This window comes from Sulfitobacter sp. GN1-4 (assembly GCF_055693825.1).
The window spans coordinates 2,804,626-2,859,982 of the sequence record NZ_JBVFUQ010000003.1 but is presented as its reverse complement, the minus strand read 5'-3'; the positions used below and the strand labels follow the sequence as shown (position 1 = coordinate 2,859,982).

General features: G+C 60.5%; 53 protein-coding genes and 4 pseudogenes (2 of these 57 running past the window's edge). 34 read left to right on the top strand and 23 right to left on the bottom strand.

Annotated features, from left to right (window positions below; all coding sequences use genetic code 11):
• Positions 1-1,307, bottom strand: partial view of an SLC13 family permease gene (locus ACZ1HM_RS14675; RefSeq protein ID WP_472743427.1) — the 5' portion only. The gene continues 466 nt to the left of window position 1, outside the view; 1,307 of the gene's 1,773 nt are visible here — the first part of the coding sequence; its start codon is at positions 1,305-1,307; its stop codon lies off the left edge, out of view.
• A 126-nt stretch (positions 1,308-1,433) separates the two neighbouring features.
• Here ACZ1HM_RS14675 and ACZ1HM_RS14670 point away from each other — a divergent pair, with 126 nt between their 5' ends.
• Positions 1,434-2,186, top strand: a complete 753-nt coding sequence (locus tag ACZ1HM_RS14670; RefSeq protein WP_472743426.1) for a YebC/PmpR family DNA-binding transcriptional regulator — start codon at positions 1,434-1,436, stop codon at positions 2,184-2,186.
• 51 nt (positions 2,187-2,237) lie between these two features.
• On the opposite strand, the gene ACZ1HM_RS14665 is transcribed toward ACZ1HM_RS14670, so the two are convergent.
• The 3 genes from ACZ1HM_RS14665 to ACZ1HM_RS14655 all read right to left on the bottom strand — a co-directional run bounded on the left by ACZ1HM_RS14665 (position 2,238) and on the right by ACZ1HM_RS14655 (position 4,678).
• Complete coding sequence (locus tag ACZ1HM_RS14665; RefSeq protein ID WP_472743425.1) at positions 2,238-3,293, bottom strand: NAD(P)H-dependent flavin oxidoreductase; 1,056 nt, start codon at positions 3,291-3,293, stop codon at positions 2,238-2,240.
• Between the two features lie 139 nt (positions 3,294-3,432).
• The gene (locus tag ACZ1HM_RS14660) at positions 3,433-3,696 is read right to left on the bottom strand and encodes a hypothetical protein (RefSeq protein WP_472743424.1); all 264 of its coding nucleotides are present in this window, start codon (positions 3,694-3,696) and stop codon (positions 3,433-3,435) included.
• 70 nt (positions 3,697-3,766) lie between these two features.
• Entirely contained in the window at positions 3,767-4,678 is a 912-nt protein-coding gene (locus tag ACZ1HM_RS14655; RefSeq protein WP_472743423.1) for a LysR family transcriptional regulator ArgP, read from the bottom strand.
• Between the two features lie 90 nt (positions 4,679-4,768).
• Between ACZ1HM_RS14655 and ACZ1HM_RS14650 the strand changes: the two genes are divergently transcribed.
• From ACZ1HM_RS14650 to betA, 6 genes are all read left to right on the top strand, one after another.
• Positions 4,769-5,368, top strand: coding sequence for a LysE/ArgO family amino acid transporter (locus ACZ1HM_RS14650; protein ID WP_472743422.1), 600 nt, complete (start codon positions 4,769-4,771; stop codon positions 5,366-5,368).
• Between the two features lie 37 nt (positions 5,369-5,405).
• Positions 5,406-6,308, top strand: coding sequence for a DMT family transporter (locus tag ACZ1HM_RS14645; RefSeq protein ID WP_472743421.1), 903 nt, complete (start codon positions 5,406-5,408; stop codon positions 6,306-6,308).
• An 84-nt stretch (positions 6,309-6,392) separates the two neighbouring features.
• Positions 6,393-6,968, top strand: coding sequence for a choline-binding transcriptional repressor BetI (gene betI / locus ACZ1HM_RS14640; protein WP_472743420.1), 576 nt, complete (start codon positions 6,393-6,395; stop codon positions 6,966-6,968).
• Positions 6,965-8,473 carry a choline-sulfatase gene (gene betC, locus ACZ1HM_RS14635; protein WP_472743419.1) on the top strand — a complete coding sequence of 503 codons (1,509 nt, stop codon included), beginning with the start codon at positions 6,965-6,967 and terminating at the stop codon, positions 8,471-8,473. Before betI ends, betC begins: the two co-directional genes overlap by 4 nt.
• Before the next feature lie 52 nt (positions 8,474-8,525).
• Positions 8,526-9,986 (top strand): betaine-aldehyde dehydrogenase, encoded by a 1,461-nt coding sequence (betB, locus tag ACZ1HM_RS14630; RefSeq protein WP_472743418.1) that lies wholly within the window; start codon positions 8,526-8,528, stop codon positions 9,984-9,986.
• 252 nt (positions 9,987-10,238) lie between these two features.
• Positions 10,239-11,897, top strand: coding sequence for a choline dehydrogenase (gene betA / locus ACZ1HM_RS14625; protein ID WP_472743417.1), 1,659 nt, complete (start codon positions 10,239-10,241; stop codon positions 11,895-11,897).
• A 27-nt stretch (positions 11,898-11,924) separates the two neighbouring features.
• On the opposite strand, the gene ACZ1HM_RS14620 is transcribed toward betA, so the two are convergent.
• The gene (locus ACZ1HM_RS14620; RefSeq protein ID WP_472743416.1) at positions 11,925-13,325 is read right to left on the bottom strand and encodes a helix-turn-helix domain-containing protein; all 1,401 of its coding nucleotides are present in this window, start codon (positions 13,323-13,325) and stop codon (positions 11,925-11,927) included.
• Between the two features lie 62 nt (positions 13,326-13,387).
• A complete protein-coding gene (locus ACZ1HM_RS14615) occupies positions 13,388-14,635 on the bottom strand; it encodes a multidrug effflux MFS transporter (RefSeq protein ID WP_472743415.1) in 1,248 nt (415 codons plus the stop codon).
• A gap of 169 nt (positions 14,636-14,804) precedes the next feature.
• Here ACZ1HM_RS14615 and ACZ1HM_RS14610 point away from each other — a divergent pair, with 169 nt between their 5' ends.
• The 6 genes from ACZ1HM_RS14610 to ACZ1HM_RS14585 all read left to right on the top strand — a co-directional run bounded on the left by ACZ1HM_RS14610 (position 14,805) and on the right by ACZ1HM_RS14585 (position 20,257).
• On the top strand, positions 14,805-16,337 hold the full coding sequence (locus tag ACZ1HM_RS14610) for an acyl-CoA carboxylase subunit beta (RefSeq protein ID WP_472743414.1): 1,533 nt from the start codon (positions 14,805-14,807) through the stop codon (positions 16,335-16,337).
• A gap of 81 nt (positions 16,338-16,418) precedes the next feature.
• On the top strand, positions 16,419-16,787 hold the full coding sequence (locus ACZ1HM_RS14605) for a DUF6497 family protein (RefSeq protein WP_472743413.1): 369 nt from the start codon (positions 16,419-16,421) through the stop codon (positions 16,785-16,787).
• A 214-nt stretch (positions 16,788-17,001) separates the two neighbouring features.
• The gene (locus ACZ1HM_RS14600) at positions 17,002-17,148 is read left to right on the top strand and encodes a hypothetical protein (RefSeq protein WP_472743412.1); all 147 of its coding nucleotides are present in this window, start codon (positions 17,002-17,004) and stop codon (positions 17,146-17,148) included.
• Between the two features lie 81 nt (positions 17,149-17,229).
• Positions 17,230-17,577: a hypothetical protein gene (locus tag ACZ1HM_RS14595; protein ID WP_472744630.1), complete on the top strand. Its 348-nt coding sequence runs from the start codon at positions 17,230-17,232 to the stop codon at positions 17,575-17,577.
• 316 nt (positions 17,578-17,893) lie between these two features.
• Entirely contained in the window at positions 17,894-18,100 is a 207-nt protein-coding gene (locus ACZ1HM_RS14590; protein ID WP_472743411.1) for a hypothetical protein, read from the top strand.
• A 111-nt stretch (positions 18,101-18,211) separates the two neighbouring features.
• On the top strand, positions 18,212-20,257 hold the full coding sequence (locus ACZ1HM_RS14585) for an acetyl-CoA carboxylase biotin carboxylase subunit (RefSeq protein WP_472743410.1): 2,046 nt from the start codon (positions 18,212-18,214) through the stop codon (positions 20,255-20,257).
• 91 nt (positions 20,258-20,348) lie between these two features.
• Here the strand turns inward: ACZ1HM_RS14585 and ACZ1HM_RS14580 are convergent, their stop codons facing one another.
• A complete protein-coding gene (locus tag ACZ1HM_RS14580) occupies positions 20,349-20,804 on the bottom strand; it encodes a DUF4174 domain-containing protein (protein ID WP_472743409.1) in 456 nt (151 codons plus the stop codon).
• Between the two features lie 99 nt (positions 20,805-20,903).
• On the opposite strand from ACZ1HM_RS14580, the gene ACZ1HM_RS14575 reads away from it, so the two are divergent.
• From ACZ1HM_RS14575 to ACZ1HM_RS14540, 8 genes and pseudogenes are all read left to right on the top strand, one after another.
• Positions 20,904-21,860 carry a hypothetical protein gene (locus ACZ1HM_RS14575; protein ID WP_472743408.1) on the top strand — a complete coding sequence of 319 codons (957 nt, stop codon included), beginning with the start codon at positions 20,904-20,906 and terminating at the stop codon, positions 21,858-21,860.
• Positions 21,861-21,875: 15 nt separating this feature from the next.
• Positions 21,876-23,999, top strand: a pseudogene (gene scpA, locus ACZ1HM_RS14570) (methylmalonyl-CoA mutase).
• A 36-nt stretch (positions 24,000-24,035) separates the two neighbouring features.
• Entirely contained in the window at positions 24,036-24,653 is a 618-nt protein-coding gene (locus ACZ1HM_RS14565) for a VOC family protein (RefSeq protein WP_472743407.1), read from the top strand.
• Positions 24,650-24,940 (top strand): GNAT family N-acetyltransferase, encoded by a 291-nt coding sequence (locus ACZ1HM_RS14560; protein ID WP_472743406.1) that lies wholly within the window; start codon positions 24,650-24,652, stop codon positions 24,938-24,940. The genes ACZ1HM_RS14565 and ACZ1HM_RS14560 overlap by 4 nt, the downstream gene beginning before the upstream one ends.
• Entirely contained in the window at positions 24,925-25,128 is a 204-nt protein-coding gene (locus tag ACZ1HM_RS14555) for a GNAT family N-acetyltransferase (protein WP_472743405.1), read from the top strand. Before ACZ1HM_RS14560 ends, ACZ1HM_RS14555 begins: the two co-directional genes overlap by 16 nt.
• A gap of 39 nt (positions 25,129-25,167) precedes the next feature.
• Positions 25,168-25,848: a TerB family tellurite resistance protein gene (locus ACZ1HM_RS14550; RefSeq protein ID WP_472743404.1), complete on the top strand. Its 681-nt coding sequence runs from the start codon at positions 25,168-25,170 to the stop codon at positions 25,846-25,848.
• Positions 25,848-26,848 (top strand): annotated as a pseudogene (locus tag ACZ1HM_RS14545) (endonuclease/exonuclease/phosphatase family protein); the annotation flags it as partial. The gene ACZ1HM_RS14550 and the pseudogene ACZ1HM_RS14545, both read left to right, overlap by 1 nt.
• Positions 26,849-26,906: 58 nt before the next feature.
• Positions 26,907-27,272 (top strand): hypothetical protein, encoded by a 366-nt coding sequence (locus ACZ1HM_RS14540; protein WP_472743403.1) that lies wholly within the window; start codon positions 26,907-26,909, stop codon positions 27,270-27,272.
• 97 nt (positions 27,273-27,369) lie between these two features.
• Here ACZ1HM_RS14540 and ppx read toward each other — a convergent pair whose 3' ends face one another.
• From ppx to ACZ1HM_RS14515, 5 genes are all read right to left on the bottom strand, one after another.
• On the bottom strand, positions 27,370-28,938 hold the full coding sequence (gene ppx / locus ACZ1HM_RS14535) for an exopolyphosphatase (RefSeq protein WP_472744629.1): 1,569 nt from the start codon (positions 28,936-28,938) through the stop codon (positions 27,370-27,372).
• A 110-nt stretch (positions 28,939-29,048) separates the two neighbouring features.
• Entirely contained in the window at positions 29,049-31,223 is a 2,175-nt protein-coding gene (locus ACZ1HM_RS14530) for an RNA degradosome polyphosphate kinase (RefSeq protein WP_472743402.1), read from the bottom strand.
• Between the two features lie 60 nt (positions 31,224-31,283).
• Positions 31,284-31,964 (bottom strand): P-loop NTPase family protein, encoded by a 681-nt coding sequence (locus ACZ1HM_RS14525; RefSeq protein WP_472743401.1) that lies wholly within the window; start codon positions 31,962-31,964, stop codon positions 31,284-31,286.
• A complete protein-coding gene (locus ACZ1HM_RS14520; RefSeq protein WP_472743400.1) occupies positions 31,965-33,032 on the bottom strand; it encodes an AI-2E family transporter in 1,068 nt (355 codons plus the stop codon).
• 265 nt (positions 33,033-33,297) lie between these two features.
• Positions 33,298-33,813, bottom strand: a complete 516-nt coding sequence (locus tag ACZ1HM_RS14515; RefSeq protein WP_472743399.1) for a fasciclin domain-containing protein — start codon at positions 33,811-33,813, stop codon at positions 33,298-33,300.
• A 172-nt stretch (positions 33,814-33,985) separates the two neighbouring features.
• Here ACZ1HM_RS14515 and pepT point away from each other — a divergent pair, with 172 nt between their 5' ends.
• The 7 genes from pepT to ACZ1HM_RS14480 all read left to right on the top strand — a co-directional run bounded on the left by pepT (position 33,986) and on the right by ACZ1HM_RS14480 (position 41,417).
• Entirely contained in the window at positions 33,986-35,221 is a 1,236-nt protein-coding gene (gene pepT / locus ACZ1HM_RS14510; RefSeq protein WP_472743398.1) for a peptidase T, read from the top strand.
• A gap of 118 nt (positions 35,222-35,339) precedes the next feature.
• Positions 35,340-36,680 (top strand): proline--tRNA ligase, encoded by a 1,341-nt coding sequence (gene proS / locus ACZ1HM_RS14505; RefSeq protein ID WP_472743397.1) that lies wholly within the window; start codon positions 35,340-35,342, stop codon positions 36,678-36,680.
• A 57-nt stretch (positions 36,681-36,737) separates the two neighbouring features.
• Complete coding sequence (locus ACZ1HM_RS14500; protein ID WP_472743396.1) at positions 36,738-37,694, top strand: serine hydrolase domain-containing protein; 957 nt, start codon at positions 36,738-36,740, stop codon at positions 37,692-37,694.
• Positions 37,695-37,817: 123 nt separating this feature from the next.
• The gene (locus ACZ1HM_RS14495; protein ID WP_472743395.1) at positions 37,818-39,101 is read left to right on the top strand and encodes a lipoprotein-releasing ABC transporter permease subunit; all 1,284 of its coding nucleotides are present in this window, start codon (positions 37,818-37,820) and stop codon (positions 39,099-39,101) included.
• Complete coding sequence (locus ACZ1HM_RS14490; RefSeq protein ID WP_472743394.1) at positions 39,094-39,771, top strand: ABC transporter ATP-binding protein; 678 nt, start codon at positions 39,094-39,096, stop codon at positions 39,769-39,771. Before ACZ1HM_RS14495 ends, ACZ1HM_RS14490 begins: the two co-directional genes overlap by 8 nt.
• A 188-nt stretch (positions 39,772-39,959) precedes the next feature.
• The gene (locus ACZ1HM_RS14485; protein WP_472743393.1) at positions 39,960-40,940 is read left to right on the top strand and encodes an Ldh family oxidoreductase; all 981 of its coding nucleotides are present in this window, start codon (positions 39,960-39,962) and stop codon (positions 40,938-40,940) included.
• 69 nt (positions 40,941-41,009) lie between these two features.
• Positions 41,010-41,417: a c-type cytochrome gene (locus ACZ1HM_RS14480; protein ID WP_472743392.1), complete on the top strand. Its 408-nt coding sequence runs from the start codon at positions 41,010-41,012 to the stop codon at positions 41,415-41,417.
• A gap of 61 nt (positions 41,418-41,478) precedes the next feature.
• Here the strand turns inward: ACZ1HM_RS14480 and ACZ1HM_RS14475 are convergent, their stop codons facing one another.
• The 3 genes and pseudogenes from ACZ1HM_RS14475 to parE form a co-directional block, all read right to left on the bottom strand.
• Entirely contained in the window at positions 41,479-42,156 is a 678-nt protein-coding gene (locus ACZ1HM_RS14475; protein WP_472743391.1) for a hypothetical protein, read from the bottom strand.
• A 7-nt stretch (positions 42,157-42,163) separates the two neighbouring features.
• Positions 42,164-42,565, bottom strand: coding sequence for a PaaI family thioesterase (locus tag ACZ1HM_RS14470; RefSeq protein ID WP_472743390.1), 402 nt, complete (start codon positions 42,563-42,565; stop codon positions 42,164-42,166).
• A 207-nt stretch (positions 42,566-42,772) separates the two neighbouring features.
• Positions 42,773-44,732 (bottom strand): annotated as a pseudogene (gene parE / locus ACZ1HM_RS14465) (DNA topoisomerase IV subunit B).
• Positions 44,733-44,861: 129 nt separating this feature from the next.
• Here parE and ACZ1HM_RS14460 point away from each other — a divergent pair.
• Together ACZ1HM_RS14460 and ACZ1HM_RS14455 are read left to right on the top strand one after the other, a co-directional pair.
• The gene (locus ACZ1HM_RS14460) at positions 44,862-45,557 is read left to right on the top strand and encodes a dimethylsulfonioproprionate lyase family protein (protein WP_472743389.1); all 696 of its coding nucleotides are present in this window, start codon (positions 44,862-44,864) and stop codon (positions 45,555-45,557) included.
• 12 nt (positions 45,558-45,569) lie between these two features.
• Positions 45,570-46,178: a carboxymuconolactone decarboxylase family protein gene (locus ACZ1HM_RS14455; RefSeq protein WP_472743388.1), complete on the top strand. Its 609-nt coding sequence runs from the start codon at positions 45,570-45,572 to the stop codon at positions 46,176-46,178.
• Between the two features lie 148 nt (positions 46,179-46,326).
• Here ACZ1HM_RS14455 and ACZ1HM_RS14450 read toward each other — a convergent pair whose 3' ends face one another.
• The gene (locus ACZ1HM_RS14450) at positions 46,327-47,223 is read right to left on the bottom strand and encodes an alpha/beta fold hydrolase (protein ID WP_472743387.1); all 897 of its coding nucleotides are present in this window, start codon (positions 47,221-47,223) and stop codon (positions 46,327-46,329) included.
• Between the two features lie 135 nt (positions 47,224-47,358).
• Here ACZ1HM_RS14450 and ACZ1HM_RS14445 point away from each other — a divergent pair, with 135 nt between their 5' ends.
• Positions 47,359-48,738, top strand: coding sequence for an MATE family efflux transporter (locus ACZ1HM_RS14445; RefSeq protein WP_472743386.1), 1,380 nt, complete (start codon positions 47,359-47,361; stop codon positions 48,736-48,738).
• A gap of 15 nt (positions 48,739-48,753) precedes the next feature.
• Here ACZ1HM_RS14445 and ACZ1HM_RS14440 read toward each other — a convergent pair whose 3' ends face one another.
• Positions 48,754-49,158: a hypothetical protein gene (locus ACZ1HM_RS14440; protein ID WP_472743385.1), complete on the bottom strand. Its 405-nt coding sequence runs from the start codon at positions 49,156-49,158 to the stop codon at positions 48,754-48,756.
• A 112-nt stretch (positions 49,159-49,270) separates the two neighbouring features.
• Positions 49,271-50,472 (bottom strand): annotated as a pseudogene (locus tag ACZ1HM_RS14435) (pyridoxal phosphate-dependent aminotransferase).
• Between the two features lie 101 nt (positions 50,473-50,573).
• Here ACZ1HM_RS14435 and ACZ1HM_RS14430 point away from each other — a divergent pair.
• The 3 genes from ACZ1HM_RS14430 (at position 50,574) to ACZ1HM_RS14420 (ending at position 51,845) form a co-directional block, all read left to right on the top strand.
• Positions 50,574-50,969, top strand: coding sequence for a helix-turn-helix domain-containing protein (locus ACZ1HM_RS14430; RefSeq protein WP_472743384.1), 396 nt, complete (start codon positions 50,574-50,576; stop codon positions 50,967-50,969).
• Positions 50,962-51,225 carry a succinate dehydrogenase assembly factor 2 gene (locus tag ACZ1HM_RS14425; RefSeq protein WP_472744628.1) on the top strand — a complete coding sequence of 88 codons (264 nt, stop codon included), beginning with the start codon at positions 50,962-50,964 and terminating at the stop codon, positions 51,223-51,225. The genes ACZ1HM_RS14430 and ACZ1HM_RS14425 overlap by 8 nt, the downstream gene beginning before the upstream one ends.
• Before the next feature lie 119 nt (positions 51,226-51,344).
• Positions 51,345-51,845 (top strand): MarR family winged helix-turn-helix transcriptional regulator, encoded by a 501-nt coding sequence (locus tag ACZ1HM_RS14420; RefSeq protein ID WP_472743383.1) that lies wholly within the window; start codon positions 51,345-51,347, stop codon positions 51,843-51,845.
• A gap of 133 nt (positions 51,846-51,978) precedes the next feature.
• On the opposite strand, the gene ACZ1HM_RS14415 is transcribed toward ACZ1HM_RS14420, so the two are convergent.
• From ACZ1HM_RS14415 to ACZ1HM_RS14395, 5 genes are all read right to left on the bottom strand, one after another.
• Positions 51,979-52,509, bottom strand: coding sequence for a YHS domain-containing (seleno)protein (locus ACZ1HM_RS14415; RefSeq protein ID WP_472743382.1), 531 nt, complete (start codon positions 52,507-52,509; stop codon positions 51,979-51,981).
• A gap of 24 nt (positions 52,510-52,533) precedes the next feature.
• The gene (locus ACZ1HM_RS14410) at positions 52,534-53,283 is read right to left on the bottom strand and encodes a DUF1194 domain-containing protein (protein ID WP_472743381.1); all 750 of its coding nucleotides are present in this window, start codon (positions 53,281-53,283) and stop codon (positions 52,534-52,536) included.
• The gene (locus ACZ1HM_RS14405; protein ID WP_472743380.1) at positions 53,283-53,993 is read right to left on the bottom strand and encodes a DUF1194 domain-containing protein; all 711 of its coding nucleotides are present in this window, start codon (positions 53,991-53,993) and stop codon (positions 53,283-53,285) included. Before ACZ1HM_RS14405 ends, ACZ1HM_RS14410 begins: the two co-directional genes overlap by 1 nt.
• On the bottom strand, positions 53,987-54,421 hold the full coding sequence (locus ACZ1HM_RS14400) for a VOC family protein (RefSeq protein ID WP_472743379.1): 435 nt from the start codon (positions 54,419-54,421) through the stop codon (positions 53,987-53,989). The genes ACZ1HM_RS14405 and ACZ1HM_RS14400 overlap by 7 nt, the downstream gene beginning before the upstream one ends.
• A 96-nt stretch (positions 54,422-54,517) precedes the next feature.
• Positions 54,518-55,357 carry the 3' portion of a surface lipoprotein assembly modifier gene (locus ACZ1HM_RS14395; RefSeq protein ID WP_472743378.1) on the bottom strand. It continues 540 nt past the right edge of the window, so only the last 840 of its 1,380 coding nucleotides appear in the window; its start codon lies off the right edge, out of view; it ends in the stop codon at positions 54,518-54,520.

Genomic DNA, 55,357 nt, shown 5'->3' with positions numbered 1-55,357 from the left:
ACGATTTTTGAAAGAACATAGGCCACCACCACAAGGCCTAGTGCGACGGGGAGGTAAATTATCCCCAGGCTGGCGGCCAAAACCGCCCCCGCAAAAAGCCCAATGGCCAGCCAGACCTTGGCGTTGTCGGTGACGGCCAACCCGCGGTCTGCCAGGGGCAGCACACCCAGCCATTCGGTAACCTCAGCAGCGCTATCGCGGGGCACCAAAAGCAGCAGGATATCGCCGGATTTCAGCGATGTAGAGCGCAATTGTGATGTGATCTTGCGCCCCTGTCGTGAGATCCCCAAGAGCACTGTGCGTTGCCGCCAGGCCAGGCCCACTGCTTTGGCTGTTTTACCGTTGAGTCGCGAGGTTTCTGGAATGACAACCTCAATGATTTCCACGCCTTCGCCACCGGCCTTGAGGTGTTCTTCGCGTTTTTGGTCTGCCAGAGACAGATCAAGCGTGCTGCGAAACTCATCCAGCGCATCTGGCGTGGCCTCCAGCACCAGGGCGTCTCCGGGTTTGAGCGTGACATTGCGGGAAAACCCGTACCGGCGCTTGCCGTCGCGCATCAGTCCGATGAGCTGCACATCTGCCGCATCGCCTGCGGGGATCAGCTCAGCCAGGCGTTTGCCGATGTGTTTGCTGTTCTCAGGCACCACCAATTCGGCGATATATTGGGAGATGTCTTCAGAGCTGAGCGTGCTGTCTTGGCGGGCAGGGATCAGGCGCCAGCCGATCAGGGCCACAAAGGCCAGACCCGCGATCGCAGCGATGCCGCCCACCGGGGCAAAGTCAAACATGCGAAAGGGCGCGCCCAGCGCGTCTTCTCTGATGGAGGCGATGATGATGTTGGGGGGCGTGCCGATCAACGTGACCATCCCGCCTAGGATCGTCGCAAAGCTGAGCGGCATCAGGCTAAGCCCGGGGCTGCGCCCGGCTTTGCGGGCGGTTTGGATGTCCACCGGCATCAGCAGGGCAAGGGCTGCGACGTTGTTCATGAAAGCTGACAGAATGCCGCCCACGGCCCCCATCAGCGTAATATGCGCACCTAAGCTGCGAGAGGCATCAACAAGCGTGCGGGTGATCAGCAGCACTGCGCCAGAACGGACAAGACCGGCAGAGACGACCAAAACCAGCGCCACCACCAGGGTGGCGGGGTGGCCAAAGCCCGAAAATGCGTCAGAGGAGGGCACAACACCCAGCACCACGCCGACCATCAGCGCGGAAAAGGCAACGATATCATAGCGAAAGCGGCCCCAAAGCAAGAGGCCAAACACAGCGCCAAAAAGCGAAAACAGGATAATTTGATCTTGGGTCATGCAGGCACCATGTGGACAACTTTTGTTCAGGGCAAGGGGAAAGCCCGATCCCGCATGGCTTGCCTTGTCGCGTGGGCGGTGCTGGCATATAGAGGCGCAAAGCACGACATGCAGATGAGGTTCGCCATGGCAGGCCATTCCAAATGGGCAAACATCCAACACCGCAAAGGGCGTCAGGACAAAATCCGCGCCAAGCTGTTTTCCAAGCTCAGCAAGGAAATCACGATTGCCGCCAAGATGGGCGATCCTGACCCGGACAAGAACCCGCGTTTGCGGTTGGCGGTGAAAGAGGCCAAGTCGGTTTCAATGCCCAAGGACAACATCGAACGGGCGATCAAAAAGTCGGTTGCGGGTGAGGGCGAGGATTACGAAGAAATCCGCTATGAGGGCTATGGCCCGAATGGCGTTGCGGTCATTGTTGAGACGATGACCGACAACCGCAACCGGACGGCATCGACGGTACGCTCTACCTTCACCAAGAATGGCGGCAACCTGGGTGAAACCGGCAGCGTTGGTTTCATGTTCGACCGCAAGGGTGAGGTGACCTATCCTGCGGAGGCTGGTGATGCGGATACGGTCATGATGGCCGCGATCGAAGCCGGGGCTGAGGACGTTGAAAGCTCCGATGAGGGTCACGTGATCTGGTGCGCGGATACCGACCTGAACGATGTGGCCACGGCGTTGGAAACGGAACTGGGCGAATCCGCCTCAACCAAACTGGTGTGGAAGCCTACCACAACCACCGAGATGGACCTCGACAGCATGCAAAAGCTGATGAAGTTGGTCGATGCGTTGGAAGATGACGACGATGTTCAGCGCGTGACGACGAACTTTGAAGCCTCTGATGAGGTGATGGAAGCGTTGGAAGCAGCAGGCTAAGACCGCCGGGCTGCGTTCGCATCTTCCGGGCGGGCCTTAGCGGCCTGTCCGTTATATCCCCATAAGCTTTTGTGCGTCCTGCCACAGCGTCTCAACCAGTTGGGCTGCTGGGGTTGCCTGTGCCATACCAGCAGATTGGCCTGCCCAGGCCTGCATCGTGGTGATGTCCGTTGCGGCGGCTCTCATGGGTTGGGTCAGATTGCGTTGCACGGGGTAGGGGGCTGGTGTCGGCCCAGTTTCGGCGGCTGTCACATATCCAGTGCGTATTGCGCGGCCCAGCCGGCCCGAAAAGGCGCGTGTGGGGGCGGTGTCTTCGGGGGCGGCGGTGCTGATGGCCTCAGCCCAGGCGGGGGCGATGGCAGCTTCTGGGGTGCGCAACAGGCCTGTGCCAATTTGCACCGCGGATGCCCCAAGTGTGAGCGCGGCGGCAATTCCGCGCGCATCCGCAATGCCGCCGGTGGCCACAACCGGCACATCAACCGCATCCACCACGGCAGGCAGCAGTGAAAAGAGACCGACAAGCGATTTGCTGGCCGCCTCGGCCTGAAACGCGCCCCGGTGCCCGCCAGCCTCCATGCCTTGCGCCACGATCACGTCTGCCCCAGCTGCTGCTGCCTTGCGGGCCTCTGCAACGGTGGTGGCGGTGGCGAACCAGCGGACACCCGCGCTTTTCATCTGCTGTACAAATGCCTCCGGAAACACTCCCATGATGGATGAGATTACGTGCGGCCCGGCGGCCAGCATCGCAGCGCATTGGGCATCAAAGTCGGGCATGGGGGTGTCAGCGGCCTCGGCTGGGACGTCTGGCCCCCATTGGCCCAGAAAGGCGCGCAGCTTTTCCTCATGGCACGGGTCACGTGCGGGCGCGGGATCTGGGATCCAGATGTTCAGCTGGAAGGCCCCGTTTGATGTGGCGCGCATCTTGGAGGACCAATCTGCAATGCCACCTGGGGACATCAGCAAACACCCACAGGCCCCCATGCCGCCTGCCTGTGCCACAGCAATGGCAAGCTCGGGCGGACAGGCCCCTGCCATCGGGGCCATCAGGATCGGCACCCGCAGATCGTAGTTCTCACAAAAGTCTTGCACGCGCTGCTGTGTGGTCATGGCTCCGGCTCCCCCGCCTGAATGGGGCTGAGGATATGTCGGGTCTGGGGCTCAGGCAACTGTCGGCAACCGCCTGGGTTCAACACAAAAAAACCGCCCCCGGGGGGCGGTTGGGTGATTTTCGCGGTGCGGGTGCCGGTTATTGGCAGGCGCTGCGCCGGCCACTCAGCCAGGCGAAAAATCCGCCGGTCGCATTGGGTACGGAGACGCTATTGCCTGTGGCGGCAGGCTTTTGCTGTGCCAGGCGGGCCAAAACGCTTTTGACGGCGTTCAGCCGCGTGCGGGCGTCATCGCCCCCGGCATTGGCCTGGACGTTCAAAATCTGGTGCTGCGTGTGCAGCGCGTCTTCAATAACGGCCAGCTCTTCACAGCTGACGGTGAGGTTTTGCGATTTATCTAACATGCGCTTATCCTTATTATCTGCACCCCATGTAGGAACGCTATGTCTGATACGCCAGTACTGACGGGTCGGATCACCCATTTGTGTTAAAATTTTCAACGTCCCCTGTCTGGCGCAGGCTTTGGCGTGCCTTTCCAAGGACGGCTTGCGTCAATGGAGAGAGCGCTTTGCCCATCACGCGGGCCACCTGCCAGAACAGCGGCACGTCCAATGGCAGATGCGGGTCCAGGTCCACCAGCCTGCCGTGCGCGATGTGATCTTTGACGGTGGTTTCGGGGTTCATGCCCCAGGCCACGCCATGCAGCGCGGCTTCGACAAAGGCGTGAGTGGAGGGCATCTGGTGGCTGGGCGGATGCAGGACCGCGCCGGATTTCTGTTTGGCCCATTGCGATTGCAACCGGTCTTTGGGTGAAAACGTCAGCATGGGCGCGGCTGCAAGTGCGTCTTTTGTAACACCTTGTGGAAAGTGGCGGGCCACGAAATCAGGGCTGGCCGTGGCGCGGTAGCGCAGCGCACCCAGCGGAAACAGATCACAGCCGGGCACCGTGCGGTCATGCCCGGTCAGTGCTGCGCTCACTGCACCCCGGCGCAACCAGTCATCAGCGGTTTCCTGATCGTCGATGCGCAAATCAAATAATAAATCAGGGACTTGTGCCAATGCCGGAATGAACCATGTCGCCAGACTGTCGGCGGGAACGGCAAGTGTCACGCGGGCGGGAGTGGCTGAGGGCGCGGCATGATCGCCCAGCGCTTGTGCCTCTAGCAGGGCGACATCCTCGGCATGTTTGGCCAGCCGCGCGCCCAACGGGGTGGCAGTGCAGGGTTGGCTGCGGTGAACCAGCGCTGTGCCAACCTTGTCCTCCAACGCCTTGAGCCGTTGCGATATCGCCGATGGCGTCACATTGAGCGCGCCTGCGGCGGCGTCAAAACTGCCCAGCCGCAGAATGGCGGAGAGGGCGGCAAGCTGGGTGGGGTCTATTTGCATTAGCTGTGCTTAATCAGGGTAACGATGTTTAATTTGATTAAGGCGGGCGCGTTCTCTAGTCAAACACCGACCTTAAGAATGGACTTTCACATGCTCTCCTCTTTCCTCCCCGGTTTCGCGCTTAGCCTGACCCTGATCCTGGCCATCGGTGCACAGAATGCCTTTGTGCTGCGCCAAGGTCTGCGGCGTGAGCATGTGTTCTGGGTGTGCCTGACCTGCGGGCTGTCTGATGCGTTGCTTATCACCGGCGGTGTGGCGGGTTTTGGGGCCTTGGCCCAAGCCTTGCCCTGGTTTGAGACGGTGATGCGCTATGGAGGGGCGGCCTTTCTGATCTGGTACGGCTATCTAAACGCCCGCTCCGCCTGGCAGGGGGGCGCGGTTATGGACACCAGCGGCGCGGCCACCCAAAGCCTGCGCAAGGCGATTGGCACCTTGATGGCGCTGACCTGGCTCAACCCGCATGTTTATCTGGATACCGTGGTTTTGATTGGCTCCATCTCAGCGCAATATCCTGACCGTCTGGCGTTTGGCATCGGGGCCGCCCTTGCCAGTTTTGTTTTCTTCTTTTCTCTGGGCTACGGCGCGCGGCTGTTAAGCCCGCTTTTTGCAAACCCCCGCAGTTGGCAAATCCTAGATGGGATCATCGCGCTGACCATGTGGGCGATTGCGGCGAAACTTCTTTTCCTGTGACCTTGCTCTTTTGGCAACGCGCGCTCACTAAAGTGGGATGAAAGACGCTGCCTCTTCTCGCCCGGTCATTGGCATTTTCTGGATGCTGGTGACGGGCTTTTGCTTCATTGCCGTGACCGCATTGGTCAAATTCATGGGGCCCCGCCTGCCTGCGGCAGAGGCGGCGTTTCTGCGCTATGCCTTGGGGTTGGTGTTTCTGATCCCTGCACTGGGCGCTTTGCGCGCGTCCCATTTGACCCGGCGGCAATGGGGGCTTTTTGGGGCGCGGGGGCTGTGCCACGCGCTGGGCGTTATCTTGTGGTTCTTCGCCATGACCCGCATTCCCATCGCTGAGGTGACAGCGATGAACTATCTGGCACCGATCTATGTCACCCTGGGGGCGGCGCTGTTTCTGGGCGAACGGCTCGCGGCCCGCCGGATCGTCGCGGTGGCGTTGGGTCTGTTGGGCGCGGTGATCATCCTGCGCCCCGGGTTTCGCGACGTCAGCATGGGGCATCTGGGCATGCTGGGGGCCGCGGTGGTCTTTGGCGGCTCTTACCTGCTGGCCAAGGTTTTGGCGGATGAGGTCAAGCCGTCGGTGGTGGTGGGCATGTTGTCAATCTCGGTTACGATTGGCCTGGCACCCTTTGCCTTGCCTGTCTGGATCATGCCCACCTGGCAAGAGATGGCGATCCTGATGGGGGTCGCCACTTTTGCCACAGCCGGCCACTATACCATGACCCTGGCCTTTGCCGCAGCTCCTGTCACGGTGACACAACCCGTCACCTTTTTGCAGCTGGTCTGGGCCACCGCACTAGGGGCCATCGTCTTTGCTGAGCCAATAGACATCTGGGTGGTGATCGGCGGCTTTGTCATCCTCAGTTCGGTGACATTCATCACCTGGCGCGAAGCGATGCTCAAGCGGCAGATCACGCCAAACACCAACCAGACCAAGGTGTGACGTTCTTGCGCCGGTTTTCTTGATTGACGGGTCAATCATCCGCGAATTAGGCTGGTGGAACACGTTTCAAGGACCGATTCTGAAATGCCGAAAGTTGGAATGGAGCCCATCCGCCGCTCTGCCCTTGTGCAGGCCACGATCGAAGAGATCGGTGCGGCGCATTCGCTGGATGTCACCGTTGGCCAGATCGCCAAACGGGCCGGCATGTCATCTGCGCTGGCGCACCATTATTTTGGTGGCAAGGACCAGATCTTTCTCGCGGCGATGCGCCATATCCTGGCCGAATACGGCCAAGAGGTGCGCGCACGCCTGGCCGAGGCGCGCGGCCCCCGTGACCGCGCCGCTGCGGTGATCATCGCCAGCTTTGATGAGACCTGTTTTGCCCCGGCCACGGTAAACGCCTGGATGACGCTTTACGCGGCGGCCCCCACGAATGAGGAAACCCGGCGCTTGCTGCGGCTTTATCAACGCCGCCTGCGTTCAAACCTGCGCCATGCACTGCGCCCGATCAGCCAAACACCAGAGGCCGATGCCGAAACGATTGCCGCCCTGATCGACGGCCTTTACCTGCGCGCGGCCTTGTCTGAGGGGGGAACAGCCTCTGCGGCATTGGCCAGTGCGCTTTCCACCCTGCATCTGTTGTTGGACGCCCAAGCATGACCCAGCCGAATATCCTGATTTTGATGGTCGACCAGTTGAACGGAACGCTGTTTCCTGACGGCCCAGCCGATTGGCTGCATGCCCCGCACCTGAAAAAGCTTGCCGCCCGCGCGACCCGTTTCGCCAATTGCTACACCGCCTCGCCCCTTTGCGCGCCGGGGCGGGCAGCGTTTATGTCAGGGCAGCTGCCTTCTGCCACCGGTGTCTATGACAACGCAGCTGAGTTTTGTTCATCCATCCCCACCTACGCGCATCACCTGCGGCGGGCCGGGTATCAGACCTGCCTTTCTGGCAAGATGCATTTTGTCGGGCCAGATCAGTTGCACGGCTTTGAGGAACGCCTGACCACCGATATCTACCCCGCCGATTTTGGCTGGACACCGGATTACCGCAAACCCGGAGAGCGGATCGATTGGTGGTATCACAACATGGGGTCCGTCACAGGAGCAGGGGTGGCCGAAACCTCCAACCAGATGGAATATGATGATGAGGTTGCCTATCACGCAACCCGCAAGCTTTACGATCTGTCGCGCGGCGGCGATGCGCGGCCCTGGTGCCTGACGGTCAGCTTTACCCACCCCCACGATCCTTATGTGGCGCGCAAGAAATACTGGGACCTTTATGAGGATTGCGCGCATCTGCTGCCAGAGGTGCCAGCGATGGATTATGACGCCCACGATCCACATTCCCAACGGATTTTTGATGCCAACAACTGGCGCGAATTTGATATCCAGGAAGAAGACATCAAACGCTCGCGCCGCGCTTATTTTGCCAATATCTCCTATCTGGACGACAAGGTTGGCGAAATCCTGCAAGTGCTTGAGGACACCCGGCAAGAGGCTGTGATCCTCTTTGTGTCGGACCACGGCGATATGCTGGGCGAACGGGGCCTGTGGTTCAAAATGTCCTTCTTCGAAGGCTCTGCCCGCGTTCCCCTGATGATCAGCGCGCCTGATATGACGCCGGGACGTATCGACACGCCGGTCAGCAACATCGATGTCTGCCCCACCTTATGTGATCTTGCTGATGTGAGCATGGATGAGGTGATGCCCTGGACCACGGGCCAATCCCTTGTGCCCCTGGGGCAAGGCGAGACGCGGACAGAGCCGGTGGCCATGGAATATGCCGCCGAAGGGTCATACGCGCCTCTGGTGTCGCTGCGCTATGGCAAGTGGAAGTACAATCGCTGCGCGCTGGATCCTGACCAACTCTTTGATCTTGAGGCTGACCCGCATGAGCTGACCAACCTGGCCGCACTGCCTGAACATCAAGGCACGCTGACCTCTCTGCGCGCCAAATCAGAGGCGCGGTGGGACCTTACCGCCTTTGATGCTGACGTGCGCAAAAGCCAGGCCCGCCGCTGGGTCGTCTATGAGGCGCTGCGCGAAGGGGGCTATTACCCTTGGGATTATCAACCGCTGCGCAAAGCGTCCGAGCAATACATGCGCAACCACATGGATCTCAACGTTCTGGAAGAGGCAAAACGCTTTCCCAGAGGAGAGTGAGCCCTTCATCTTTCCACCTACAACTCCCGCCGGAGGCAAGAAAGTTCAAGCAATGCCCTATGCCACACAACCCACCGCCAGCCATTTTATCGATGGCCAATACGTCGAAGATACCGCAGGCGACGCGATTGATGTGATCTATCCCGCCACGGGCGAAAAGATCGCAACCGTCCATGCAGCCACCCCCGCCATCGTAGACCGCGCCATCGCCGCCGCGAAGAGCGCCCAAGCTGCTTGGGGCGCGATGAGCGGGACGGAACGCGGGCGCATTCTGCGCCGGGCCGCCGATCTGATGCGTGAGCGCAATCATGATCTGAGCATCCTGGAGACCTACGACACCGGCAAACCCTATCAGGAAACCAGCGTGGTGGATGCCACCTCTGGCGCGGATGCGCTTGAGTTTTTCGGAGGCATGGCCGCCACCCTGACGGGTGAGCACATCCCGCTGGGGGGCGAAAACTGGGTCTATACCCGGCGCGAGCCTTTGGGCGTCTGCGTTGGCATCGGCGCCTGGAATTATCCCACCCAGATCGCCTGCTGGAAAGGCGCGCCCGCGCTGGCTTGTGGCAATGCGATGATCTTCAAACCTTCTGAGACAACGCCGCTTTGTGCGCTGAAGGTGGCCGAAATTTTGCATGAGGCCGGCCTGCCCGCAGGGCTTTATAACGTGGTGCAGGGGATGGGTGCTGTTGGGGCCTCTTTGGTGGGCGATGCACGGGTGGACAAAGTGTCCCTCACAGGTTCTGTGCCCACAGGCCGCAAGGTCTATGCCGCGGCTGCCGAAGGCATCAAACATGTCACAATGGAGCTGGGCGGCAAATCGCCCCTGATCATCTTTGAAGATGCGGACATTGAAAACGCCGTTGGCGGCGCAATCCTGGGGAATTTCTACAGCTCAGGGCAGGTTTGCTCCAACGGGACAAGGGTCTTTGTGCACAAAGACATCAAAGAGGCCTTTCTGGCGCGGCTGACAGAACGTCTGGGCAATGCCGTCATTGGTGATCCGATGGATCCCGAGACATCTTTCGGCCCCATGGTGTCTGAGCGGCAAATGGAGATCGTTCAAGGCTACATCGCTAAGGGACAGGCCGAAGGCGCGCGGCTGGTCACGGGCGGCAGCCGTCTGGCGCGAGACGGTTTTTATCTCGAACCCACCGTCTTTGCCGATGTCACCGATGACATGGTGATCGCACGCGAAGAGATTTTCGGCCCCGTAATGGCGGTGCTGGATTTTGAGGATGAGGCAGAGGTGCTGGCGCGGGCCAATGACACCGAATTCGGTCTGGCTGCCGGGGTCTTTACCCGCGATCTGGCCCGCGCGCATCGCGTCGCGGCGGGGTTCGAGGCGGGGACCTGCTACATCAATACCTATAATGACGCGCCGGTTGAGGCACCCTTTGGCGGGGCAAAAAACTCAGGCGTGGGGCGTGAGAATTCGAAAGAGGCGATTGCGCATTACAGCCAGGTCAAATCGGTCTTTGTGCGGATGGATGATGTGGAGGCCCCGTTTTGACAGCAACGCGACGGCAGCGGGTGCAGGCCACTAGTTTCGCCCCGCGCAGGAAGGTTGCCCCAATCCCCACACGGACGGGCCGCGGTTGGGAAGTTTGATCATGTGCTGAGAGGTGCTTGAGCCCACACTCTGTGGCTCAAGACACCTCATCAATTGTGAAGCTGCGATTCCACCCAGCCTCAAGTACAAGCCGGGGCAAGCCCCGGTGCTGCGCATCCTTGACCCTGGGCAGAATCACGAAGGAAGACGGATATGAAGGCGGAATTTGTCATTGTAGGAGCGGGCAGCGCAGGCTGCGCGATGGCCTATCGCTTGGCCCAGGCGGGTCGGCGGGTGATTGTGATTGAACATGGCGGCACGGATGCGGGGCCGCTGATCCAGATGCCTGCCGCGCTGAGCTATCCGATGAACATGAAACGGTATGACTGGGGCTACTTCTCAGAACCAGAGCCGCATTTGGGTGGGCGGCGTTTGGCCTGTCCGCGGGGCAAGGTCATCGGCGGGTCATCCTCTATTAACGGGATGGTCTATGTGCGCGGTCATGCTCAGGACTTTGATCATTGGGAAGAGGCCGGCGCGCGCGGCTGGGCCTATGCGGATGTGCTGCCCTATTACAAGCGGATGGAGACCTGGCATGACGGTGGCCATGGCGGTGATCCGACATGGCGCGGCACCAACGGCCCCCTGCATGTGAGCCGAGGCCCCCGCAGCAATCCGCTTTTCAAAGCCTTTGTCGAGGCGGGACAGCAAGCAGGCTATGAGGTCACGGGCGATTATAACGGGGAAAAGCAAGAGGGCTTTGGCCCGATGGAGCAGACCGTCTGGAAGGGGCGGCGGTGGTCGGCAGCGAACGCCTATCTGCGCCCTGCGCAGAAGACCGGCAATGTGGAGCTGATCCGCGCACTGGCACAGCGGGTGGTGATCACGGAAGGGCGTGCGACAGGTGTCGAAGTGCTGCGCGGCGGCAAGCGTGAGGTGATTGAGGCCGAGCGCGAAGTGGTGCTTGCGGCCTCTTCAATCAATTCGCCGAAATTGCTGATGTTGTCGGGTATTGGGCCGGGGGCGCAACTGGCAGAGCATGGCATTGACGTTGTCGCAGACCGGCCCGGTGTGGGGGCGAACCTGCAAGACCATCTGGAGATGTATATTCAGATGGCCGCCTCTCAGCCGATCACGCTTTATAAACATTGGAACTTGTTCTCTAAGGCAATGATCGGTGCGCAGTGGTTGTTCTTTAAACAGGGCATGGGTGCGTCCAACCAGTTTGAAAGCGCGGCCTTTATCCGCTCCAAACCGGGCATTCCCTATCCTGACATTCAGTATCACTTCCTGCCCATCGCCGTGCGCTATGACGGACAGGCGGCGGCCGAAGGGCACGGATTTCAGGCGCACACTGGACCGATGCGCTCACGCTCTCGTGGCTCGGTCAGCTTGCGCTCAGCCGATCCGTCGGATGATCCGGTGATCCGCTTCAACTACATGTCCCATCCTGAGGATTGGGAAGAATTCCGCACCTGTATCCGACTGACCCGAGAGATCTTTGCACAAGAGGCGTTCAAGCCTTTTGTGAAACATGAGATCCAGCCGGGGGTGGCGTATCAAACCGATGCAGAGCTGGATGACGTGATCCGCGAACATGTGGAAAGCGCCTATCACCCCTGCGGCACCTGCCGGATGGGGGCGGCAGATGATCCAAGCGCTGTGGTCGATCCAGAGGCACGGGTTATCGGGGTGGACGGGCTGCGCGTGGCCGACAGTTCCATCTTTCCCCGGATCACCAATGGCAATTTGAACGCGCCCTCCATCATGGTGGGTGAGAAAGTGTCGGACCATCTGCTGGGCAAAGATCCTTTGCCGCGGGCCAATGACCAGCCGTGGAACCATCCCAATTGGGAAACAGCGCAGCGCTAGGGCAAAGGCACCTCCAGGCGTGCGGGGTCACTCCACCCGGTAGGGCAGAACATCGCGCCTGTTAGGGTCCACGACCAGATGCCGCTCCAGCGGCGGGACGGACCGTTGGTGACAGCCTTTGCGTTCGCAGATGCGGCAGGAAATGCCGATGGGCTCAAACGCGCTTTCTTGGTGCAGGTCGAGGCCATCTGCATAGATCAGCTGATCAGCATGGCGCATTTCACAGCCCAACGCGATGGCATAGCGGCGCACCGGGGCACCGTAGCGGCCTGCCGGTTTCGTGACATCGCGCGCCAGCGAGATATAGCGCACGCCATCAGGGGTTTCGGCCAGTTGGCGCAGAAAGCGGCCTGGGGTTTCAAACGCACGGTGCACGTTCCAAAGCGGGCAGGCCCCGCCGAACCGCGCAAATTGCAGCCGCGTGGCGGAGTGGCGCTTGGTGATGGTGCCTGCCTGATCGACACGCACAAAAAAGAACGGCAGGCCTTTGGCACCGGGGCGCTGCAGGGTGGACAGGCGATGTGCCACCTGCTCAATCGAGGCGCCAAAGTGGTTGGCCAGCACCTCCAGGTCATGACGGCAGGTCTGCGCCTCTGTCAGGAACCGGGCATAGGGCAGCAGTGCAGCACCGGCAAAGTAGTTGGCCAGTCCGATTTTCGCGATGTCGCGGGCATCCGTGCTGGTGAACCGGGCCAGATCAAGCGTGGCTTCCAACAGGGTGTTTTGTTTGATCAGGGCGACCTGCAAGAGCAGCTGAAAGGTCTGCGTCTCATGGGTGCTGCGCGCTGACAGGTGCAGGGTCTGGGTCTCTGGATCAAAGCGGCGCAGGGTGTCGGTATCGTCAAAGGTGACGGCAACGCCTGCGTTGCTCAGAGCTGAGACAGCCGCCACACGCATGTTGTGATGGCCCCCTTCTTTGGTCGCGAAATGTTCGGCCGCGCGGTCCACGGCATCGATGTAGTTGTCGCAGTAGTGGAAAAAATCGCGCACCTCTTCCCACGGCGACGGGGCCGCGCGGGCGTCTTCGCGCCCCAGCGCCTCATCCAAAGAGGCGAGCCGTTCGTGGGTTTGCCGGTAGCTTTTGTGCAACTCCAGAAAAGCATGCGCCAGCCCCGGCGCGTTGGAGGCCGCAAGCCGGACGTCCGCCAGGGGCGGCATATCGCCTTTGAAGACGGGATCGGCCAGCGCTTCGCGCATGTCGCTGACCAGACGTTCGCTGTCACCCGCGCTCAGCTCGGTGACATCCAGACCAAATTCGGAAGCCAGCGCCAAAACCACCGTGGTAGAGATGGGCCGGTTGTTGTTCTCCATCTGGTTCAGATAGGGCAGGGAGACGCCCAGCCGGGTGGCAAAATCCTTTTGGGTCAGTTCCAGCTTGGTGCGCAATTCGCGCAGCTTGGCCCCGGCGTAGAGTTTCTGGCTGGCCATGCAGCGCCCTTTGCAAGTTTGCAGTTGGGGACAGGGTAGCTTTGCAAAGTGACGGCGGCAAGTCAGCGCGGTGTTTGAAGGCCCAACTGTTTTTCGCGCCGGACCACCATCAAGATTGAGACAACCCCGGCCAGCGCTGTCAGGAACATCACCATGAGCAATGGATAGGCCCCGCTTTCTGGCGTGAGCAGCGCGCCAGTGATCACCGCCAGCGCGGCACCGCCACCAATCATGATCGACCCGCCCAGACCTGATGCCGTGCCTGCCAGATGTGGCCGCACAGACAGCATGCCCGCCGTGGCGTTGGGGATGCACAGCCCATTGCCCAGGCCCACCAGGGTCATCATGCCAAAAAAGGTCTCCGCCGTGCCATAGCCGCTGAAGAACACCATGAGCGACAGCGCGCCGCTGCTGGCGGTTGCCATGCAGCCCCACATCACCATCCGGTTCACGCCAAAGCGCTGAGCGAACAGCCCCGTCAACCAGTTGCCCGCGAAATAGCCAACGGCGGGCGCACCGAAATAAAGACCCAGCCAAAATGGATCAAGGCCAAAGACCGTACTGCCCACGAAAGGCGCCCCGCCCAGGTAGGCAAAAAAGGCGCCGGAGGAAAACCCAGAGGCCAGCGCATAGCCCCAGAACCGCCGGGCGCGCAAAAGCTCGGGGTATTCTTTGAACTGCGCCCAGATGGATTTGTCCGTCTGCACGGCTGTTTCGCCCATGTCGCGGATCACCAGGATCAGCAGGGCCGCGCCAATGACGAACATCAGCCAGAAGGTGACATGCCAATCAAAGGCTTGCTCAATCGCGCCGCCAATCGCGGGTGAGATCATGGGCACAAGGGCCATGCCCATCGTGACATAGCCGATCTTTGAAGCCGCCTGATCCTGGGTATAAAGGTCGCGCAGCACCGCGCGGCTGAGCACCATGGCGGTGGCGATGACCGCTTGTGCCACGCGAAAGATCAGGAAAACGGTTGTGTTGGGGGCAAAGATGCAGCCCAGCGTGGCCACCAGAAACATGATCAGCCCGGCGATCATCACCGGCCTGCGGCCCAAATTGTCTGAGATCGGTCCAATGAACAGCTGCAAGATGGCCGAGCACAGCAGATACAGCGGCACCGACAGCTGCATCATCGCATAGCTGGTGCCGAAATAGTCGGCCATATGTGGCAGGCTTGGCAGGAAAATGTTCATCACAAGCGCCGATAACCCTGCCAAAAGGATCAGGGTCGAGACATGCGGTGGTGTGGTGCGATCAAGGTATTGGATGACCGGAGGAGCCGAGGCCCCGGAAGCGGTACTACTCATACGTCTGAGGTAAATCGCAGCTGCGGGGATGTCGAGGGGTTAGGCAAATTTTGCAGTTATTCAATATGCAAATTTGTATCTGCTAAAAATTTGCAAATATGCACAATGTTGCTTTCCTCTGCACTGCGGCATTCGGTAAAGTATCGCAAATGTTTAGCAGGGATGAGCCATGAAAGATATTCTCGAACAGCTGGAAGAGCGCCGCGAAACAGCCCGCATGGGCGGGGGTCAGGCGCGGATTGATGCACAGCACGGACGCGGCAAACTGACCGCGCGCGAACGGGTGGACCTGCTGCTGGACGAAGGCTCTTTTGAAGAGTTCGACATGTTCGTCACCCACCGATGCACCGATTTTGGCATGGAAAATCAAAAGCCTGCAGGCGACGGCGTGGTCACCGGCTGGGGCACGATCAACGGGCGTCTGGTCTATGTGTTCAGCCAGGATTTCACCGTTTTGGGCGGCTCTGTGTCAGAAACCCACGCCAAGAAGATCTGCAAGATTATGGATATGGCGATGCAAAATGGCGCGCCCGTGATCGGCATCAACGATTCAGGTGGCGCGCGCATTCAGGAAGGCGTGGATTCGCTTGCGGGTTACGGCGAAGTCTTCCAACGCAACATCATGGCCTCCGGCGTGGTGCCCCAAATCAGCGTGATCATGGGCCCCTGCGCGGGTGGCGCGGTCTATTCCCCGGCGATGACCGACTTTATCTTCATGGTCAAAGACAGCTCTTACATGTTCGTCACCGGCCCTGAAGTGGTGAAGACCGTCACCAACGAACAAGTGACCTCAGAGGAACTGGGTGGCGCTTCTACCCATACCAAGAAATCCTCCGTCGCCGACGCGGCATTTGAAAACGATGTTGAGGCCCTGGCCGAGGTGCGCCGCCTGGTGGATTTCCTCCCCTCCAACAACCGCGAATTGCCGCCCGTGCGCCCCTTCTTTGATGAGCCTGACCGCATTGAAGCCTCGCTTGATACGCTGGTGCCTGCCAACCCGAACACGCCTTACGATATGAAAGAGCTGATCCTGAAGTTGGCGGATGAAGGCGATTTTTATGAGATCCAAGAGGATTTCGCCAAAAACATCATCACCGGCTTCATCCGCATCGAAGGGCGCACTGTGGGCGTTGTGGCCAACCAGCCCATGGTGCTGGCCGGTGTGCTGGACATCGACAGCTCGCGCAAAGCGGCACGTTTTGTGCGCTTCTGCGATGCCTTTGAAATTCCGATCCTGACGCTTGTCGATGTGCCGGGCTTTTTGCCGGGGACGTCGCAGGAATACGGCGGCGTGATCAAACACGGCGCAAAGCTGCTTTTTGCTTATGGTGAGGCGACTGTGCCCATGGTGACTGTGGCCACCCGAAAAACCTATGGCGGTGCCTATGTGGTGATGGCCTCCAAACACCTGCAGGCAGATTTCAACTATGCCTGGCCCACAGCCGAAGTGGCCGTCATGGGCGCCAAGGGTGCGGTTGAGATCATCCACCGCAAAGACCGCGATGATCCCGAAAAAATCGCCCAGCACACGGCGGAATATGAAGACCGCTTTGCCAACCCCTTTGTCGCGGCTGAGCGTGGCTTTATCGACGAGGTGATCCAGCCGCGCACCACGCGCAAACGGATCGCGCGGGCGTTTGCTTCGCTGCGGAACAAGAAGAAGGAAATGCCCTGGAAAAAGCACGATAATATTCCGCTTTGAGGGGGAGATCGCCGTGCTTTGGGGGGATGACATCACAGATCTGTGCAGCGCGCCTGCGGACGCGGTGCTGTTGTCGTCATCATGAAACACTTCTTCGCCCTCCTTCTCACGGCCACCTCAGCGCTTGCGCTTGATGTGCCTTCGGGCCAGCCGGTCACGTTGCAAGAAGTGCTGATTGACGAAGTGGGGGCCGAGACGTGGCTGCGGTTTCGGTTTGTCGCCCCCGATGTGGCGGGCAACGAAGATTATGAGGCAACGGCGCAAGACATGATGCATCTTTGTGAGAATTTGGCACTGCCCTACATCGCGGAATACGCGCTTTCAGGGGACGTGATCGTGGTGTCTCTGGCCGATCGGGAGACGGAATTTGGCGTGGCCAACCCGCAGGTGACGCAGCTTTTTGAGGCATTTCGCGCCGATGGCACCGCCTGCATCTGGGAGCTTTTGTGATGCGACCACAATATCTTGCGCCTGAAAGCTCATCCAACAGCCCGAATGAGGCTTTACCGTCACAAACCCGCCGATTGGCACAGCTGGCGTATGCTTTGCACGCAACATCGCTTATGTTGGGCGCAAGGAATACCCCTGTATCCCTTATCCCCTCAACGGGGCGTGTGAGGCAGTCTGATGATGCGCGCCCCCATGACAACGACAGGAGACAGAGATGTCCAAGAGCATCAAATTCTTCGCAGCCGCCGGCCTTATCGCCGCTGTTGCAGCGTGTTCCTCCGGCCAGACCGAAGAGGAATTCGTGGTGGTTGAACCCGAGCCCATCTCGGTTGAGCCAACATACACAGGCAAGTACAAGTAAGCTTGCTCAGGGACAGGCGTGCGCGCCTGTCCCGACCCCCGCACGGCCCCATATCCGGAGGGTCGTCTGATGCCAGCCTACATGCTGAAACATCGCGGGTTTCCCGGGCGTTTGCCCGGCACAGATTTCCAATTCGTCATTCGCCGACCCAACCCCCGAGGTGTCACGCCGATCACCCGGCGCGAACGCCGTTCAGATCGCAAACCCGCCGACCGGCGCGCGGATGCCGGTTTCATGAAGGCGCTGTGGGAGCATTTCGGCGATCAGCCGTTTGAGCGGGGCAACCTGGATGCAGGGCGCCTAAGCTGGATGTTCGGACGCGAGGTGTTGCCTGCGACTGATCCCTTTGATCCTGCCGACTATGAAGCGCTGCTTGTCATTGACGAAGCCGCCGCCCGCGCGGCTTTCCCAGAGGCGTTTGAGCCATGATCGGCGTGTTTTTGCCCGGTTTGCGGGAATATCAGCGGCGGACAGCCGATTTTTGCGCGGTGCAAACCGAACCCTTGGTTGAATCGCAGCACTCCGTCAGCGTCAGGGATGTTGAACGTGATTCCCTCCAAGGATCGTTTTCAGCACACCATACCCCTTCCCCTCAGGGGCCGTGCGCACCCGCACATGTCGCACGGCCCCGATTTTTCGGGTTGCATCAGCGGGGGGTGGTTCAAAGAACGCCTGCAACCCGCATGGAACCAAACGCGCGGTTCCGCGTTGGTCTGCAAGCAAAGAGCAGACAAGGAAACGCAAAATGTCGATCAAAAACATCACACTGGCCCTGCTATGCTGCGGCGGGCTTTCCGCCTGCGGCGACACTCTGGGCGATCAAGCGCTGGGCGGTGCAGCCATCGGTGCAGGCGCGGCTGCCATTACCAGCGGCAGCCTGGCGCAGGGCGCAGCCATCGGGGCTGCGGGCAACATCGCCTACTGCCAGCTCAACCCCGGCAGATGTAGCTAACACTCTTTCACCTGCGCGCAGCCCGCTGCGCCGCACCGCAATCCTGAACCCCGCACAGCATCGGCTGTTGCGGGGTTTTTGCCATTCCCTCAAGACCCAGAAGGACACCTCATGTTCAAGAAAATCCTGATCGCCAACCGGGGCGAAATCGCCTGCCGTGTGATTAAGACAGCTCGCAAGATGGGGCTGACCTCTGTTGCGATTTATTCGGATGCAGATGCCCAGGCGCTGCATGTGCAGATGGCTGATGAGGCCATTCACATCGGACCACCTCCGGCGAACCAGTCCTATATCGTCATCGACAAGGTGATGGCCGCGATCAAGGAAAGCGGGGCGGAATGTGTGCACCCGGGCTATGGCTTTCTGTCTGAGAATTCAAAGTTCGCTGAGGCCTTGGAAGAGGCCGGTGTGGCCTTTGTTGGCCCACCCAAAGGGGCGATCGAGAAGATGGGGGATAAAATCACCTCCAAAAAGATCGCGCAGGAGGCAGGTGTTTCCACAGTGCCTGGCTACATGGGCCTGATTGAGGACGCCGATGAGGCGGTCAAGATCAGTACAGAAATCGGCTACCCGGTCATGCTCAAAGCCTCCGCCGGCGGCGGTGGCAAGGGCATGCGGATTGCGTGGAATGATGAAGAGGCGCGCGAAGGCTTCCAATCCTCCAAGAATGAGGCAGCCAATTCCTTTGGCGATGACCGGATCTTTATTGAAAAGTTCGTCACCCAGCCGCGGCACATCGAAATTCAGGTGCTCTGCGATGCCCATGGCAATGGGATCTATCTGGGCGAGCGGGAATGTTCGATCCAGCGTCGCAACCAAAAGGTGGTCGAAGAGGCTCCAAGCCCCTTCCTGGATGAAGCCACCCGCAAAGCGATGGGCGAGCAGGCGGTCGCGCTGGCACAGGCCGTCGGCTATACCAGCGCGGGCACGGTGGAATTCATCGTGGACGGCGACAAGAACTTTTATTTCCTTGAGATGAACACCCGTTTGCAGGTGGAACACCCTGTCACTGAGCTGATCACCGGCGTGGATCTGGTGGAGCAGATGATCCGTGTGGCCAACGGCGAAAAGCTCAGCATCACCCAAGACGATGTCACATTGACCGGTTGGGCGATTGAAAACCGTCTTTATGCCGAAGACCCCTATCGCGGTTTCCTGCCGTCCATTGGCCGTCTGACCCGCTACCGCCCGCCACAAGAGGTGGCCGCAGGCCCGCTGTCTGACAATGGCAAATGGGCCGATGATGCGCCAACGGCGGAAGAGGCCGTGCGCAATGACACCGGCGTCTATGAGGGCGGTGAGATCAGCATGTATTACGACCCGATGATCGCCAAGCTGTGTACCTGGGCCCCAACCCGCGCCGAAGCGATTGAGCGGATGCGCGTGGCGCTGGACAGCTTTGAGGTGGAGGGGATCGGCCATAACCTGCCGTTCCTGTCGGCTGTGATGGATCACCCCAAGTTCGTCTCAGGCGACATGACCACCGCCTTTATTGCGGAAGAATACCCCGAAGGCTTCGAAGGCGTTGAGCTGCCAGAGGCAGAGCTGCGCCGGATAGCAGCGGCAACGGCGGCGATGCACCGGGTGGGCGAGATCCGCCGCACGCGCGTATCGGGCCGCATGGACAACCACGAACGCAAAGTGGGTAGCGATTGGAACGTCACGCTGCAGAGTGCCTCTTTTGACGTGGTGATTGATGCTGATCCTGATGGGGCGACGGTGAACTTCTCTGACGGCAGCAGCCACCGTGTTGCAGGCAACTGGACACCGGGCGATCAGCTGGCCTCAATGACTGTGGACGGCACGCCATTGGTGATGAAGGTTGGCAAAATCTCGGGCGGGTTCCGCATCCGCACCCGTGGTGCGGACATCAAGGTCCACACCCGCAGCCCACGCCAGGCCGAGCTGGCCCGCAAGATGCCAGAGAAAGTGCCTCCAGACACCTCCAAGATGATGCTGTGCCCGATGCCGGGTCTGGTGGTGAAGATGGATGTGGCCGTGGGCGATGAAGTGCAAGAAGGCCAGGCGCTTTGCACCATTGAGGCCATGAAGATGGAGAACATCCTGCGCGCAGAACGCAAAGGTGTGGTGACCAAAATCAACGCAAGCGCAGGCGACAGCCTGGCGGTTGATGACGTGATCATGGAGTTCGAATAAATCCGGTGGCTTTGGGCGCGCGGATAGATGTGGGGCAGGCGGCGGGCGCTTGGGCTGAGATGCGGGTCATCTCAGCGTGCGCGCGCCTGCCTCAACTGTCGCGCGCGGCTTCCTTGGCGTCACGGATTTCGCGTTGGCGCATCGGCATCTTGTCAATGCTGCGGTTGATCTCACGGACATTCCACGGGAATGGCTTGCGCAGCTTGATGCCGCCATCCTTGCCAACCAGCACCAACATGAAGCCACGGGGGCGCATCTTCAGACGCATGGCGCTGCGCGCTGCGGGATCGGTGTCAATCAACACCACGACATCGCGCTCAATCAGCTCTTCGCGGCGGTCTTGCAGAAAATCAATCTGCTCAAGGAATGCCGGGTCATTTTCGCTGTCGGCAAAAACGACAACGGGCCGCTTTTTCCAGCGGAATTCGCTCAAATCAGGCATATCAGCCTGCCGAAATAGGGTGTCTTCCGTCAGCTCACTGGCCTCCTGTGCGGCAGCTCCGGTGGCGATTATTCCTGCGATAACAAGGGGTATGAAGCGTTTCATAGGGTCTCCTGTGCCCTCAGATATAAGCGTGTTTGCCGCAATTGCGATGGTAAATCGGAAGGGTTTGACCATTAAGCTCGCGGCAAGGGGTTCTGCGTCATGACAAACGCCATCCCCGCAGTTCAGCCGGTTGGGGCGGCGATTTTGCACAGGATTTACCAGACTGTCATGGACGTCATCCTACATCTGGGCGCGCACCGCACCGCGACAACGACATTTCAGCACTACATGCGTGATCACATGGATGTGCTGGCCGATCAAGGGATTGGTTTTTGGGGCCGCAAGCGCACGCGCGGCAAGATGTTTTCCGGGTTGTTTCGCGAAGGCGGCAGCCCCGAGGCAATGCGTGCTGCGGCGCGTGCCCAGTCCCGCATTGGGCTGAACGCTGCCAAGGCCGCGCAACGCGGGGTGCAAACACTGTTGGTCAGCGATGAAAACATCCTTGGCACGCCGATGAACAACTTCAAATCAAAGCAGCTCTACCCCGCCGCAGGCGAGCGGACAGCGCGGCTGGTGACCGCCTTTGAAGGCCAGGTGCGCCGCATCGTGCTGTCGGTCCGTTCGCCTGAACTGTGGTGGGCTTCTGCGGCGGCCATGACCGTTTTGCGCGGCCATCCTGTGCCGGGCAAAAAGCGGCTCAAGGCGATTGCGGCGCATCCACGGGGGTGGCGTGATGTGATCACCGATCTGGCCTGTGCCGCGCCAGGGGCAGAGATTGCGGTCATTCCCTTTGAGCGCTTTGCAGGCATGCCTGACCGCGTGTTGGCCAGCGCCCTTGCGGCACCCGCGCCACAAGACCGGCAGCACCGGTGGCTGAACAGATCAGCAGATTTGCACGGGCTGCGCAAAGGCCTGAAAGAGCGCGGCCAAGACCCCAATCTGCTGCCTGACGGCACGGGCCGCTGGCAGCCGTTTACGGAAATGCAGGCCGCCGCCGTGCGCGAGACATATGCGGACGATTTGTTCTGGCTGACCGCCGGGGCAAATGGTCTGGCCAAACTGACAGAGGATACGCACCAGCCAGAGCGAAGCGAACTTCGCCAACAGGTGCCATGATGAAAGGACAAGGACATGACAAAGGACAAATGGCGCAGCGCTGCTGAGGCGGAGCTGCGGGGCCGCCCGCTGGATGATCTGACCTGGCAAACGCTGGAGGGCATCCCGGTTCAACCTGTCTATGACGCGTCAGATCTGGACGGGGTGAGCCATCTGGGCACCCTGCCGGGTGAGGCACCGTTTACCCGTGGGGTCAAAGCCACGATGTATGCCGGGCGCCCTGGACGATCCGGCAATATGCCGGTTTCTCCACGGCTGAGGAATCCAACGCCTTTTACCGCAAAAACCTGGCAGCCGGTCAGCAGGGCGTATCTGTTGCCTTCGATCTGGCCACCCACCGCGGCTATGACAGCGATCACCCCCGGGTTGAGGGCGATGTGGGCAAAGCCGGTGTGGCCATCGATTCCGTTGAGGATATGAAGATCCTCTTTGACGGCATTCCGCTGGACAAAGTCTCGGTCTCCATGACGATGAACGGCGCGGTGATCCCGATCCTGGCAAACTTTATCGTGGCGGGCGAAGAGCAGGGGCATGACCGCTCCGTTCTGGCAGGCACCATTCAGAACGACATTCTCAAAGAGTTCATGGTGCGCAACACCTATATCTATCCGCCCGAACCCTCGATGCGGATCATTGCGGATATCATCGAATACACCTCAAATGAGATGCCCAAGTTCAACTCCATCTCGATCTCTGGCTATCACATGCAAGAGGCGGGCGCGAACCTGGTGCAGGAGCTTGCCTTTACCCTGGCGGACGGGCGCGAATACGTGCGCGCCGCGATTGAGCGGGGCATGGACGTGGACAAATTCGCAGGCCGCCTGTCGTTCTTCTTTGCCATCGGCATGAACTTTTTCATGGAGGCGGCCAAGCTGCGCGCGGCCCGTCTGCTGTGGCACAAGATCATGGCAGAGTTTGAGCCCAAGAACCCCAAATCCTCCATGCTGCGCACCCATTGCCAAACCTCTGGCGTGTCTTTGCAGGAACAAGACCCCTACAACAACGTGGTGCGCACGGCCTTTGAGGCGATGTCAGCGGTGCTGGGCGGCACGCAGTCACTGCACACCAACAGCTTTGATGAGGCGATTGCCCTGCCCACCGAAAACTCCGCCCGCATCGCGCGCAATACCCAGCTGATTTTGCAGGAAGAAACCGGCGTGACCAATGTGGTGGATCCACTTGCCGGGTCTTACTACGTCGAAAAGCTGACCCATGATCTGGCCGAAGAAGCCTGGAAGCTGATCGAAGAGGTCGAAGAGATGGGCGGCATGACCAAGGCCGTCGCTTCTGGCATGCCCAAGCTGCGCATTGAGGAGGCCGCCGCGCGCCGTCAGGCGATGATCGACCGCGGCGATGAGGTGATCGTGGGCGTCAACAAATACCGCCGCGAGCACGAAGAAGAGATCGACATTCTGGATGTGGATAACGTTGCCGTGCGCGAAGCGCAGGTGGCCCGCACTGGGTGAGATCCGCGCGACGCGCGATGAAGCGGCCTGCACCGCCGCACTTGCGGAACTGACACGCCGCGCCAAAGAAGGCGGCAACTTGCTGGAAGGGGCTGTTGAAGCGGCCCGCGCCCGGGCCACTGTGGGAGAGATTAGCATGGCAATGGAAGAAGAATTCGGGCGTCACCGGGCAGAGGTCAAAACGCTCGCCGGGGTTTACGGCGCGGCCTATGAAGGGGACGAAGGCTTTGCCGCGATCCAGAAATCAGTTGAGCAATTCGCCGAAGACGAAGGCCGCCGCCCGCGCATGTTGGTGGTCAAAATGGGCCAGGACGGCCACGACCGGGGGGCGAAGGTGATCGCCACGGCATTTGCGGACATCGGTTTTGACGTGGATGTGGGCCCGCTCTTTCAAACGCCTGCTGAGGCCGCGCAGGATGCCGTCGACAACGATGTGCATGTCATTGGCATCAGCTCACAGGCGGCCGGGCACAAAACCCTGGCCCCGCAGCTGGTGAAGGCGCTGAAAGAGGCGGGTGCCGAGGATATTCTGGTGATCTGTGGCGGCGTCATCCCGCAGCAGGACTACCAATTCCTCTATGATGCGGGGGTCAAGGCGATCTTTGGTCCGGGCACAAACATCCCCGCAGCAGCCGAGGACATCCTCCGCCTGATCCGCGAAGCACGGGCCTAGCGCTGTGTCTTGGGCATCTGCACAGGCGCGCGCAGCGTGAGCCTTGTCTTTGATCATATCGCGGTGGCCGCAGAAACGCTGTCTGCGGCCACGGCGCATTGTGAACAGGCCTTGGGTGTTGGTTTGCAAGCGGGCGGGGAACATGCGGTCTTTCACACGCATAACACGCTCTTGGGCTTGGCAGATGGGCTCTACCTTGAGGCCATCGCAATCAACCCGGACGCCCCCACACCAGACAGGCCGCGGTGGTTTGATCTGGACCGGTTTTCAGGCCCGCCACGGCTGACCAATTGGATTTGCCGTTGCGATGATCTGGACGCAACCCTTGCCGCCTTGCCCGATGGGTTTGGTCAGCCGGTCTCCTTGCAACGCGGCGCGTTGCGGTGGCGGATGGCTGTGCCTGCGGACGGGATCCTGCCCTTTGACAATTGTGCGCCTGCGCTCATTCAGTGGGAAACCGATGTGCACCCGGCCACACGCCTGGCCGCCTCTGGCCTGCGTCTGACATCGCTTGAGGTCTCGCACCCGCAAGCCTCTGCACTTGCGGCGGTGCTGGCCCCGGTTCTTGCGGATGCACGTGTGCAGTTCACAACCGGTGCGGCGGGACTGTCGGCGCGCTTTCAAGGTGGCGGTGCAGAGCAGGTGTTGCGGTGATCATCCGCGCCGCACAGCCCAGCGATGCTGCATGGATCGCCGGGCTTTGGAACGACATGATCCGCAACAGCTTGGCCACCTTTACCACCGAAGAAAAGCAGCTTCCGGCACTGCGGCAGATGATTGAAGGGCGCAATGATGCGTTCTGGGTGGCTGTGGACGGCGAAGCGGGGCTGGGGTTTGTGACCTATGGCCCCTTTCGCGGCGGCCCGGGCTACCGTGCAACGGTTGAACACACGGTGATTGTGGCCCCCAGGCGCAAGGTTCTGGCGTGGGTAAGCGCCTGATTGAAAAAGCAATTTCTGAGGCACAGCAGGCGGGCCATCATGTGATGGTGGCCGCGATCAGTTCCGCCAACCCCCAAGCGGTGCGCTTTCACAAAGCGCTTGGATTTGTGCAAACCGCCCATATGCCCGAGGTCGGGCGCAAGGCGGGCCAGTGGCTTGATCTGATTTTGATGCAGAAAGCGCTTTGACGCCCTGACTTCTGCCCAAAGCTCGTCTACCCTTACCCCATGTCGATTTGGTTACGCATCACAGAGGCGATTTCCGCGCTCACCTCAGGTGAGGGGCTGGCGGCGGTCTTTGACCGGCTGCGCAGCCCGCCTGAACGCTCTGTCGCCTTCACGATTGCGGTGATTGCGCTGGGGGCGAAGATGGCCAAAGCCGACGGATTGGTCACCCGCGATGAGGTGACCGCCTTTCGCGAGGTGTTTCAGATCGCTGAGGCGGACACCGAAGGGGCGGCGCGGGTGTTCAACCTCGCGCGGCAAGACGTGGCGGGCTTTGACGACTACGCCCGGCGCATTGCTGTGATGTTTCATGACCAGCCTGAGATGCTGAGCGACTTGATGGAGGGGCTGTTTCACATCGCGATGGCCGACGGCACCTATCATCCGAACGAAGATGCGTTTCTGGAGGACGTCGCCCAAATCTTTGGGATGCCCGAGGATGACTTCATCTCTCTCAAAGCGCGGTTTGTGCCCGATACCTCGCCCCTGCCACATACGGTTTTGGGCATCCTGCCCACCGCCACACGCGAAGAAGCGCGCGCCGCCTGGCGCAAGCTGGTGCGCGAAAACCACCCCGATGCGCTGATCGCGCGGGGGTTGCCGCCCGAAGCCATCAAGCTTGCCGAAAAGCGGATGATTGACGTCAACCGCGCGTGGGAAACGATCTCAGGCAAAGCGGCTTAATGCGCATCGCGACTTATAACGTCGAATGGTTCAACGCGCTCTTTGATGACGACGGACAGCTTTTGGACGACACCGGGTGGTCCGGCCGGCACGATGTGACCCGCGCTCAGCAGACAGCAGCGCTGGGTCAGGTGTTTCAGGCGATCGATGCAGATGCGGTTCTGGTCGTCGAAGCGCCCGATCAAAGCAGATCCCGCGCCACGATTGCCGCCCTCAGCAATTTTGCTGAGCGGTTTGGCCTGCGCACCCGTGAAGTGGTCTTGGGGTTTGCCAATGACACACAGCAGGAAATCGCACTGCTTTATGATCCAGACAAACTCAGCGCGGCGCATGCGCCCATGGGCCCTGCGACAGGGATTGAGGGGGCCAAGGGCGCGCCCAGGTTTGATGGGGCGTTGCGGATTGATCTGGACATCGACGCGACGGAAGACCTTGTCGTCTTTTCCAAACCACCCCTTGAGGTCACGGTTCAAAGCAAGGCAGGCTTTGAATTTCACATGATCGGCGCGCATCTGAAATCCAAGGCACCGCATGGCGCGCGTTCAGATGCAGAAGCGCTCAGCATCAACATCGCCAACCGGCGCAAGCAGTTGGCGCAGGCCATTTGGTTGCGCGGGCGGATTGAGGCGCATCTGAAGGCAGGCACGCCGTTGATGGTGCTGGGGGATCTGAACGACGGGCCGGGCCTGGACGAATTCGAAAGCCTTTTTGGCAAATCCTCGGTTGAGATTGTGCTGGGCCACGGCCAGCCGGATGCGCTTTTTGATCCACACGCCCGCCAGGCGCTTAGCCGCCGGTTGGGGGCTATGCCCACCACCGCGCGGTTCTGGATCCGGCCCGAACAGCGGTATCTGCAAGCCTTGCTGGACTATATCATGGTCAGCCCTGAGATCCGCGCGCGCGGGCGCAGTGGCGCATTTGGCATCCTCTGGATGACCCGGATTGCTGGCGCAAGCCGCAGCTGCGCGATGCCTTGGTGACCGCGTCTGATCACTTCCCGTCACGATTGATTTCGACGATCACTCGTAATTTGGCCGCCGATTTCCTATATTGGCGGCATGAAACAGATTGCTACGGTCGCTTTTTGCTGCGCACTGATCGCCCCCGCCACCCAGGCAGAGGAGGCGGAAGAAGGTTTGTCCCTCATGGAACGGGGCGCGCAGTTGTTTTTGGAGGGTATCCTGAAAGAGATGGAACCGGCCATCGACGAATTTCAGGGTTTTGCGGATGACATGGGCCCCGCGCTGCGTGATTTCGCGGCTGAGATGGGGCCAAAGCTGTCCGCTCTGCTGGATGAGATTGAGGATTGGAGCGTTTATGAAGCGCCTGAGGTGCTGCCCAATGGCGACATCATCATTCGGCGCAAACCCGACGCACCTGCACCCACGCAGCCCGAAGACCCTGCGCCGCAGATCGAGCTTTAGGGTAGAACGCCAGGGGGTATTCGCAATTAGGCTCGCCTGAAATGCGATGTCCCACTGGCGCGCAGCGCCTGGCCGCCAAAGCCCGGAAAATACCGCGTTAGTCTTTGCTTTTCTTCGGCTTTACGGTTTTTACATGCACCGTCGCCTCCAGCGAATTGGCAAGTGAATTCAGCCGTGCCTCGGCCACTTCGCCAAAAAGCGGCACCATGTCCTTGGTCAGCCGCAAATGCAGCTCTTTTTTCTTGGAAAACCACCGAAGCTCCCCCCGGTCGTCATCAGGGTTCATCCACAGCATCGCGCCAAACCGCATCGCCTTGCCCAAAACCTCTGCGTCATGACGCATCTTTTCGTCGATCATGTCATGCAGATCCGCAAAGCGGCTGTTTTCGCGCTTGTTCGAATAGCGGTGCAACAACGCCAGCCCCAAAAAGACCCGCTCTGCATGTTTCAGGCCGCCCAGGTTGGCCCGCGTGGCGTTGTCAAAACACACCTCTGCCCGGTAATCGGGATGCGCCCGCCAGCTGACGTCGTGCAAAAGGCAGGCCGCCTTGATCAACCGCTTTCGCGGGGCGGGGGCGCTTTTGAACAGGGGCATGATGAAGTTGTAAAGCGCTTTGCCAAACCCTGGCACCCGCGCGTCCTTGGCCTCAGCAAAGCGGCAGGCCTCAATCAGTGGATCACGGTCGCGCAGGCGCTGAGGCATTTGTTCATAGAGCATGCCCTCGCGGATGCCGTAGCTGGAAATCGCGATATCCTTGGGCTTGAACGTCTTCATCAGCCGCGACAGCACTTCGGCGGCGTAGGGCACCAGCGCCATGCGCGTGGATGAGATGCCGCTGGCCGCGCGCAGCTCATCCAGGTTTGAAGATTTGATGTATTTGACCGTATCGCGCACCGCGGTGGCCGTCATCCGGTATTCATGCAGCACATGCAGCGGATATCCCCGGCGGATCATGTCTATCCGCGCAATCGCCCGCCACGAGCCGCCAACAAGAAACAGCCGGTCCCGCTGCGCGCCCATCTTGTCTTTGAGATGCTGCATCACCTCTTTGATATGCGCGCTCCGCGCCTTGGCACCGCCTTTGATGTCACGCAATTTCAGCGGCCCCAGTTGCGATGAAATTCGTTTACCGACACGGCCGCCCGATATCTCAGCCAGCTCCAGCGATGACCCGCCAATGTCGCAGACAAGGCCGTAGGCCCCCGGCCAGCCCAACAAAACGCCTTGCGCGGACAGGCGTGCCTCCTCCGCGCCGTCGATGACCCAGATGCGCAGCCCGGTTTCGCGCGCCACATCATCGCAAAACGCGGCCCCGTCTGAGGCATCGCGCACCGCAGCCGTGGCCACAACGGTCAATTCAGACAGTCCCATGCCATCGGCCAGCTTTTTGAACCGGCGCATCGCAGACAGGGCCCGCGTCCGCCCCTCGGGCGACAGATGCCCGGTCTCGGCCAAACCAGCACCAAGCGCGCACATGATCTTTTCGTTATAGAAATAAGCCGGTGACCGCGCGGCCCCGTCAAACACCACCAAACGGACAGAGTTGGATCCCACATCCACCACACCCACCCGGGCCAGCGCGCGTGCGCTTGGATCTTCGAAAAGCGGTTTGCTGAACGGACCCAGATCCGCAACACCGGTTTCCGGCACGGGGGAGCGGTGCATTTCGGTGAGATTGGCCATGCGGGCTCCTGCGCGTTGGGTGGGCGCAAAATGGGCCAGCCCGCGTCTTGGGTCAATCGTTATCAGAGCGTTAACCGGCTGTTTTGAAATTCTTACCCGTCGGTGTGTGTGAGCTTGGGCACATCAGACGCCCCAGCCGAGCCGCGCCCCGAGAGCGACGGGTTTTCCATAAAGAAGCGGTGACAGTTAAAGGTGAACTGATCTTTCTGAATTGAGGGCCGGGTAAAGCTGCCATCGGGTGACATGATCCAGCTTTGCGCCACATCGGCCAGATTGGCGGCCATGATCTGGCTGACGATCTGCGCTTTGACGGTTGCGTTTTCAATCTCAACCAGCGTCTCCACCCGCCGGTTCAGGTTGCGCCCCATCCAGTCTGCGGATGAGATAAACACCCGCGCCTTTTTGTGAGGCAGGCCTGCGCCGTTGCCAAAACAGACAATCCGCGAATGTTCCAAAAACCGGCCAACAATGGATTTGACGCGGATGTTTTCGGACAATCCCTTGATGCCGGGGCGCAAACCGCAAATGCCCCGGACAACAAGGCTGATCTGAACGCCGGCTTGGCTGGCGGCATAAAGTGCGTCGATCACCTCAGAATCGATGAGCGAATTCATCTTGGCCCAGATCACCGCCGGTTTGCCTGCGCGCGCGTGCTCCGCTTCTGCGGCGATCATTTGCAGCAGGCGTGGTTTTAACGTGGTGGGGGAGATGGCCAGGTTGTCCAAGGCTTCGGGCTGGGCATAGCCGGAGAGATAGTTGAACACCTTGGTGGCATCCCGGCCCAGTTTGCTGTCACAGGTGAAAAAGGACAGATCCGTATACACCCGCGCCGTGATCGGGTGATAATTGCCCGTCCCGTAGTGGGTATAGGTCACCAGCTGCTTGCCTTCGCGGCGCACCACAGTTGATATCTTGGCGTGGGTTTTGAGATCAAGAAACCCGTAAACCACATGCGCGCCCGCCCGCTCCAACCGGCGCGATTGGCGGATGTTGGCGGCCTCATCAAAGCGCGCTTTCAGCTCCACCAGGGCCGTGACCGATTTGCCGTCCTCGGCGGCCTCGCACAGCGCTTCAACGATCGGGCTGTCGCGGGAGGTGCGGTAGAGCGTTTGTTTGATGGCCACCACATCCGGATCCCGCGCGGCCTGGGTCAGAAACCGGATCACCATATCAAAGGTTTCATAGGGGTGATGCAGCAGCATGTCCTTTTGCCGGATCGCCGCCAACATATCGCCGTCATGGTCGCTGACCCGTTCGGGGATGCGCGGGGTGAACTGCGGCCAAAGCAGATCGGGGCGGCTGTCCAGCACCAGCTCAGACAGATCGTTCAGGCCCAGCATCCCGTCCAGCTCAATCACGTCGCGTTCCAGCACGCCGAGCTCTTCCATGACGGCGGCTTTGATCTTTTCGGGCGCACCGGCGGAATGGGTCAGCCGCACCACCTCACCACGACGGCGGCGTTTCAACGCCACCTCAAATTCGCGCACCAGATCTTCGGCTTCGTCCTCAACCTCCAGATCGCTGTCGCGCAAGACGCGGAATTCAAAGTGGGATTTGAGTTTGTAGCCCGGGAACAGATCGGGGATGTGAATGACCAGCAGGTCCTCGATGGGCAAAAAGCGGTGGCTGCCTTCGGGGGCAGGCAGGGCGATGAAACGGTCGATCTTGGCCGGGATGGGCAGCAAGGCCTGCAACGGCTTTTTGTCGCTGCTCCGTTCCAGCTGCAGGGCCAGCGCATAGCCGGTGTTGGGAATGAACGGGAATGGATGCGCAGGATCAATCGCCAGAGGGGACAGGACGGCAAAGACCTGATTTAGAAACACTTCCTTCAGATAGGTCAGATCTGCCTTCGTCAGGTCCGCCGTCCGCTCCAGGTAAATGCCCTGTTCATCCATTTCGGCCATCAGTTTGACCAGCACCCGCTGCTGGGTCAGCATCAGGCGGCGGGCGTTGTCGTTGATCAGGATCAGCTGCTCAGCAGGCGTCAGCCCGTCTGCGGCGGGGGTGGTGTTGCCCGCATGGGCCAATTCGCGCAAACCCGCCACGCGGACGGTATAAAACTCATCCAGATTGCCGGCTGAAATGGACAGAAAACGCAACCGTTCCAGCAAGGGCACGCGCGGATTTTCCGCCTCTTCCACCACACGCCAGTTAAAGCCCAGCCAGCTCAGCTCACGGTTTTGGAAACGGCTGGGGCCTGTCAGGTCAAGTCCGGGCAGTTCTTGGGCGGGCGGGAAATCACCCGATAGGAAATCGGTTTGGGTCATAGCGACCTTATGGGTTCAAAGTGTCAAAGAAATGCGACAGTTGTCGGCTCAGCGCCAGTATCACGCCTCAGAAGGGGGATTGTCCAGCACGCTGGCTGCCAAGTGCCGCGTGATGGGCCGTTTCAGCGCGATGCTGGCGGCATCCAGCCGCTGCACCAGATCAATCGCCGCAGCAAAGGACCGGTCCATACGCCCCAAAAGATAGGGGATCAGATCCGCGCGCGGCGTTATCTGACGGTCAGAGAACAGCTTGACCAGCAGCGCCGCCAAAAGCTGATCATCGGGCGGCAGCAGCGGTGCCACGGCGGCCGCTTGCAGACGGCTCAGCAGATCGGGCAGGGCGATGCCCCAGGCGGTCACATCGCCGGAGCCTGTGAACAACACCGTCTGCCGCTCATCGCGGGCCAGGTTGTGCAGGTGGAAAAGCGCGGTCTCTTTTGCGGTGTTCCCTGCAATGGCCGGCACATCCTCAACCGCCAGGGGGCGGTCCATCAGTTGTGGCACATCCTCTGCCGCAAGCGCATCCGCAGCAATGATCCGGGCCTCAGCCATTTCAGCCCAGACATGGGTCAAATGTGTCTTCCCGGCCCCCTTGGGGCCTGTCAGAACCAACTTGTTGTCTTGCCAGTTCTGCCAATCGTCCAGCATCGCCAGTGCCACCGCATTCGCGGGGCTGACAAAAAAGGCATCACGCCCCAGCGCCGTTCGGCTGGGCAGGTCGAACCCAAGTTGCTCAGCCATTTACCCGTCCTGGCTTTCGTCGATGCCGCGATAAAGCAAGGAGTGTTGGTACTGCGAGACGCCAAAGCGGGCCAAAACCCCAAGGGATGCAGCCAGCGGGACCGCGACCAGCATGCCGACAAACCCGAAAAGTGAGCCGAAAACAGACAGCGCCAGGATCAGCCACACAGGGTGCAGGCCCACCGACCCCCCGACCAGCTTGGGCGTCAGCACATTGCCCTCAATCACCTGGCCCAGCATAAAGATGCCCGCAACAAGGCCCAAAGACACCCAATCCCCCCAAAACTGAAAGAGCGCCAGACCAATCGCCAAAGCGCCGCCCAGCAGGGCCCCAAGATAGGGGATGAAGGTGACAAGGCCTGCAACAAATCCAACAACCAGACCGAATTGCAGCCCCACAAGCATCAGCGCCACGGCATAATAGGTGCCCAGGATCAAACACACCGTGCCCATGCCGCGCACAAAGGCCGACAGGGTCCGGTCGATATCCTTGGCCAACTGCCGGATAGTGGGCGCATGATCACGCGGCAGCAGCTCATCAATGGCGGCAACCATCCGGTCCCAATCCAACAACAGATAGACGGCCACGACTGGCACGATCACCAGCAAAACCAGCACGTTCACGATAGAAGCAAAGGACGCCAGCGCGCGTTCCAGCAACTCGCCACCGCGCTCTTGGATTGTCGTGCCCAATGAGGTCAATGAGGTCTGCAGGGTTGAGCCTTCTTCAAGCAGGGAAGGAAACTTGGTCGTCGCAAAGGCGGTGAAGTCTCTGAAAAGCTGTGGGGCAATTTCAAAGAGGTTGACCGCCTGATTGACCAGCGTCGGAATGACCAAAAGGGCGAGGAAGACAAACAACAAGATGCCCACAACGGTGATCACAGCAGTGGCCAAAGCGCGGCTTAGCCCCAGCCGTTCCAGCCTGTCGGCCACCGGATCAAGGAAGTAGGCAACCGCCCCGCCCAGAACAAACGGCAACAAAACATCACCCATGAACCACAGCACAATCAGGAAAACGCCGGTGGCGATGCCCCAGTATTTCAGTTGGTCACGGATCGGCAAAGCCATCAGGTGTCTCCGGTTGCGGTAGATGTGACATTGCGCAACCGGCGCGTGGTTTCAAGGGCACGCGCCTGAATTCTTTGGGTACTTACCCGGCTTGGCGGGCTGGCCGCCCTTTGCATGCAGCACAGCCCGACAGGCGTTCTGAGGCCCCATTTCAAGCCCCGCACCCTATAAGAGACCGGCATGCCAAAGCGGCAGGCACCTTCATCGCGCCCGCCGCCTGAGTGGCAAAGACCCCGCCACGGGGGCCTTCGCGGTCTGGCTTGACTTAGTGGCAAGCAGGGCGTGTGCCGGGCAGCAGAACCTTGTCGATCACATGGATCACGCCGTTGTCGGCCTTGATGTTTGCAATCACGACATTGGCGCTTTCGCCGGTGCCATCTGCGATGGAAACGCCATCCGCGCCTTTGGTGATGCAGATACGCTCAGAGGCCAGCACCGGCTTGAAATAGTTGGACCCCGCTGGGATGGCCTCAGCCGTCAGGTTGCGGTCATCTACGTGATAAAGTAGCACGGATGTCAGCTGATATTTGTTCTCAGGCTTCAGCAATGTGTCGACCGTGCCCTCAGGCAGTGCTGCAAAGGCGTCATTGACAGGGGCAAAGACGGTGAACGGGCCTTCGCCCTGCAGCGTCTCAACCAGACCCGCTGCAGACACGGCGGCGACCAGGGTGGAGAACCGATCGTCGCTGGCGGCAATATCCACGATGGTGTTGGCCTGTGCCGTCGCGGCGAAGGTGACAGTGGCGGCAGCGGCGGCAGCGATGGTGCGAAGAATTTTCATGGTGGGGTCCTTTCCCGTTTTGTCAAAATGCCTCAAGCGACATGTGCAAAGGATACGGCAGGGGGATTTGATCGGATCAGCGCCATCACAGCCTCGTGATACCTTCGTGTATCACTGGGTTGCTTGACTTCCCCCAGCCGCGCGCCCCAGATCAGATAAAACAGGAGGCCCCATGCGCACTGAATTCGATACAGAGCTAGAAGACCGTCTGGTGCGCTATGCCGCCATCGACAGCCAAAGCGATGCCAGCTCAGCAACCCAGCCCAGCACCGCGATCCAGCTTGAGATGTCCCGTCTGTTGGTCACTGAGCTGCAAGAGATGGGCGCGCAGGATGTCACGCTCACCGATTATGGCGTTGTCCTGGCCACGATCCCCGGCACCGCGCCTGGGCCCACGATGGGCTGGTGCGCGCATGTAGATACGGCCCCGCAGTTTCACGCAACCGGGGTCAAACCCGTGGTGCATCGCGGCTATAATGGCGGTGACATCACCTTTGCTGACGCGCCTGATCTGAAACTTTCGCCTGAAAATTCGCCCTATCTGGCGCAAAAGCAGGGGGAGGATATCATCACCGCCAGCGGCACCACCCTGCTGGGCGGTGACGACAAAGCAGGGGTGGCCATCGCCATGACCGCCGCGCGGCATCTGTTGCAACACCCTGGGATTAAGCGCGGCCCGATCCGTCTGGCCTTTACCCCTGACGAAGAGATTGGCCGCGGCGTGGACCCACGTCTGCCGGGCGATCTGGCGGCGGATTTTGCCTATACCTTTGACGGCGGCAAACCCGGCGAGATTGAGTATGAGACCTTCTCCGCCGATGGCGCGGTAATCAAAGTGACCGGCGTCTCGGCCCATCCGGGTTTTGCCACCGGCAAGATGGTCAATGCGCTGCATCTGGCCTCCAAGATCATCATGATGCTGCCACAGGCCACGATGACGCCCGATACGACCTCTGGCACCGAAGGGTTCATTCATGTCTCTGAGCTGCACGGCGGCTCAACGGAGGCTGAAATCACCCTGATCCTGCGCGATTTTGAGATGGCAGGGCTTGAGGCCAAGGGCGCGCTCTTGCAGCAGGTCTGTGCGGCTGTGCAAGCTGGCGAGCCGCGCGCGCAGATCGCATGTGAGATTACGCCGCAATACCGCAACATGCGCTATTGGCTGGAAAAGGACATGACCCCCGTCAATCTGGCCCGCGCCGCGGTTGAGGATGTCGGGCTGGAGCCGGTGTCGGTGCCTATTCGGGGCGGCACGGATGGGTCGCGCCTGACAGAGATGGGCGTGCCGTGCCCCAACATCTTTACGGGCATGCAGGAAATCCACGGACCTTTGGAATGGATATCAGTGCAGGACATGGCCAAGGCCACCAAAATGGCCCTGGCCCTTGCCGTGCGCGCCGCGAAGTAACCGCTCGCCTCTGATGTCAGCCCGGCCTTGGAAAGGCGGAGCGGCGAAGAGAAGGGGATTGTAGCGCTCAGGGCTTTGAATTAGGCACGGTCTCACCCGTTACGAAGGAGCTTGCGCCATGCGGATGAGCCGGTATTTCCTGCCCGTTTTGAAAGAAAACCCCTCTGAGGCCCAGATCGTCAGCCACCGGCTGATGCTGCGCGCAGGGATGATCAAACAATCAGCGGCGGGGATTTATTCGTGGCTCCCGATGGGCTTCAAGGTGCTGCGCAAGATCGAAGATATCGTGCACGAGGAACAGGCACGCGCAGGCCATCTGGCGATGCTGATGCCCACGATCCAATCTGCGGACCTGTGGCGTGAAAGCGGGCGCTATGATGCCTACGGCGAAGAGATGCTGCGCATCAAGGACCGGGGCGGGCGTGACATGTTGTTCACCCCCACCGCAGAAGAGCTGATCACCGATATCTTCCGCGCGCATGTCGGGTCTTACAAAGATCTGCCGCTGACGATGTACCAAATCCAGTGGAAGTTCCGCGATGAAATCCGCCCCCGCTTTGGCGTGATGCGGGGCCGCGAATTCTACATGAAGGACGGTTATAACTTTGATCTGACCAAAGAAGACGCGCTGCACGCGTACAACCGCCATCTGGTCAGCTATCTGCGCACCTATGAGCGGATGGGCCTGCAGGCCATCCCCATGCGTGCTGATTCCGGCCCAATTGGCGGGGACGACACGCATGAATTCCTCGTCCTGGCCGAGACCGGCGAATCTGAGGTGTTTTATGACAGCGCGGTCACCGATCTGACCTTTGGCGACCGTGAGATTGACTATGACGACGTCGCCCAATGCGCTGCGATCATGCAAGAGTTCACCACCAAATACGCCCGCACCGATGAAACCCATGACGAAGCACTCTTTAACGAAGTGCCCGAAGACCGCCGCCGCACCGCGCGGGGCATTGAGGTGGGTCAGATCTTTTATTTCGGCACCAAATACTCTGAGGCAATGGGCGCCACAGTGCAGGGCCCGGATGGCAAGAACATTCCTGTGCACATGGGCAGCCACGGCATCGGTGTCAGCCGTCTGTTGGGTGCGATCATTGAGGCCAGCCATGACGACAAGGGCATCATCTGGCCCGAAGGGGTCACGCCCTATCACGCGGGCATTGTGAACCTCAAACAGGGCGACGCAGAGGCGGACGCAGCTTGTGAGGCGCTTTATGCATCGCTCACCGCGCTGGGCCTTGAGCCGCTTTATGATGACCGCAACGAACGTGCAGGCGGCAAATTCGCCACCATGGATCTGATCGGCCTGCCGTGGCGCATCACCGTGGGGCCGCGCGGCCTGAAGAACGGTGTGGTTGAACTGACCTCGCGCCGCACCGGCGAAAGCGAAGAGCTGCCGCCCGAACAGGCGGTGGAGAAAATCGCACAAATCTACGCGGGCATCGTCTGAACCCTTGCCCCGTCGCACCGGCTTGGTACTCTTTGCCCCAAAAGGGGAGGGTGCCTGATGCTGCGGGTTCTTGTGTTAATCGCGGCCCTTTTGCCGTCTGCTGTGGTCGCTCAGGCAACAGCCGACCGGCTTGAGGCGGCGTTTCGTGTGTGGCTGGATGAGGTGGATGCCCCTTGGGGCGCGATTGCGATCATGCGCGCAGGGCAGCCTCAACGCAACGTGGGCATCGGGGTTGAGGCGGATCTGCCAGTCGAACTGGCCAGCCTCAGCAAAGCCGTGACAGCCCTGTGTGTGGCGCATTTGATGGAAACCGGTGTCTGGACGGACAAAACCACGGTCCGCGATGTCTTGCGCAAAGGGCCTCAGGGGCTGACCGTCGGCGCGCTTCTGACCCACAGCACCGGGCTTGCACCAGATGGGACACAGGCCAGTATGCCAGGCTGGCTCGATACGGAACCTGACCGCGCGAAAGAGGCGGCAGAGGCTGCGTTCTTGCGTTTCAAGCAAGAGGGTACGCCGGGCCAATACCGTTATAACAACGAAAACTACGCGGTCTTGGGCGCGATGATCGCGGCCCAAACGGGCCAGCCTTATGTTGATTATTGCCCCCGCGTGACCTTGATCCCGGCAGGCGTGACAACCGCCCAGCCGTCGCACCGCAGCGGGGGGATGGCGTCTTGGGGCGGATGGCAGATGAGCGTGGGGGATTACGCGCGCTTTATGCATTGGGCCTTTGGGCCAAGCGGCAAGATCGGCCGCGCGCCTGACCGTTGGCCTGCGGCCGACATGGGCGGTGGCGCCTTTTACGGGATGGGCATGACCCAACGGGAATTCCGCGGGGCGATGAACTACTGGCACTTTGGCCTGCTGTGTTTTCCCGGACGGCTGAACGCTGGCAGCTATGCGGTCAGCTGGATGGGCGATTGGAGCGTCGTTGTCGCCTATAACGCCTGCGTCGATTGGGATGCGATGGTGGCCTTGGATCAGGCGCTGGCAGGGGCGGTCTTTCAGTGATCCTGTCCCAAAGGGGTTTGGGCCCGCAACTGCGGGGCTGAAACGCGCGCAGAGTTTGAAACCCGGCTTGACCGCCCGCATGCAAACCCGCAGGTTGCGCCAAAATGATACCTGGAACCGAGCATGGCCAGAACCGCCCCCTTTGCCCCCTTTGAATGGATGATCGCCTGGCGGTATCTGCGCGCGCGGCGCGCCGAGGGCGGGGTCAGTGTGATGACCTGGATCAGCTTGATTGGCATCACCCTCGCGGTCTTTGCTCTGATCGCTACGCTGTCCGTGCGCGAAGGGTTTCGCACGGAATTTGTCGATACGATCCTGGGGGCCAATGCCCATGTCACGATCTACCAACTAGGAGAGGTCGGGGCCAACGGCCAGATCGACCGCACCATCGCCGATTACGAAGCGCTTGCCGCAGATGTGGCGCAGGTGCCGGGGGTGACGCGGGTGGCGCCACTGGTGCGCCAACAGGTGATGGCCAACCACCGCCAGGCCAATGCAGGCGTAGAGGTCTACGGGATCGCGGCGCAGGATCTAAAAACCATCCCGCGCGTGGCAAATTCCGATCAGGCGCGGGGGGATATTGACCGCTTTGACGCGGGCATCGCGCTTGGTCTGGGGGTGGCCAACACGCTCGGTGTCACGGTGGGCGATCAGATCAAGCTCATCTCTCCCAATGGTGTGAAAACCGCCTTCGGCACCAGCCCCCGCGTGAACGCCTATGAGGTGGTCTATATCTTTGCCGCAGGCCGCTATGACATCGACCGCACCCGTGCCTATCTGCCCATCGCCGAAGCGCAGCGTTTCTTTAACCGCGAAGGCGTCGCGGATGAACTGGAGGTTATGGTAGCCGACCCCGAAGAGATTAACGCGATGGCTGCCGATCTTTTCGCCGCTGCCGGTCCACGCGGCCAGATCTGGACCTGGCAAGACGCCTCTGGTGCGTTTCTGGATGCGCTCGACATCGAAGACCGGGTGATGTTCGTCATCCTGTCTGTGCTTGTGCTGATTGCGGCCATGAACATCGTCTCTGGCCTGATCATGCTGGTGAAAAACAAGGGCCGCGACATTGGGATATTGCGCACCATGGGGCTGTCTGAGGGCTCTGTGCTGCGGGTGTTTTTCATCTGCGGGGCCTTTACCGGCATCATCGGCACGGCGCTTGGGGTGATCTTTGGCTGCCTTTTTGCGCTTTATATCGACCAGATATTTGGCTTCGTGAACTACCTCTCGGGCGGCAACGCCTGGGACGCCTCGATCAGAGGCATCTACTTTTTGCCCGCTGAACTGCGCTTTGAGGACGTGCTCACCGCCGTCGCCCTGTCGCTGGGGCTGTCTTTTGTCGTGACGATCTTCCCGGCCCGCCGTGCTGCGCGCATGAACCCGGTTGAGGCGCTGCGGTATGAGTGATCCGGTGCTGCAACTCAGCGACATCACCAAGACCTATAACCCAGGTCAGGCCAACGCGGTGCCGGTGCTGCGCGGCGTCAATTTGGATGTCGCCGCTGGTGAGGTTGTGGCCCTTGTGGCCCCGTCAGGGGCAGGCAAATCCACGCTGCTGCATATCGCCGGGCTGCTGGACACGCCAGACGGCGGGCAGGTCGCCATCGCAGGCACGGACATGACCGGCAAACCGGACCGTGCACGCACGCGGGTCCGGCGCAATGATGTGGGCTTTATCTATCAGTTCCACCACCTGCTGCCTGAATTCAGCGCCGCTGAAAACATCGTTCTGCCGCAACTTGCCAATGGGGTGCGCCACGGCGCGGCCAATAAGCGCGCGCATGCATTGCTCGAAAGCGTCGGCGTCGGCCCCCGCGCCAGCCACCGCCCCGCAGCCCTTTCAGGGGGCGAACAACAACGCGTGGCCTTTTGCCGGGCCCTGGCCAATGCGCCCAAATTGCTGCTGGCGGATGAACCCACAGGCAACCTTGACCCGGCCACATCTGATCAGGTCTTTGACGCGCTGATGGCGCTGGTGCGCAGCACCGGGCTCTCTGCCCTGATCGCCACGCACAACCTGGAGCTTGCCGCCCGGATGGACCGCCAGATCCGGCTTTCGGACGGACAGCTGGTCTAAGCCCTGCGCGCAAGGGGCGCTGGGCCGCGCATACATAACCCTTGCGTGAACTGAAGCATTTCAAAGGGTTGCCGGAAGCGGCGACCCAAAATGAAATGCCCAGCACCCCCAGTATGCCGCTTGACGCGCGCTTGCGCTTTTGATCAGACTGAACGTCGCATCAAAGCACGGGTGCCAGGAAGGCTAGCATGGTTCAAATTTCGCTCAAAGACATCCGCGATACCGTTCAAGCGGCGCTTGTGGCCCATGGGGCTGATGCCTTTCCCGCCGCAGAAGTGTCGCGCGCGGTGGCGGCGGCTGAATCCGTTGGCAACAAGATCTGCGGTCTTTACTACGTGGAAAGCTATTGCCAACAGCTGCGCTCGGGCCGTGTCAAAGGCGATGTGATCCCAACGGTCTCCAATCCGCGCAGCGCGGTGGTGCATGTGGATGCCCATTTCGGCTTTGCCCAACCCGCCTTTGCCTACGGGCTGCCCGTGGCCCTGGATGCCGCACGCCAGGCGGGCGTGGCAACACTTGCCGTGGGGCACGCCCACACCTGCACCTCGCTGGGCTATTTCACCGAACAGATTGCGCGCGCCGGTTTCATCGGCATCGGTTTCACCAATGCCTCCCCCATTGTGGCGGCACCGGGTGGCAAGACCCGGGTCATTGGCACCAACCCCATCGCGTTCTCCGTGCCGGACGGCGCGGGCGGGGTGGCCATGCAGTTTGACCAATCCACCACCACCGTGGCCCTGGGCAAGATCACCATGGCCAAGGCCGCAGGTGAGCAAATTCCCCAAGGCTGGGCCGTGGACGCAAACGGTGCCCCCACCACAGATCCAGAGGCCGCCATCGGCGGCTCACTTGTCTCAATGGGCGGCTACAAAGGCTGGGGCTTTGGCCTCATGGCCGAGATTTTGGCCGCTGCGATGACCGGCGGCATCCTGTCTAAGGATGTCAAACCCCTCAAAGCGCCAGAAGGCCCGCCGCATGATCTGGGCCAGTACTATATCCTTGTGGACCCGTCCGCCTCGCCTGACTTTGTGCCGCGCCTCACGGATCTGGCGCAGGCCGCTCAAACCGATCCCGGCGCGCGGATGCCGGGACAAGGCAAATCCCCCGCTGACCCGGTTGACGTGGCCGACGCGGTCTGGGCGCAAATGCAATCTCTCGCCGCCAATTGATCTGGATCATGGTGGGCGTTTTGCCCCCCGGCACACTCCCTATACCTTGGGTCAGTTGGAGGAAGATTGATGACAGCGTATGCCTTGCCGCTCGGGTCCCTAGCTCTTGCGTTGCTTGTCGCCTGTACGCCGCCATCCATGCCAGAGCCGGAGGAGGGCGCGGCATTCTTCGCGGCCAACTGCACCTCGTGTCACGGGGGGAGCGGGCGAGGGGACGGAGCGCTCAGCGCCGGCCTTTCGCCCAAACCCACTGATTTGACACAGCTGGCGGCGCAAAATGGCGGGGTGTTCCCAACCGCCCGCGCGCTCAGCTACATCTACGGCGATCCCGAACAGGGCCACCTGGCGCGGGTCATGCCGCAGTTTGGCGGCGCGATGGCCGAAGATCTGGTGCCGCTTGAGGTGGATGGGGTGCTCACGCCAACACCGCGCGCCTTGGCGGCCTTGCTGGTCTATCTGGAAGGCATTCAAAACTAAGGCGAAAGGCGTTTCGCGCGCCTGTCTTGTGCGCAACCGCCCTGACGGTGGCCATCAAAGCTCAGCCACAAATGCCGCGCACCGTGACCCCATCCCAAGGCAGGCGCACATTCCATTCCCGCGACTGCGGCAGCGGGGCCACGGGCATGACCTGCGCCAACAACCCGTGCAACCGCGCGGTGCGCGCCCCTTGCGGGGCCAACGCCCTGCAACAGACGTATTCCTCCACGATGGAGGCCTGTTGTTCATAGGCAAAAGACAGAAATTCCCGCGTGCCGGTCACCTCAAAGAGGTAAGGATCCCGCCCGCCGCCATGCTCTGCTGCGGCCTTCAGAGGCGAATAGCCGGTCAGCGCCCGGTTTTGCCACTGCCAAATATGCGTCAGCTCATGGGCAAAAAGCATCGCGGCTATCAGGCCAATGGTATCGGGATATTCGGGCAAGTAATCGTCCAGGTACCAATCCTTGTCATAAAGGATGGTGTTATAAAGCGCGACTGCGGCTGGTTTTGTTGTCACGACGGCTTCTGTGACGGGGGGCAGGATCAATTCGCGACAAGTGGTGCGGGGCCGCGCTTTGCGCGTGAACGTAACCGCGCGGGTGGGGGCCCCATCCACAAACCGCACCCGGTCCATGTTGAGCGTATCGCCATGGATGTCCGCCAAAAACCCACGTTCGTTGTCAGTCAGCGGGCGCCCACAGGCCGCAACCAACACCAACAAAAACAGCGCTCGCCACATCCCCCCGCTACCGCGCAAAGGTGGCAGTGGCCAAGGCCACCGGCTTGTCCGAGGGTTCGGCAATCAGCGTGCACTGCGCAAAGATCATCGACTTGCCCAACCGTGTCAGCGTCGCCTCTGCACGGATCGCCTGCCCACTGGCGGGGCGCAAGAACTGCGTGTCCAGCGTCACCGTGCCAACGGGCTCGGGCGTGCCCAATTGGCCAAAACAGGCAAAAACCATCGCGGTATCTGCCAATGCCGCCAGCGTCTGGCCAGAGACGATGTCGCCAATGCGGGTGATCTCTGCCGTGATCGGAATGCGCAGCGTGGCCCCCTGGGGACCAATCTCAGTGATCGCGATATCAAGCGCTTTGATCCAGGGGGCAAAGCTTTGATCCAGAATGGCATGGGCGGTTTCAGGTGTCATGCCCGCAGGTTACGACCTTGCTCCGCCGGTGCAAGGTAATACCCGCCCGGAAGGGGACCAAATGCGCAAGTGCGGTGTTCCGCGGCTGCTGTTGGAAAGTTATATTAGAAAGATGAAGCGCGACGGATGGGCTTCATCTTTCTCTTAAAACTCACATCCAACAGCGCAGACGGGTGGCACGGATTGTGTTGCGCGGGCCGGGGTGCCTTAAACGTCCAGCTCTTCGACAAACCGGGCGTTTTCCTGAATATACTGAAACCGCAGCTCGGGCTTTTTGCCCATCAGCCGTTCGACCAGATCACCGGTTTCCCCCGGCACGTCCTCATCCACGGACACGCGGATCAGTTTGCGTGTCTTGGGGTCCATGGTGGTTTCTTTGAGGTCTTTGGCGTCCATCTCGCCCAGGCCTTTGAAGCGCTGCAGATCGATCTTGCCTTTTCCGCCCAGCCCCTTTTCCAGCCAGTGGTCCTTTTCGGCGTCATCGGCGACATAAATCCGCTTGGCCCCTTGGGTCAGTCGGTAGAGCGGCGGGCAGGCGAGATAGAGGTGGCCTTGGTCAATCAGCGGGCGCATTTGCGTGAAAAAGAAGGTCATCAACAGCGCAGCGATATGGGCACCGTCCACATCCGCATCGGTCATGATGATGATCTTTTCATACCGCAGATCGTCGATGTTGAACTTGGTGCCCATGCCGACACCCAGCGCTTCGCATAGATCGTTGATCTCAGCGTTGGTGTTCAGCTTGCCTGAGGCCGCGCCCAGAACGTTCAGGATCTTACCCTTGAGTGGCAAAAGCGCCTGGGTTTCGCGGTTGCGCGCGCCTTTGCCTGATCCCCCGGCCGAATCCCCCTCAACGATGAAAAGCTCCGTGCCTTCGCGGTCCTTTGAGGTGCAGTCGGTCAGCTTGCCGGGCAGGCGCAGCTTTTTGGTGGCCGACTTGCGCGCGGTTTCCTTTTCCTGACGCCGGCGCAGCCGTTCCTCGGCGCGCAGCACCAGGAAATCGAGGATCGCGCCTGCTGATTTGGTGTCAGCGGCCAGCCAGTTGTCAAAGTGATCGCGCACAGCGCCTTCGGTCATCTTTTGGGCGGCTTCGGTGGACAGACGGTCCTTGGTTTGCCCCACAAAGGCGGGATCGGCGATAAAGCAGCTGACCAAGGCGCAGCCGCCCGACATCAGATCATCCCGCGTGATCTGGGCGGCCTTTTTGTTGTTGGCCAATTCGCCATACGCCTTGATGCCTTTCAGGATCGCGGCCCAGAAGCCTGCGACATGGGTGCCGCCTTCTGGGGTGGGCACGGTGTTACAATAGGACTGGATGAACCCATCGCGGGACGGGGTCCAGTTGATCGCCCATTCGACCTTGCCGGCCTCGCCAAATTTCTCACGGAAATCCACCGTGCCGGAAAAGGCGGCCTCGGCATAGGTGGTGGCCTTGCCCAGTGGTTTCAGACAGGTAATCGGTCAATCCGCCGGGGAAGTGAAAGGTTGCCTCCTGCGGTGTCTCGCCATCGGAAATCTCAGATTTCCAGCGGATCTCCACGCCTGAGAACAAGTAAGCCTTTGACCGGATGGAGTTGAAAAGCCGTGCGGGTTTGAATTTGTGACTGCCAAAGATCTCGGCATCGGGGTGGAAGGTGACGGTTGTGCCGCGCCGGTTGGGGGCGGCGCCCACCTTTTCCACGGGCCCCAGAGGCAGACCGCGGGAAAAGCGTTGCTCAAACACTTCCTTGTTGCGCGCCACCTGCACGACCATCGTATCTGACAGCGCATTGACCACAGATGCGCCAACCCCGTGCAGGCCGCCGGATGTCTGATAGGCCTTGCCGGAAAACTTGCCGCCCGCGTGCAGCGTGCACAAGATCACCTCAAGCGCGGATTTGTCGGGGAACTTCGGGTGCGGATCAATTGGAATGCCGCGTCCGTTGTCGCGGATGGTGATCGCGTAATCTGCGTGCAGCTCCACCTCGATGCGGTTGGCATGGCCTGCCACCGCTTCGTCCATTGAGTTATCAAGCACTTCTGCCACCATGTGGTGCAGGGCGCGTTCATCGGTGCCGCCAATGTACATGCCAGGGCGCTTGCGCACCGGCTCAAGCCCTTCCAGCACTTCGATGGAGGAGGCATCATAATCACTGGGCTCTGCCCCGGATAAAAGATCGGACATCAGGCTGCTCTGGTTCTGTTTTGCTTGCATCACAATATGGCAGAGCGTAGGGCGCGGGAAAAGGGGACATGCACGGGCTTTCTTCTTTGAGGGGCCGAATTACCTTGGAGCGCAGGGGCAGGAGGGCCGCGGATGCAAAATAACGCCACACAAGCAATCCTTTTTACAGGCCAGGCACCTGGGCGTTTGTCGGATGCGCCGAACTGGCGCTATCTGCTGCAAGAGTTTGAAGAGCTTTACCGCATGATCCCCGCAGGAGGCAGCGACAAGATCGCAGGCCACCAGCGCAAGGTGCGCGAGGCAACAGCGCGGCTGTTGCGTGCCAATGCCGTTCTTGCCCCGCAGCAACCTGCCTCAAAACCGGTGTGTGCCCATCTGCGCCGCGCGCTGGATGAAGGGCGGCAAGGGGCGACAGCGCCGGTGGTGCGCGCTTTGGATGCGGTGCAAAGCGCGCTCAGCTGGCAATACGGCTATGAAAAAGTGCCGCGCGGGCTGCAAAACAGCTATGCCTATGCTGAAATTGCCGGCACCACGGGGCCGATCCTGAGCGATGAGATCATCCTGGGCGTGGTGCTTTTTGCGCCCAATTGCACCTATCCTGCCCATGCCCACAAAGGCATCACAGAAAGCTATGTCTGTTTGTCGGGGGCTGTCTCAGAAAACCATCAGGGCGTTTATGTGCCCGGCTCGCTCATCTTCAACCCGCCGGATCATCTGCACCGGATTACCGTGGGCAAACGCGAACCCGCGCTCTTGGCCTATGCCTGGATGGGGGACAAAGAAGACCTGCATCACCAAAAGATGGTGTTTCGCCGGACCAAAGCCTGAAGGGAGGTGCCTATGCCTTGGATCAAGACCATTCCGTTTGATGCGGCAACCGGCAAGCTGCGCCAGCTTTATGAGCGTGTCACGGGACCGGGCAATAACGTGGACAACATCATGATGATGCATTCGCTGCGCCCGCATTCCATGGAAGGGCACATGGCGCTTTACAAGAACGTGCTGCATCACAGTGGCAATCAGGTGCCCAAGTGGTTTTTGGAAACGCTGGGGGTTTGGGTGTCGTCGTTGAATGACTGCGCCTATTGTGTGGAGCATCACTTTGCCGGGTTGAAACGTCTGTTGAAAGACGATGCGCGCGCCACAGCGTTGCGCCAGGCGATTGAGGCGCGTGATGTGCCAGCCACTCCGCTTGAGGCGCGCGAACAGGCCGCCATGCGCTATGCGGCGCGGCTGACGCAATCCCCGCAGGATATGGATGAGGCAGACGTCAAAGCCTTGCAGCTTGCGGGTTGGGATGATGGCGAAATTTTAGAGATCAATCAGGTTGTCGCCTATTTCGCCTATGCCAATCGCACGGTTCTGGGGCTGGGCTGCAGCACGCAGGGTGACATCATTGGGCTCAGCCCGGGCAACAGCGATGATCCGGAGGATTGGGGGCACGCCTGAGGCAGGCTCCTTTGCCAGGTGGTGGCGCCCTTTTCGCGCAACAGGGCGGTTGTGGCGGCGGTGAGGGGGCTTTTGAGTTATAGGGGAAAGATGAAGCGCAGGCTGCGGTTCCTGTCTTTTGGGGCGGTTGTTGGACCCTAGGGGAATTTTAAGGGTGATCTATGGGGCTGTCCGCTAGCCAATCGCGGATGGCAGCAGCGACCTCATTTGGTTTTTGGTGGTGGAGCCAGTGATCGGCGCCTGAAATCTCAATGCGTGTGAGGTCTGCGGCGAAGTCTTCCAATCCTTCCGTCGCTTCGGGCAGAAGTGCGGTGTCACCGGTGCCCCAGATCAACAGATGCGGGCAGCGCACGTGGAGTTTGTCCAGCGGCAGCTGCGGCGGATCAGCCACTGGCGTGCCGGGCGCGCCAATCACCAGGGGGGAGGCGCGGTACCAGTTGATCATGCCGCGCAGGCGACCTGGTCTGGCCCATTCGGTGCGATATGCCGCCAAGGTCGCGTCATCGGCCCAGCTGTCTTCCATATTGGCGGTAAAGAAATTTGTAAGTTTGGCGTAATCGTCTGCCGCCAGACGCGTCTCTGATCCTTCTTTGCGCAGGTAATGAATGTATTGCGAAGCGTCGTTTTGCGCCCCTCCTGCTGCTAATGCGCGTTGAAAGGGCACCGGGTGCACGCCGTTCATGATGATCAGCCGCGCCACCAGCTCTGGTCGGAACATCGCCAAGCCGTAGGCGACAGCCGCCCCCCAGTCATGGCCCAGCACGTTCACCGGCCCATCGCCGATCAGCGCGGCCATATCCGCGATCAACTTGGACCCGGTATAGTCAGACACCTCTTGCGGTGCCCAGCTTTGGCCAAAGCCGCGTTGGTCCGGGGCGATGCAGTGGAAACGGTCCGCCAACAGCGGGGCCAGGGTTTCCCAGGCACCGCCATATTCGGGAAAGCCGTGCAGCAGCAACAGTTTTGGCAGATGTGCCGCCCCCCAATGGCGCACAAAGAAAGGCTGGCCGTTCAGCAATACCGTATCAGTGCGCATGGCTGTCATGATCTGCTCCTCCGCTGTGACATCCACCCTTGGCCGAAGTCCCGGCAAGGTCCAGCATTTTTGCCTGCCGCGGGGATCTGACGGCGCGTCGCAAATCGGCTTTCCCTTTTTGCGGGCCAGGCGTAAGGCTGGTGCATGTCCACACCCATGCTTCCCCGCGCGCATGTCCGCGCCATTCTGACCCTTGGCCTGCCTTTGATCGGCGGGCATCTGGGGCAAATCCTGATCGGGGTGACCGATACGGTGATGCTGGGCTGGTATTCGGTTGAGGCTTTGGCGGCCGTTACCCTGGGCAGCACCTATTTCTTTGTGATTTTCATCACCGGGTCTGGTTTTGCTTTTGCGGTGATGCCGATGGTGGCCACCTTTGCGGCGGAGGGCGATGAAACCTCCATCCGCCGCGCCACCCGCATGGGGCTGTGGCTGTCGCTGGGCTATGCGGTGCTGGCGATGCCGCTGATGATCTATTCTGGGCCGATCCTGCGTCTGCTGGGCCAAACCGACGATGTCGCCCGCACCGGTGCCGATTACCTGACTGTGGCGGGGTGGGGGATGTTTCCGGCGATCATTGTGATGGTGCTTAAGAACTACCTGGCGGCGCTGGAGCGCACGCAGGTCGTGCTGTGGATCACGCTGGCGGCGGCGGTGCTGAACGGGCTGGTGAACTATGCGCTGATCTTTGGCAATTGGGGCGCGCCAGAGCTGGGGATTGTCGGGGCGGCCATCGCATCTGTGGTGACGCAGCTGGCCTCCGTCATCGGGCTGGTGATCTATATCCTGCTTGTTGTGCCACAACACCGGCTTTTTGTGCGGTTCTGGCGCGCGGATTGGCAGATGCTGTCACGGGTGTCGCGGCTGGGCTGGCCCATCGGGCTGACGGTGCTCAGCGAAACTGGGCTTTTTGCCGCCTCCGCCATGATGATGGGGTGGCTGGGCACGGTGCCGTTGGCCGCGCACGGGATTGTGCTGCAACTGGCCTCCATCACCTTTATGGTCCACCTGGGCCTCAGCAACGTCGCCACAATCCGCGCAGGCAATGCGCTGGGCCGGCAGGACCGCGCGCATATGGCGCGGGGCGCTTGGGTGGTCACGGTGATGTCGGTGCTTTTTGCCGCGCTCACCATCACCGCGTTTCTCACCCTGCCAGAGCCGCTGATCCAGCTCTTTATTCAACGCGATGAACCCGCGCGGCTGGAGATCCTGGCCATTGGTGCGACGCTTTTGGGGATGGCCGCCTTGTTTCAGCTTGTGGACGGGGCGCAGGCGGTTGCCCTGGGGCTGCTGCGCGGGGTGCAGGACACCGCCATCCCGATGTGGCTTGCCGCGTTTAGCTATTGGATCGTTGGCGTGCCGTCGTCTTATGTCTTGGGCTTTATGCTGGGCTGGGGCGGCGTCGGCATCTGGAGCGGCCTTGTCGTGGGGCTTGGCGCTGCGGCGGTGCTGTTGAACCTGCGGTTTTGGCGTGTGGTCTTGCCCAAGGTGGGGCAGGGGCGCGCGCCGCAACCTGCGCCCTAGCCAGGCGGCAAAGGCTTAGCTCTCTGCGGTCAGCCGGTCGGCCTTTTTACGCACCAAGGTGCTGCGCAGATCGTGCATGGCCAACAGCAACTGATCTGTGACCGCTTCCAGCTGCGCATCACTGGCCCGCGATTGGGCCCATTGTGTCGTCAAATTCAGATGATCTACCGCGCGAAAAATATCGTCGATGTCGCGGTGGGCAAGCAGCTCCAGCCGTTCGGCCATCCAGGCTTCGATGCGGGCGCGATCCTTATCCTCAAGCGTTCTGTCGCCATGAGGTTTGATCTCACCATTCTTGATGTTGACCAGAGCAATCTGGTCCATCTCAATCCGGCGTTGCCGGTTTTCGGTATCTACACGAAAAACGGCTGCGCCATTCTCCCGCACCCGGAAATAATACTCCGGCAAATCCGCTGACATACTCGACCTCCGCCAGGCTGACTCGGAAAATTGAGACGCATGTTATCACAATTTGACGAGTTTTACCGCGACGTGTTTAGGTTTGCTTTTTTTGGGCTATTCCCACGCCTTGTCAGCGCAATTTTGCACAAAAGGTCTGGATGCGGGAGCAGGCACTTTGTAAAGCAGCGTCCGATGTTGCATAGCTTACGCGGAAATTCGGGGACAGGCCAAAGGCCGCGCCAAAGACGACCGCCACCCCGGTTTCTTCCAACAAAGCGGTGGCAAACGCCTCATCATCAGCGATCAGCGTGCCGCCTTCTGAGGTCTTTCCGATCAACCCGGCGATGGAAGGATAGACATAAAACGCCCCTCCGGCACGGGGCATGTCATGCCCTCAATTTCGTTCAGCATGGACACAACCAGATTGCGCCGGCGGCTGAAAATCTCATTGTTTGCAACCAAGTAGTCTTGCGGGCCGTTCAACGCCTCCACGGCGGCCCATTGGCTGACGCTGCAGGGGTTGGAGGTGGATTGCGACTGGATTTTGCGCATCGCCGCGATCAGTTTTTGCGGCCCCGCAGCATAGCCAATCCGCCATCCCGTCATCGCATAGGCCTTGGACACGCCGTTCACAGTCAGCGTTCTGTCATAAAGTCCGGGTTCAACCTCGGCGGGTGTGCAGAATGTAAACCCGTCGTAGGCGAGGTGCTCATACATGTCGTCTGTCATCACCCAAACATGCGGATGACGCATCAAAACGTCTGTCAGAGCCTTCAATTCAGCATGGGTATAGCCCGCCCCGGTGGGGTTGGAGGGGGAGTTGAAGATGAACCATTTGGTGCGCGGCGTGATCGCGGCTTCCAAGGCCTCAGGGGTCAATTTGAATGCAGTCTCAAGCGAGGCTGGCGCAATCACCGCCTCACCGCCGGCCAGGCGCACCATGTCAGGATAGCTCACCCAATAGGGGGCTGGGATCACCACCTCATCGCCGGGGTTCAGGGTTGCCATCAGGGCGTTGTAAAGGACTTGTTTACCACCTGTGCCCACAGTGACCTGGGCAGGGGAGTAGGTCAGTTGGTTGTCGCGCTTGAACTTGGCACAGATGGCTTCTTTCAGCTCGGCAATGCCGTCCACAGCTGTGTATTTCGTCTTGCCCTCGGCAATGGCGGCAATAGCTGCGTCTTTGATGTTCTGGGGGGTGTCAAAATCAGGCTCGCCCGCGCCCAGACCGATGACATCATGGCCAGCGGCCTTAAGCTCCGCGGCTTTTGTGGTCACGGCAATGGTGGGGGACGGTTTGACGCGGTCAAGTGTCGCTGAGAGCAGTTCCATCTGGGGCCTCGGAAGGTTAAGACAAGCGCACCACTCATAGGGGTGCGTTTCGCGCCGTTCAAGGCCATTGACCCTGCTGGATCATATGAAAGGCGAACAAAATGACACAAACCGATTGGTATGCACCCGAGGTGGCCACTTTTGGCGACCGTGTCGCCGCAGCCCGCGACGCGGCTGGGCTGACCCAGGCGATGCTCGCCAAACGTCTGGGCGTGCGGCTTGCCACCCTGCGCAGCTGGGAAGACGATCACAGTGAACCGCGCGCCAACCGTCTGTCGATGTTGGCCGGTTTGTTGAACGTGTCCATGATGTGGTTGATCAACGGCGAAGGCGAAGGGGTAGAACCCCCGCAAGAGGCCGCAGCCGGCCGCGCCGATCTACAAGAACTGTTGGCGGACATGCGCGCCCTTCGCACCGAAATGCACCGCAATGCTGAGGCCATGGGCCGCTTGGAAAAGCGTATGCGCCAGATGATGGATGAGCCTGCCGGTGCCTGAATTGCGCGAACATAAGGTCAAGCGTCTGCACATGCGTTCCATGCGCCGGGGCATCAAGGAAATGGACCTGATCCTGTCCGCATACGCCGCAGCTCAGCTTGCTGCGATGGATGACGCAGGGCTGGCGCTTTATGATGCGCTGCTCAGCGAAAATGACCACGATCTCTATCAATGGGTGACTGGTCAGGTCGCCACGCCCGCGCCTTATGAGGCGCTGATTGCGGACATCCAGGCCGGGTTTGAAACCCCCAGCTAAGCCGCGCCTTGGGGCCTGAGATGGGCGTCTGACGGGCCAGTGACGGGTAAGCTGCGGGTTTAACGAAATATTCTGCTTTGTTGTTCAAGTTTCCGCCAAGAATTAGGTCGGAGACAAGTATGAGCATTCAAGAACCTATCGACGCAGGCAACCATACCAAAGATTTCATGATCGCCTATCTTGAGGCGCTTTCCCTGGTGGAGCGGCTGCACAGGCTGTTGCTGGATGTGATCAAGGATGAATTTGAACGGGTCGGCGTGCTGGAGATCAACGCGGTGCAGGCGCTGTTGTTGTTCAACATTGGTGATCACGAAGTGACGGCGGGCGAGCTGAAGTCGCGCGGCTATTACCAGGGCAGCAACGTCAGCTATAATCTGAAAAAGCTGGTGGATATGGGCTATATGCACCACCAGCGCTGTGAGATTGACCGCCGCTCCGTGCGCGTGCGCCTGACCGAAAAGGGCCGCAACATCCGCGATGTGGTGGCTGAGCTTTTCTCTCGCCACGCCGATGGGCTGCAAAGCAAAGGGGTGCTTGGCCGCGACGGCATCAGCGAAATCACCTCAGCCCTGCGCCGGATGGAGCGCTATTGGACCGATCAGATCCGCTACATCTACTAGGGGGCGGGCATACGAGGGGGCAGGCCGAGGGGAGTGCATCGCGCACCCTTGCGGGACATCAAACGGTTCCGGGGGCTCTGCAATTGGGGGCGCTGTGGTGCGGCTGCAAACGCCGCATCTTAAGGCCAGAACCCTAGGTCAGCGTGTCCCAAAACGCCTGAGCCTTGGCGATCATGTCGTCTTGTTCTTTGTCAAACACCCGTCCGCCCACGGGTTTGGCAAAGAGATAGAGCTTGTCGTTGTAGATCCGCCACACCTCAGGATCACCATCCACCACCTTTTTGAACGACATCGCCCGCGTGCAAAAGCCGCCGAATTGCGGCGCAAAGGCCTCAGGAGAGGCCTCAAAGCGGGCCGCATCCTCAGCCGTCGCAAACCGCCAGGGCACGCCGCGCCAGAGCACGGTAAAGGCGTCTTGCCCCGGCGCTGCCATGCTGGCGCGCCAATAGGCACGGGTGTCATAGCCGCGGATCGCCCAATCCGTCTTGCCGGTTGAAATACGCGTGCTGCCCGCATGCACCGTCACAGGCAGGCTAAGGCTGGCAAGACCGGTCAGGATCAGGGTGCGGCGGGTAAGGGGCATGGCGGCCTCCGATTGTTTGGCGGCAACATAGAAAAGCGGTGCCAGCCCGGCCATGCACGATTTGGTGAAGGTCCCGTGCACAAAAGCCCGCTTTGCCCTGAAACCCTACGATCCTGACGGCGCGTTCCGGCCAGAGGCATCAGGTAGCGTTCGGATTTGCGAAAACACCAAACCGTCCAGCTCACGTTCCAACTTCTCCGTCATCGCGCGGGCATAATCTTCAAACCCCAAAGCGGCCTGCACAAAGGCATTGGGGCCCAGAATGACGTTGGCGTTAAAATACGACGACAGCTCGCCAATGTCGGACTGGCGAATGTCGCCAAAGCTGGGATCGTCCACACCAACCACCAATCCGTTGATGGTGATCCCCTCGGCCTCCAACCCCGCGCGCACCGCATCGGGGCGGGGGCCAAGGTTGGATTTGCCGTCGCCAGAGATGTCGAGCGTGTGTTTCCAGCACGCCGGTTGCTGCGCCAGATAGCGCTGCCCCTGCAGCATCGCCACACCCAGGGCGGTGCCGGGGCTGGCCACGCGCCGCTCGGTGCGGCGCAGCGTGTCGATCACCGTGCTCAGCGCATCCGGGCCGTCGATGGCCGTCCAGGGCACGACAATGGCGTGATCACCGGGGCCGGACCATTCATAGACCATCAACCGCACGGGGGCTGCGGGCATCGCCATCAGCTTGTCGCGCACCGCCGCGCTGTCCAGTGCTGCGGCCACACCGCCCATCTGCAACCGGTACTCGCGCGCATCCACAGATCCCGACACATCCAGCCCCAGCGCCAGCGCCTGTCTGCACTCAGCCGTGGCCTGCGCCCCCGCTGTCACCATGAGCGCGATGAGCGCGGCGCGCATCATCCCTCGGGCAGGGCCTGACCGGGCAGCCCTCCGATCACGGCGGGCATCAGCTCGCGTTCCAATTTGCGGCGCATGGCGCGTTCATAATCGCCAAACCCGTTGGCGATCTCCAAAAACGCCCCCGGTCCGTGCAGCACCTCTCCTCGGTAAAAGGCAATCAGACCGGCTTCGCTTTCGGATTCCTCGGTGTTCACCACAAGCCCGTTCACCGTGACGTCCTCAAACGGAAAACTGCGATAGGCCGCTTGCGGGCCAAAGCCTTCGTTGTTTTGCCCGTCCCCTGCCATATCCAGCGTCTTGCTGTCGCAGATCGGTGCGCTTTCAAACAGGCGCGCGCCTTTGCCCAGGGCATAGCCCATCGCGGTGGGATAGTCTGAATGCCCCCGCTGCGTGGCGGCAATGGTCTCAGCCGCCCGCACCAGAGCCGCCAGGCTGTCGATCGCGGTCCAGTCCAGCAAGATGTCCTGCTGGTAGCGGCCAGACCATTCATAAACCGCAAGCGCCACATGTTGTTCGGTGGCAAAAAAGGCCTCTGTCACCTCAGGGGCAGTCAGCGCGGCCACCACGCCGCCGCGCTGCAGGCGGTCCTCCAGCGGATCCACCGAACTGGAGACATCCAGCGCCAGCAACAGCGCCAGGCGGCAGTCAGCTGCAACCGCCGGTACGGCCCAAAGGCAGGCCAGGACAGCGGCCGCCGCCCTTACCAATGGCCTGTGTTTTCCATGCTGGCCCAAGGCTCTGCCGCCTCCAGCGCGTCACCTTCCTGCAGCAACTCAACTGAGATGTTGTCAGGGCTGCGCACAAAGGCCATGCGCCCATCCCGTGGGGGGCGATTGATTGTCACGCCATTATCCATAAGGTGCTGACATGTCTCATAAATATTCTCAACCGTATAGGCGAGATGGCCAAAATGGCGGCTGTCTGAGGGCAGCGCATCATCGCCGTCCCAGTTGTAGGTCAACTCAACATCGGCATGGCCGTCATCCATGCCGGGGGGGCACAAAAACACCAGCGTGAACCGCCCGCCTTCATGATCCATGCGGCGGCGCTCAACCAGCCCCAGCAATTTGTAAAAGGCGATGGAGGCGTCGAGGTCTTTCACGCGCACCATCGTGTGCAGATATTTGATAGGCATCAGGTGTCCCTTGCTCTTCTATGTCTAGGTCCGAACCTAGCATGGCCGCGCAGGGATGCCAGCGCCTGACGGGAATTTGAGCATTGGCCTGCCGGCTTAGAACGCGGAGCGGATGCCGATGTTCAGGCCCACCCGGTTCACATCATAAAGCCCGATATTGCTGTCCGTGGCAGAGGCTGAAAGCGTGACGGTGGGGTTAAAGCCGTAATAATCAATCTCGCGGAAAGTGGCGGTAATATCGGCAAAGATCCGGTTGTCCTGACGACCATCTGCGGAATCGCGGCTGATGTCATAATCGCGCCAGCTTGCCCCGATGCCGAATTGCACGGATGCGCCCAGCACCGGCTTTTTCAGGGCAAGCCCAGTGCGCAGCGACACTTCGGTATACTCAGATCCGGGCTCAGGCGATTGGGTGGCCACGGCAAAAAGGCCTAGATAGCCGGTGTTGCCCGACGAAAAACCCTGGGTGATGCTGGCAGAGACGCCAAAGGTGTCCAGATCAGGGGTCGCTTGCCCCCATTGGCGTTCCAGCTCTGCACCAAATCGGAACTTCTGTGCTGCACTCACCTGCCAGGATTGCTGGGCCTGCCCGCGCAGATACGACGCATAGCGCGCGCCGCCGTACCAGGTTTGGCCCGCTTCGATGTCAAAGGCGAATTCGCCCTTCCGGTCGAGGTTGATCTGCCGGTAGCCATATCCAGCCGCCAGCGTGCCAAAGGCAAAATCAGAGCCGGTTACGCTGTCGTCTTCCAGATCGTCCGTAATATGGAACGTGCGGTAGCTCGCGGTCAGTTTCGCGTCATGCGCGGTTGTTGGGGTCTGGTGAAACCGGTAGCGCGTGCGGATGGAGCCGCCAATCTCAATGCCTGAGATTGCCTGCGCCTCATCGGTCAGCTGGTATTCAATCGGCTCACCAAACAGCAGCTCAGAAATGGC

Excerpts from the sequence above, each read along its gene's own strand:
- ACZ1HM_RS14550 (WP_472743404.1), top strand. The coding sequence starts at position 25,168 with ATGTCGATTTGGTTACGCATCACAGAGGCGATTTCCGCGCTCACCTCA.
- ACZ1HM_RS14645 (WP_472743421.1), top strand. The coding sequence starts at position 5,406 with ATGAAAGACGCTGCCTCTTCTCGCCCGGTCATTGGCATTTTCTGGATG.
- ACZ1HM_RS14450 (WP_472743387.1), bottom strand. The coding sequence starts at position 47,223 with ATGACAGCCATGCGCACTGATACGGTATTGCTGAACGGCCAGCCTTTC.
- ACZ1HM_RS14595 (WP_472744630.1), top strand. The coding sequence starts at position 17,230 with ATGCTGAAACATCGCGGGTTTCCCGGGCGTTTGCCCGGCACAGATTTC.
- ACZ1HM_RS14530 (WP_472743402.1), bottom strand. The coding sequence starts at position 31,223 with ATGACCCAAACCGATTTCCTATCGGGTGATTTCCCGCCCGCCCAAGAA.
- ACZ1HM_RS14460 (WP_472743389.1), top strand. The coding sequence starts at position 44,862 with ATGCAAAATAACGCCACACAAGCAATCCTTTTTACAGGCCAGGCACCT.
- pepT (WP_472743398.1), top strand. The coding sequence starts at position 33,986 with ATGCGCACTGAATTCGATACAGAGCTAGAAGACCGTCTGGTGCGCTAT.
- ACZ1HM_RS14470 (WP_472743390.1), bottom strand. The coding sequence starts at position 42,565 with ATGACACCTGAAACCGCCCATGCCATTCTGGATCAAAGCTTTGCCCCC.
- ACZ1HM_RS14455 (WP_472743388.1), top strand. The coding sequence starts at position 45,570 with ATGCCTTGGATCAAGACCATTCCGTTTGATGCGGCAACCGGCAAGCTG.
- ACZ1HM_RS14590 (WP_472743411.1), top strand. The coding sequence starts at position 17,894 with ATGTCGATCAAAAACATCACACTGGCCCTGCTATGCTGCGGCGGGCTT.
- ACZ1HM_RS14500 (WP_472743396.1), top strand. The coding sequence starts at position 36,738 with ATGCTGCGGGTTCTTGTGTTAATCGCGGCCCTTTTGCCGTCTGCTGTG.
- ACZ1HM_RS14670 (WP_472743426.1), top strand. The coding sequence starts at position 1,434 with ATGGCAGGCCATTCCAAATGGGCAAACATCCAACACCGCAAAGGGCGT.
- betA (WP_472743417.1), top strand. The coding sequence starts at position 10,239 with ATGAAGGCGGAATTTGTCATTGTAGGAGCGGGCAGCGCAGGCTGCGCG.
- ACZ1HM_RS14665 (WP_472743425.1), bottom strand. The coding sequence starts at position 3,293 with ATGACCACACAGCAGCGCGTGCAAGACTTTTGTGAGAACTACGATCTG.
- ACZ1HM_RS14495 (WP_472743395.1), top strand. The coding sequence starts at position 37,818 with ATGGCCAGAACCGCCCCCTTTGCCCCCTTTGAATGGATGATCGCCTGG.
- ACZ1HM_RS14600 (WP_472743412.1), top strand. The coding sequence starts at position 17,002 with ATGTCCAAGAGCATCAAATTCTTCGCAGCCGCCGGCCTTATCGCCGCT.
- ACZ1HM_RS14515 (WP_472743399.1), bottom strand. The coding sequence starts at position 33,813 with ATGAAAATTCTTCGCACCATCGCTGCCGCCGCTGCCGCCACTGTCACC.
- ACZ1HM_RS14430 (WP_472743384.1), top strand. The coding sequence starts at position 50,574 with ATGACACAAACCGATTGGTATGCACCCGAGGTGGCCACTTTTGGCGAC.
- ACZ1HM_RS14615 (WP_472743415.1), bottom strand. The coding sequence starts at position 14,635 with ATGAGTAGTACCGCTTCCGGGGCCTCGGCTCCTCCGGTCATCCAATAC.
- ACZ1HM_RS14475 (WP_472743391.1), bottom strand. The coding sequence starts at position 42,156 with ATGTGGCGAGCGCTGTTTTTGTTGGTGTTGGTTGCGGCCTGTGGGCGC.
- ACZ1HM_RS14575 (WP_472743408.1), top strand. The coding sequence starts at position 20,904 with ATGACAAACGCCATCCCCGCAGTTCAGCCGGTTGGGGCGGCGATTTTG.
- betB (WP_472743418.1), top strand. The coding sequence starts at position 8,526 with ATGCCCTATGCCACACAACCCACCGCCAGCCATTTTATCGATGGCCAA.
- betI (WP_472743420.1), top strand. The coding sequence starts at position 6,393 with ATGCCGAAAGTTGGAATGGAGCCCATCCGCCGCTCTGCCCTTGTGCAG.
- ACZ1HM_RS14480 (WP_472743392.1), top strand. The coding sequence starts at position 41,010 with ATGACAGCGTATGCCTTGCCGCTCGGGTCCCTAGCTCTTGCGTTGCTT.
- betC (WP_472743419.1), top strand. The coding sequence starts at position 6,965 with ATGACCCAGCCGAATATCCTGATTTTGATGGTCGACCAGTTGAACGGA.
- ACZ1HM_RS14400 (WP_472743379.1), bottom strand. The coding sequence starts at position 54,421 with ATGCCTATCAAATATCTGCACACGATGGTGCGCGTGAAAGACCTCGAC.
- ACZ1HM_RS14520 (WP_472743400.1), bottom strand. The coding sequence starts at position 33,032 with ATGGCTTTGCCGATCCGTGACCAACTGAAATACTGGGGCATCGCCACC.
- ACZ1HM_RS14605 (WP_472743413.1), top strand. The coding sequence starts at position 16,419 with ATGAAACACTTCTTCGCCCTCCTTCTCACGGCCACCTCAGCGCTTGCG.
- ACZ1HM_RS14445 (WP_472743386.1), top strand. The coding sequence starts at position 47,359 with ATGTCCACACCCATGCTTCCCCGCGCGCATGTCCGCGCCATTCTGACC.
- ACZ1HM_RS14410 (WP_472743381.1), bottom strand. The coding sequence starts at position 53,283 with ATGCGCGCCGCGCTCATCGCGCTCATGGTGACAGCGGGGGCGCAGGCC.
- ACZ1HM_RS14485 (WP_472743393.1), top strand. The coding sequence starts at position 39,960 with ATGGTTCAAATTTCGCTCAAAGACATCCGCGATACCGTTCAAGCGGCG.
- ACZ1HM_RS14660 (WP_472743424.1), bottom strand. The coding sequence starts at position 3,696 with ATGTTAGATAAATCGCAAAACCTCACCGTCAGCTGTGAAGAGCTGGCC.
- ACZ1HM_RS14540 (WP_472743403.1), top strand. The coding sequence starts at position 26,907 with ATGAAACAGATTGCTACGGTCGCTTTTTGCTGCGCACTGATCGCCCCC.
- ACZ1HM_RS14420 (WP_472743383.1), top strand. The coding sequence starts at position 51,345 with ATGAGCATTCAAGAACCTATCGACGCAGGCAACCATACCAAAGATTTC.
- ACZ1HM_RS14580 (WP_472743409.1), bottom strand. The coding sequence starts at position 20,804 with ATGAAACGCTTCATACCCCTTGTTATCGCAGGAATAATCGCCACCGGA.
- ACZ1HM_RS14655 (WP_472743423.1), bottom strand. The coding sequence starts at position 4,678 with ATGCAAATAGACCCCACCCAGCTTGCCGCCCTCTCCGCCATTCTGCGG.
- ACZ1HM_RS14585 (WP_472743410.1), top strand. The coding sequence starts at position 18,212 with ATGTTCAAGAAAATCCTGATCGCCAACCGGGGCGAAATCGCCTGCCGT.
- ACZ1HM_RS14440 (WP_472743385.1), bottom strand. The coding sequence starts at position 49,158 with ATGTCAGCGGATTTGCCGGAGTATTATTTCCGGGTGCGGGAGAATGGC.
- ACZ1HM_RS14525 (WP_472743401.1), bottom strand. The coding sequence starts at position 31,964 with ATGGCTGAGCAACTTGGGTTCGACCTGCCCAGCCGAACGGCGCTGGGG.
- ppx (WP_472744629.1), bottom strand. The coding sequence starts at position 28,938 with ATGCACCGCTCCCCCGTGCCGGAAACCGGTGTTGCGGATCTGGGTCCG.
- ACZ1HM_RS14650 (WP_472743422.1), top strand. The coding sequence starts at position 4,769 with ATGCTCTCCTCTTTCCTCCCCGGTTTCGCGCTTAGCCTGACCCTGATC.
- proS (WP_472743397.1), top strand. The coding sequence starts at position 35,340 with ATGCGGATGAGCCGGTATTTCCTGCCCGTTTTGAAAGAAAACCCCTCT.
- ACZ1HM_RS14620 (WP_472743416.1), bottom strand. The coding sequence starts at position 13,325 with ATGGCCAGCCAGAAACTCTACGCCGGGGCCAAGCTGCGCGAATTGCGC.
- ACZ1HM_RS14610 (WP_472743414.1), top strand. The coding sequence starts at position 14,805 with ATGAAAGATATTCTCGAACAGCTGGAAGAGCGCCGCGAAACAGCCCGC.
- ACZ1HM_RS14490 (WP_472743394.1), top strand. The coding sequence starts at position 39,094 with ATGAGTGATCCGGTGCTGCAACTCAGCGACATCACCAAGACCTATAAC.